Annotated in this window: 66 protein-coding genes and 3 pseudogenes; 12 read left to right on the forward strand and 57 right to left on the reverse strand. The window is 36.4% G+C overall.

Annotated elements, in window-relative coordinates:
* Positions 1–4: 4 nt before the first annotated feature.
* The 10 genes from WAZ07_RS19490 to WAZ07_RS19535 form a co-directional block, all read right to left on the reverse strand.
* A complete protein-coding gene (locus WAZ07_RS19490) occupies positions 5–268 on the reverse strand; it encodes a hypothetical protein (protein WP_336473757.1) in 264 nt (87 codons plus the stop codon).
* 45 nt (positions 269–313) lie between these two features.
* Positions 314–712 (reverse strand): ribonuclease toxin immunity protein CdiI, encoded by a 399-nt coding sequence (gene cdiI, locus WAZ07_RS19495; protein ID WP_336473758.1) that lies wholly within the window; start codon positions 710–712, stop codon positions 314–316.
* Between the two features lie 140 nt (positions 713–852).
* On the reverse strand, positions 853–1,308 hold the full coding sequence (locus tag WAZ07_RS19500) for a hypothetical protein (RefSeq protein WP_336473759.1): 456 nt from the start codon (positions 1,306–1,308) through the stop codon (positions 853–855).
* Positions 1,309–1,324: 16 nt separating this feature from the next.
* The gene (locus tag WAZ07_RS19505; RefSeq protein ID WP_336473760.1) at positions 1,325–2,299 is read right to left on the reverse strand and encodes a hypothetical protein; all 975 of its coding nucleotides are present in this window, start codon (positions 2,297–2,299) and stop codon (positions 1,325–1,327) included.
* 574 nt (positions 2,300–2,873) lie between these two features.
* Positions 2,874–3,362 carry an SMI1/KNR4 family protein gene (locus WAZ07_RS19510; protein WP_336473761.1) on the reverse strand — a complete coding sequence of 163 codons (489 nt, stop codon included), beginning with the start codon at positions 3,360–3,362 and terminating at the stop codon, positions 2,874–2,876.
* Positions 3,359–3,607 carry an HNH endonuclease gene (locus tag WAZ07_RS19515; RefSeq protein WP_336473853.1) on the reverse strand — a complete coding sequence of 83 codons (249 nt, stop codon included), beginning with the start codon at positions 3,605–3,607 and terminating at the stop codon, positions 3,359–3,361. The genes WAZ07_RS19510 and WAZ07_RS19515 overlap by 4 nt, the downstream gene beginning before the upstream one ends.
* Before the next feature lie 309 nt (positions 3,608–3,916).
* The gene (locus WAZ07_RS19520) at positions 3,917–4,312 is read right to left on the reverse strand and encodes an immunity 22 family protein (RefSeq protein ID WP_336473762.1); all 396 of its coding nucleotides are present in this window, start codon (positions 4,310–4,312) and stop codon (positions 3,917–3,919) included.
* Between the two features lie 483 nt (positions 4,313–4,795).
* Positions 4,796–4,987, reverse strand: a complete 192-nt coding sequence (locus tag WAZ07_RS19525; RefSeq protein WP_336473763.1) for a hypothetical protein — start codon at positions 4,985–4,987, stop codon at positions 4,796–4,798.
* Between the two features lie 155 nt (positions 4,988–5,142).
* Positions 5,143–5,829: an Imm3 family immunity protein gene (locus tag WAZ07_RS19530; protein ID WP_336473764.1), complete on the reverse strand. Its 687-nt coding sequence runs from the start codon at positions 5,827–5,829 to the stop codon at positions 5,143–5,145.
* A 14-nt stretch (positions 5,830–5,843) separates the two neighbouring features.
* Positions 5,844–6,539: a deaminase domain-containing protein gene (locus WAZ07_RS19535; RefSeq protein ID WP_336473765.1), complete on the reverse strand. Its 696-nt coding sequence runs from the start codon at positions 6,537–6,539 to the stop codon at positions 5,844–5,846.
* Between the two features lie 64 nt (positions 6,540–6,603).
* Here WAZ07_RS19535 and WAZ07_RS19540 point away from each other — a divergent pair.
* Positions 6,604–6,888: pseudogene (locus WAZ07_RS19540) on the forward strand (transposase); the annotation flags it as partial.
* Between the two features lie 50 nt (positions 6,889–6,938).
* Here WAZ07_RS19540 and WAZ07_RS19545 read toward each other — a convergent pair.
* Positions 6,939–7,328, reverse strand: a complete 390-nt coding sequence (locus WAZ07_RS19545; protein ID WP_336473766.1) for a hypothetical protein — start codon at positions 7,326–7,328, stop codon at positions 6,939–6,941.
* A gap of 25 nt (positions 7,329–7,353) precedes the next feature.
* Positions 7,354–7,725 (reverse strand): annotated as a pseudogene (locus tag WAZ07_RS19550) (CdiA family toxin C-terminal domain-containing protein); the annotation flags it as partial.
* A 55-nt stretch (positions 7,726–7,780) separates the two neighbouring features.
* Between WAZ07_RS19550 and WAZ07_RS19555 the strand changes: the two are divergent.
* A pseudogene (locus WAZ07_RS19555) lies at positions 7,781–8,035 on the forward strand (IS4 family transposase); the annotation flags it as partial.
* 705 nt (positions 8,036–8,740) lie between these two features.
* Here WAZ07_RS19555 and WAZ07_RS19560 read toward each other — a convergent pair.
* The 24 genes from WAZ07_RS19560 to WAZ07_RS19675 form a co-directional block, all read right to left on the reverse strand.
* Positions 8,741–9,382 carry a hypothetical protein gene (locus tag WAZ07_RS19560; RefSeq protein ID WP_336473767.1) on the reverse strand — a complete coding sequence of 214 codons (642 nt, stop codon included), beginning with the start codon at positions 9,380–9,382 and terminating at the stop codon, positions 8,741–8,743.
* Positions 9,383–9,537: 155 nt separating this feature from the next.
* Positions 9,538–10,020 (reverse strand): IS630 family transposase, encoded by a 483-nt coding sequence (locus tag WAZ07_RS19565; protein ID WP_336473768.1) that lies wholly within the window; start codon positions 10,018–10,020, stop codon positions 9,538–9,540.
* A gap of 38 nt (positions 10,021–10,058) precedes the next feature.
* Positions 10,059–10,595: a helix-turn-helix domain-containing protein gene (locus WAZ07_RS19570; protein ID WP_413788922.1), complete on the reverse strand. Its 537-nt coding sequence runs from the start codon at positions 10,593–10,595 to the stop codon at positions 10,059–10,061.
* Positions 10,596–10,678: 83 nt separating this feature from the next.
* Positions 10,679–11,017, reverse strand: coding sequence for a hypothetical protein (locus WAZ07_RS19575; RefSeq protein WP_336473769.1), 339 nt, complete (start codon positions 11,015–11,017; stop codon positions 10,679–10,681).
* A 49-nt stretch (positions 11,018–11,066) separates the two neighbouring features.
* Positions 11,067–11,699: a deaminase domain-containing protein gene (locus tag WAZ07_RS19580; RefSeq protein ID WP_336473770.1), complete on the reverse strand. Its 633-nt coding sequence runs from the start codon at positions 11,697–11,699 to the stop codon at positions 11,067–11,069.
* A gap of 397 nt (positions 11,700–12,096) precedes the next feature.
* Positions 12,097–12,546 (reverse strand): hypothetical protein, encoded by a 450-nt coding sequence (locus WAZ07_RS19585; protein WP_336473771.1) that lies wholly within the window; start codon positions 12,544–12,546, stop codon positions 12,097–12,099.
* A gap of 322 nt (positions 12,547–12,868) precedes the next feature.
* On the reverse strand, positions 12,869–13,255 hold the full coding sequence (cdiI, locus tag WAZ07_RS19590; RefSeq protein ID WP_336473772.1) for a ribonuclease toxin immunity protein CdiI: 387 nt from the start codon (positions 13,253–13,255) through the stop codon (positions 12,869–12,871).
* A gap of 186 nt (positions 13,256–13,441) precedes the next feature.
* Positions 13,442–13,792: an Imm3 family immunity protein gene (locus WAZ07_RS19595; RefSeq protein WP_336473773.1), complete on the reverse strand. Its 351-nt coding sequence runs from the start codon at positions 13,790–13,792 to the stop codon at positions 13,442–13,444.
* Positions 13,793–13,812: 20 nt separating this feature from the next.
* On the reverse strand, positions 13,813–14,373 hold the full coding sequence (locus WAZ07_RS19600) for a deaminase domain-containing protein (protein ID WP_336473774.1): 561 nt from the start codon (positions 14,371–14,373) through the stop codon (positions 13,813–13,815).
* A 433-nt stretch (positions 14,374–14,806) separates the two neighbouring features.
* The gene (locus tag WAZ07_RS19605; RefSeq protein WP_336473775.1) at positions 14,807–15,205 is read right to left on the reverse strand and encodes a hypothetical protein; all 399 of its coding nucleotides are present in this window, start codon (positions 15,203–15,205) and stop codon (positions 14,807–14,809) included.
* Positions 15,206–15,218: 13 nt separating this feature from the next.
* Complete coding sequence (locus WAZ07_RS19610; RefSeq protein WP_336473776.1) at positions 15,219–15,590, reverse strand: deaminase domain-containing protein; 372 nt, start codon at positions 15,588–15,590, stop codon at positions 15,219–15,221.
* A gap of 137 nt (positions 15,591–15,727) precedes the next feature.
* Positions 15,728–15,979 carry a hypothetical protein gene (locus WAZ07_RS19615; RefSeq protein WP_336473777.1) on the reverse strand — a complete coding sequence of 84 codons (252 nt, stop codon included), beginning with the start codon at positions 15,977–15,979 and terminating at the stop codon, positions 15,728–15,730.
* Between the two features lie 6 nt (positions 15,980–15,985).
* The gene (locus WAZ07_RS19620; RefSeq protein ID WP_336473778.1) at positions 15,986–16,498 is read right to left on the reverse strand and encodes a hypothetical protein; all 513 of its coding nucleotides are present in this window, start codon (positions 16,496–16,498) and stop codon (positions 15,986–15,988) included.
* Positions 16,499–16,705: 207 nt separating this feature from the next.
* Positions 16,706–17,194 carry an SMI1/KNR4 family protein gene (locus WAZ07_RS19625; RefSeq protein WP_336473779.1) on the reverse strand — a complete coding sequence of 163 codons (489 nt, stop codon included), beginning with the start codon at positions 17,192–17,194 and terminating at the stop codon, positions 16,706–16,708.
* The gene (locus tag WAZ07_RS19630; RefSeq protein WP_336473780.1) at positions 17,191–17,397 is read right to left on the reverse strand and encodes an HNH endonuclease; all 207 of its coding nucleotides are present in this window, start codon (positions 17,395–17,397) and stop codon (positions 17,191–17,193) included. The genes WAZ07_RS19625 and WAZ07_RS19630 overlap by 4 nt, the downstream gene beginning before the upstream one ends.
* A 318-nt stretch (positions 17,398–17,715) precedes the next feature.
* The gene (locus WAZ07_RS19635; protein ID WP_336473781.1) at positions 17,716–18,177 is read right to left on the reverse strand and encodes an SUKH-3 domain-containing protein; all 462 of its coding nucleotides are present in this window, start codon (positions 18,175–18,177) and stop codon (positions 17,716–17,718) included.
* A gap of 13 nt (positions 18,178–18,190) precedes the next feature.
* Positions 18,191–19,813, reverse strand: a complete 1,623-nt coding sequence (locus tag WAZ07_RS19640) for a hypothetical protein (protein ID WP_336473782.1) — start codon at positions 19,811–19,813, stop codon at positions 18,191–18,193.
* Positions 19,814–19,847: 34 nt separating this feature from the next.
* Entirely contained in the window at positions 19,848–20,177 is a 330-nt protein-coding gene (locus WAZ07_RS19645; protein WP_336473783.1) for an MFS transporter, read from the reverse strand.
* Positions 20,177–20,908 (reverse strand): DUF5081 family protein, encoded by a 732-nt coding sequence (locus WAZ07_RS19650; protein WP_336473784.1) that lies wholly within the window; start codon positions 20,906–20,908, stop codon positions 20,177–20,179. Before WAZ07_RS19650 ends, WAZ07_RS19645 begins: the two co-directional genes overlap by 1 nt.
* 20 nt (positions 20,909–20,928) lie before the next feature.
* A complete protein-coding gene (locus WAZ07_RS19655) occupies positions 20,929–21,234 on the reverse strand; it encodes a WXG100 family type VII secretion target (RefSeq protein ID WP_336473785.1) in 306 nt (101 codons plus the stop codon).
* A gap of 70 nt (positions 21,235–21,304) precedes the next feature.
* Positions 21,305–21,703, reverse strand: a complete 399-nt coding sequence (locus WAZ07_RS19660; RefSeq protein WP_336473786.1) for a hypothetical protein — start codon at positions 21,701–21,703, stop codon at positions 21,305–21,307.
* Positions 21,704–22,150: 447 nt separating this feature from the next.
* Positions 22,151–23,560, reverse strand: coding sequence for a M60 family metallopeptidase (locus WAZ07_RS19665; protein WP_336473787.1), 1,410 nt, complete (start codon positions 23,558–23,560; stop codon positions 22,151–22,153).
* A gap of 417 nt (positions 23,561–23,977) precedes the next feature.
* Positions 23,978–24,955, reverse strand: a complete 978-nt coding sequence (locus WAZ07_RS19670) for an ornithine cyclodeaminase family protein (protein ID WP_336473788.1) — start codon at positions 24,953–24,955, stop codon at positions 23,978–23,980.
* A 60-nt stretch (positions 24,956–25,015) separates the two neighbouring features.
* Entirely contained in the window at positions 25,016–26,020 is a 1,005-nt protein-coding gene (locus WAZ07_RS19675) for a proline racemase family protein (protein WP_336473789.1), read from the reverse strand.
* Between the two features lie 310 nt (positions 26,021–26,330).
* Here WAZ07_RS19675 and WAZ07_RS19680 point away from each other — a divergent pair, with 310 nt between their 5' ends.
* Positions 26,331–26,441, forward strand: a complete 111-nt coding sequence (locus tag WAZ07_RS19680; RefSeq protein ID WP_336473855.1) for a sigma 54-interacting transcriptional regulator — start codon at positions 26,331–26,333, stop codon at positions 26,439–26,441.
* 371 nt (positions 26,442–26,812) lie between these two features.
* Here WAZ07_RS19680 and WAZ07_RS19685 read toward each other — a convergent pair whose 3' ends face one another.
* The 6 genes from WAZ07_RS19685 to WAZ07_RS19710 form a co-directional block, all read right to left on the reverse strand.
* The gene (locus tag WAZ07_RS19685; RefSeq protein ID WP_336473790.1) at positions 26,813–27,580 is read right to left on the reverse strand and encodes a hypothetical protein; all 768 of its coding nucleotides are present in this window, start codon (positions 27,578–27,580) and stop codon (positions 26,813–26,815) included.
* A 303-nt stretch (positions 27,581–27,883) separates the two neighbouring features.
* Positions 27,884–29,929 (reverse strand): glycoside hydrolase family 13 protein, encoded by a 2,046-nt coding sequence (locus WAZ07_RS19690; RefSeq protein WP_336473791.1) that lies wholly within the window; start codon positions 29,927–29,929, stop codon positions 27,884–27,886.
* Between the two features lie 390 nt (positions 29,930–30,319).
* Positions 30,320–31,369 (reverse strand): M42 family metallopeptidase, encoded by a 1,050-nt coding sequence (locus WAZ07_RS19695; protein WP_336473792.1) that lies wholly within the window; start codon positions 31,367–31,369, stop codon positions 30,320–30,322.
* Between the two features lie 94 nt (positions 31,370–31,463).
* Entirely contained in the window at positions 31,464–31,790 is a 327-nt protein-coding gene (locus WAZ07_RS19700; protein ID WP_336473793.1) for a nucleoside triphosphate pyrophosphohydrolase, read from the reverse strand.
* 165 nt (positions 31,791–31,955) lie between these two features.
* Positions 31,956–32,291: a hypothetical protein gene (locus WAZ07_RS19705; RefSeq protein ID WP_090919042.1), complete on the reverse strand. Its 336-nt coding sequence runs from the start codon at positions 32,289–32,291 to the stop codon at positions 31,956–31,958.
* A gap of 85 nt (positions 32,292–32,376) precedes the next feature.
* Complete coding sequence (locus tag WAZ07_RS19710; RefSeq protein WP_336473794.1) at positions 32,377–33,165, reverse strand: enoyl-CoA hydratase; 789 nt, start codon at positions 33,163–33,165, stop codon at positions 32,377–32,379.
* A 188-nt stretch (positions 33,166–33,353) separates the two neighbouring features.
* Here WAZ07_RS19710 and WAZ07_RS19715 point away from each other — a divergent pair, with 188 nt between their 5' ends.
* Together WAZ07_RS19715 and WAZ07_RS19720 are read left to right on the forward strand one after the other, a co-directional pair.
* Entirely contained in the window at positions 33,354–33,554 is a 201-nt protein-coding gene (locus WAZ07_RS19715; RefSeq protein ID WP_336473795.1) for an O-antigen ligase family protein, read from the forward strand.
* A 169-nt stretch (positions 33,555–33,723) separates the two neighbouring features.
* On the forward strand, positions 33,724–34,197 hold the full coding sequence (locus WAZ07_RS19720; protein ID WP_336473856.1) for a hypothetical protein: 474 nt from the start codon (positions 33,724–33,726) through the stop codon (positions 34,195–34,197).
* A 33-nt stretch (positions 34,198–34,230) separates the two neighbouring features.
* Here WAZ07_RS19720 and WAZ07_RS19725 read toward each other — a convergent pair whose 3' ends face one another.
* Positions 34,231–34,920 (reverse strand): pseudouridine synthase, encoded by a 690-nt coding sequence (locus WAZ07_RS19725; RefSeq protein ID WP_336473796.1) that lies wholly within the window; start codon positions 34,918–34,920, stop codon positions 34,231–34,233.
* Positions 34,921–35,423: 503 nt separating this feature from the next.
* Between WAZ07_RS19725 and WAZ07_RS19730 the strand changes: the two genes are divergently transcribed.
* Positions 35,424–36,473, forward strand: a complete 1,050-nt coding sequence (locus WAZ07_RS19730; protein WP_336473797.1) for an alpha/beta fold hydrolase — start codon at positions 35,424–35,426, stop codon at positions 36,471–36,473.
* Positions 36,474–36,543: 70 nt separating this feature from the next.
* Positions 36,544–37,134: a TetR/AcrR family transcriptional regulator gene (locus WAZ07_RS19735; protein WP_336473798.1), complete on the forward strand. Its 591-nt coding sequence runs from the start codon at positions 36,544–36,546 to the stop codon at positions 37,132–37,134.
* A 346-nt stretch (positions 37,135–37,480) separates the two neighbouring features.
* On the opposite strand, the gene WAZ07_RS19740 is transcribed toward WAZ07_RS19735, so the two are convergent.
* From WAZ07_RS19740 to WAZ07_RS19755, 4 genes are all read right to left on the reverse strand, one after another.
* Positions 37,481–37,792, reverse strand: a complete 312-nt coding sequence (locus WAZ07_RS19740) for a hypothetical protein (RefSeq protein WP_336473799.1) — start codon at positions 37,790–37,792, stop codon at positions 37,481–37,483.
* Positions 37,793–37,968: 176 nt separating this feature from the next.
* Entirely contained in the window at positions 37,969–39,525 is a 1,557-nt protein-coding gene (locus WAZ07_RS19745) for a fatty acid--CoA ligase (protein ID WP_336473800.1), read from the reverse strand.
* Positions 39,526–39,665: 140 nt separating this feature from the next.
* On the reverse strand, positions 39,666–41,156 hold the full coding sequence (locus WAZ07_RS19750; RefSeq protein WP_336473801.1) for a coproporphyrinogen III oxidase: 1,491 nt from the start codon (positions 41,154–41,156) through the stop codon (positions 39,666–39,668).
* A gap of 455 nt (positions 41,157–41,611) precedes the next feature.
* Positions 41,612–42,484, reverse strand: a complete 873-nt coding sequence (locus WAZ07_RS19755; RefSeq protein WP_090918461.1) for a Cof-type HAD-IIB family hydrolase — start codon at positions 42,482–42,484, stop codon at positions 41,612–41,614.
* Positions 42,485–42,619: 135 nt separating this feature from the next.
* Between WAZ07_RS19755 and WAZ07_RS19760 the strand changes: the two genes are divergently transcribed.
* Complete coding sequence (locus WAZ07_RS19760; protein WP_336473802.1) at positions 42,620–43,234, forward strand: DNA-3-methyladenine glycosylase; 615 nt, start codon at positions 42,620–42,622, stop codon at positions 43,232–43,234.
* 147 nt (positions 43,235–43,381) lie between these two features.
* Here the strand turns inward: WAZ07_RS19760 and WAZ07_RS19765 are convergent, their stop codons facing one another.
* The 3 genes from WAZ07_RS19765 to WAZ07_RS19775 all read right to left on the reverse strand — a co-directional run bounded on the left by WAZ07_RS19765 (position 43,382) and on the right by WAZ07_RS19775 (position 45,083).
* Positions 43,382–44,206 carry a DUF4037 domain-containing protein gene (locus tag WAZ07_RS19765; RefSeq protein WP_336473803.1) on the reverse strand — a complete coding sequence of 275 codons (825 nt, stop codon included), beginning with the start codon at positions 44,204–44,206 and terminating at the stop codon, positions 43,382–43,384.
* Between the two features lie 163 nt (positions 44,207–44,369).
* Positions 44,370–44,726, reverse strand: a complete 357-nt coding sequence (locus WAZ07_RS19770; RefSeq protein ID WP_090918467.1) for a YlbF/YmcA family competence regulator — start codon at positions 44,724–44,726, stop codon at positions 44,370–44,372.
* A gap of 108 nt (positions 44,727–44,834) precedes the next feature.
* On the reverse strand, positions 44,835–45,083 hold the full coding sequence (locus WAZ07_RS19775; protein WP_336473804.1) for a hypothetical protein: 249 nt from the start codon (positions 45,081–45,083) through the stop codon (positions 44,835–44,837).
* Positions 45,084–45,425: 342 nt separating this feature from the next.
* Between WAZ07_RS19775 and WAZ07_RS19780 the strand changes: the two genes are divergently transcribed.
* Positions 45,426–46,490, forward strand: a complete 1,065-nt coding sequence (locus WAZ07_RS19780) for a YheC/YheD family protein (protein WP_336473805.1) — start codon at positions 45,426–45,428, stop codon at positions 46,488–46,490.
* A gap of 45 nt (positions 46,491–46,535) precedes the next feature.
* Here the strand turns inward: WAZ07_RS19780 and WAZ07_RS19785 are convergent, their stop codons facing one another.
* Together WAZ07_RS19785 and WAZ07_RS19790 are read right to left on the reverse strand one after the other, a co-directional pair.
* Positions 46,536–46,781, reverse strand: a complete 246-nt coding sequence (locus WAZ07_RS19785) for a hypothetical protein (RefSeq protein ID WP_336473806.1) — start codon at positions 46,779–46,781, stop codon at positions 46,536–46,538.
* A gap of 54 nt (positions 46,782–46,835) precedes the next feature.
* Positions 46,836–47,030 carry an alpha/beta-type small acid-soluble spore protein gene (locus tag WAZ07_RS19790; protein WP_090918472.1) on the reverse strand — a complete coding sequence of 65 codons (195 nt, stop codon included), beginning with the start codon at positions 47,028–47,030 and terminating at the stop codon, positions 46,836–46,838.
* 252 nt (positions 47,031–47,282) lie between these two features.
* Here WAZ07_RS19790 and WAZ07_RS19795 point away from each other — a divergent pair, with 252 nt between their 5' ends.
* On the forward strand, positions 47,283–47,483 hold the full coding sequence (locus WAZ07_RS19795; protein ID WP_090918474.1) for an alpha/beta-type small acid-soluble spore protein: 201 nt from the start codon (positions 47,283–47,285) through the stop codon (positions 47,481–47,483).
* 237 nt (positions 47,484–47,720) lie between these two features.
* Here the strand turns inward: WAZ07_RS19795 and WAZ07_RS19800 are convergent, their stop codons facing one another.
* The 5 genes from WAZ07_RS19800 to WAZ07_RS19820 form a co-directional block, all read right to left on the reverse strand.
* Entirely contained in the window at positions 47,721–48,455 is a 735-nt protein-coding gene (locus tag WAZ07_RS19800) for an amino acid ABC transporter ATP-binding protein (protein WP_336473807.1), read from the reverse strand.
* Positions 48,456–48,482: 27 nt separating this feature from the next.
* Positions 48,483–49,184, reverse strand: coding sequence for an amino acid ABC transporter permease (locus WAZ07_RS19805; RefSeq protein ID WP_336473857.1), 702 nt, complete (start codon positions 49,182–49,184; stop codon positions 48,483–48,485).
* Entirely contained in the window at positions 49,171–49,977 is an 807-nt protein-coding gene (locus WAZ07_RS19810; protein ID WP_336473808.1) for an amino acid ABC transporter substrate-binding protein, read from the reverse strand. The genes WAZ07_RS19805 and WAZ07_RS19810 overlap by 14 nt, the downstream gene beginning before the upstream one ends.
* Positions 49,978–50,347: 370 nt before the next feature.
* Entirely contained in the window at positions 50,348–52,348 is a 2,001-nt protein-coding gene (locus WAZ07_RS19815; protein ID WP_336473809.1) for an ABC transporter ATP-binding protein, read from the reverse strand.
* Complete coding sequence (locus WAZ07_RS19820; RefSeq protein WP_336473810.1) at positions 52,345–54,099, reverse strand: ABC transporter ATP-binding protein; 1,755 nt, start codon at positions 54,097–54,099, stop codon at positions 52,345–52,347. The genes WAZ07_RS19815 and WAZ07_RS19820 overlap by 4 nt, the downstream gene beginning before the upstream one ends.
* Positions 54,100–54,789: 690 nt before the next feature.
* Between WAZ07_RS19820 and WAZ07_RS19825 the strand changes: the two genes are divergently transcribed.
* Positions 54,790–56,229 carry an NADP-dependent glyceraldehyde-3-phosphate dehydrogenase gene (locus WAZ07_RS19825; RefSeq protein WP_336473811.1) on the forward strand — a complete coding sequence of 480 codons (1,440 nt, stop codon included), beginning with the start codon at positions 54,790–54,792 and terminating at the stop codon, positions 56,227–56,229.
* A gap of 240 nt (positions 56,230–56,469) precedes the next feature.
* On the forward strand, positions 56,470–56,655 hold the full coding sequence (locus WAZ07_RS19830) for a hypothetical protein (RefSeq protein WP_336473812.1): 186 nt from the start codon (positions 56,470–56,472) through the stop codon (positions 56,653–56,655).
* Positions 56,656–56,670: the final 15 nt, after the last annotated feature.

Genomic DNA, 56,670 nt, shown 5'->3' on the forward strand with positions numbered 1-56,670 from the left:
CCTCCTAATGCACTAATCCTAATAGTGTATTTATTACGTCATCTTTTTGCATTGATTTTTCAATTATAATTTTCCATACTTGTTCATCTGATTCATAAATTCCTTTATTAATGTATGAATCTTTTATCTTATTAAACATACTCTCAGCTGTTATTCCAATTAGATTACAGTATTTTTTAATATTTCTTTCCTCTAAACAAGCTATCCCCCAGCAGTCATATCTCCCCTTACTACAATTTTTTGCTGTAATGATTTTTATAATTTGCAAGAAAAAAGCACTTCTAGATTTATTCAGAAGTGCTTTTACTATTACTTATTTAATATTATATTGCTCTTTAATTTTCATCAACAACTCTTCAATAATCTCTTTCTTTTCAGGATTTTTTCCTATATAAAATTCACATGCTGTTTGCAGGTATTCACATAATTCTTCGTGGGTCACGATGTCTTCCCATTCTTCGTCTATACCGTAATAGAATAATACTTTATTTTCTCCGAAATACTCTTCATCACTTTGATCAAATTCATCTGAATATACTACGCCAATGGTATCTCGTCTTTCAACATCCTCTTTAAGAAATCCTTTTAAAATGTCTACAAAATCATAATTAAACACAAACTGTCCTAATACAATAACGGTATAATTCTTTTTTAAGTTCTTTTGTTCAAAAATATCATAAAACTTTTCAAACTCTTCTTTTCTATTTTGCATTTTCTCTCACTTCCTAACTACTTATTGCCAAATTCAAAAACAGTTCAAAAATGGCACATTCTAGAGGACTATGCAATCTTGATATTAACTTATAAGGAAACCTTGACCGAAGTCAAGGTTGAAGACGTACAATCTTAGGTCTATTTATAATACTTGATACACCTTTCTTGAAAAGGGATTCTATCATCGTGCAGCACTTCTTCTTGCAGCAATTTTGTTATATTCTCTACTTTTCCAATGAATAGTGCGAAGAAGTCGCCCGAATTTGGATATGCAAATAGTCCATACCCCTTTGGTGACAGTATTTTGTTGACCTCCTTGATCTTTTCAGGTAAAAATTCATAATGAAATGCTTCTAATTTCTCGAGTTCTTCTTGTGTTGCTAATTCAATTTGGTGGGCAAATTCGTAATCAAGAATAAAATTGACAATTTCTTGATATTCCTCACCTTTATAGTCAACGTATAAAAACTGTTTCGTCGTCAATCCATATTTTAATAGGTCTTCATGTAAGTCATAACTTCCTTGCTCTTTCAAAAACGTTTCCAAATCCTTGCTATCAGGAAATATAATCTGTGCTATCCCTTTATCCGGCATATTAGCTTCCTCCCTTTTATTGAAATAATTCTCCATGCTTGTTAGGAATATATTCTGGGTAGTTTTTACGATAAAATTGATCAATCATCTGAAGCACGGGATCCCATTCAGGGTATGGCTCACGTTCTGCAAATACCATTTTCGCTTCTGGAGTATTCATCAGAAAATTATCGAATTGAGTAGGTACTGGCAACCCTAGTTGTTTCCTTACATGGATCAAGAATAAGATTTCAAAAGGATAAAATCCGTATCCGAAATCACCAAATTCACCGAACTGTCCGATTTCAGAAGCTAATGCAGAATGATACTGAGACATTATCGAAATTAGATGTTCTATTTCTTCTAAATCACCAGTCGACCAACGTTCCAGCACTTCATCATAAATGTTCAGGTCTTCAGGGATTAAGTCGCATCGCAGTTCAGCTTCCTTAAACTTATTTATCACAGTTAGATGCAATTTTTCATTCGTTCCCATGATGGTTTTATTTCTATACTGCAAGTACAACTCTAGCAAAAACCAAATATGTCTATCTTCTTCATTGGCATCTATTAAATGTCCACCGAAGTGATGAGTCATAAAATCATATAATATATTTTCTTCCTTCTCCCATCCATACATTGCAAAATGAACTAATGTGAAGACGACTTCGCTAAACAAATATTCCAAGAACATCCCTGGATACTTGCTTGTATAGAGATCCTGTCCCATGCACTGGTAAAATAAAACCTTCTGCATGTTCTTTAATCCTTCTACATTGTTTCCACCGCTGATCAATACATCATTTTTCCATAGTGACAAGTAATATGAAGAAATTTGGTTTAGATTTATTAATAGTATGTGATCCTTCTCTGTTTCATTTTGCTCAACGATTTTCTCGTTCTCTTTTCTACTAACATTATATTTATCTTTCACATCTTCAAATTTGATTCCATCCACAAAATTTTTGCTATATCTTTTAAAAGCCATTTCTAACTTTTTTTGGTTTATCATTGCATCCTCCCTATGAATTAATCTATTTCCTTATTCCAGTTCTTTACCTGTAACTCATCAACACCGAATCCAATATCAGTGATCTTGATATCTGTTTCAACTCTATTGAACTACCCCCACCTACCGTTGCGCGCTTGAGGTAGGGGTCTTCTCGCCAGATATGATAAAATCCAATTGTAGACCAGGACTCTCCTCCATCAGGTGGATCCATATTAAACACCTATTTATGGGTTATTTTACCACATTTTTGATTAGAACGGTGAATGTTCCCCCTTAATCTCATCATCCATAATCTTACCTCTCTCTAGATGATACTTATTGATAGTAACCCTTTCTTTGATTCGCTATCATCGTACCGCCTCTAGCTAGTTCAAAACCTTTGAATGCAGCTGCTATATTCCAGATTTTTATCTTTAAGCCGATCTGTTTTACATAAACTAACTATCAGCTTGCTTATACGAATCTTTTATTTAAAATATCGGTTAAACAAATAATTTTCTTCTAAAACAAAAAAGGGCTGTTCCATAAGCAAGTAAAACCAACTTATGGAACACCCTTTTATTTTAACTATCTATTAATCATGTAATTTGTTTAAAAACTCAGTGAAGTTACTTGCCACGTAAAATACATTTTCTCTTGCTACTTCCTCTGCTTCTTCTGCTGTAATCCCTTCACTTTCCATCAGTGCTTCTTTTTCCCATGCACCCTCATGTTCCCAAAAAACCACTATCGGTTGGTCCCTACGACCTCTAAAATCAAAACAAATTAAGTTTCCTGCGGGATCAAATCCAATTGGAAATAACTTACTAGGCAAGGTATCTTTATAGTCATCATAAGTTTCAAGTATAAACTCTTCACTCTCAGGATTAAAAGATAATAGTGAACCAAAAACTCTTTCAATACCTTCAACATCAAAAAGCATTGGTTCAACATGTCCTCCATTATTTATCGCAACACATTCTATATAGTCCATCGGAAAATCAAAACCAGTACCTTTTAAAGTTTCTTTGACATCATCTGTACTAATTTTATTATATGTATACTTCCATACTAAATTACTCATCTAATATCTCCCCCCCATAATTTGTTTCCACCAAAATGATTTACACCGTGAGTATCAAATATTACTAACTGTATTTCCCCAGATATTTGATGATGATGCCAAGTTAAATCCGATATACGTGGCAATCCTATTTTTATTTCTTTTAACTGTTTTGGAGTAAATATTTCTTTTAGAATCTCTCCCTTCTCTATAGCCTTCTTTAACATTTGAGTACACTCTTTAAACTGTATATCATCTGGCTTAATATATAAACTTTGTAACTACTCAGCCATACACTTCATTTAGAAGTTTTGTAAGGGGTATGATTCCAGCAAAAACACGCTTACCCATAATTACTGCCACGAAGATAAAAATGGGCCTACACCTCGCTGCCTTTCTTTGTTTTCAAACTTTGCACGTGGCGGAAATAGGCCCTGACCACTACTATACATAGCCAGTCCCTCCCTGGCCATTTAAAAAAATGCTTTTCTATCGTTTTTTCATAAAGTGACTGAGTAGTTACTTAATAAATATACTTAGATGTAATGAGTATACCTAGCCATTAAATTAGGTTTCTAATCTTCATAAATTACCGAACCCATATACCTAAGGTTCCTACCATCAAGTTTTGCTTCCTCAACAAGTTCTTCATATTCAAAATCATATAACCTAATGACAATATTGTATTGTTCTTCTAAATTTTCACCATAAAAGTCTTCAAGTTCACTTATAATTGATTCAGAATACGAAGCATTCTTTAGTAATTCAGACAAAGAAGATGTAGAATATTCATTATAGGTACATTCTAATAAGTCTTGGTTGTACTCAATGAAATCTACTTGAAAATCATTCATAAAACTCGAAGGAATCCTGTCTCCCTCATTATCATATTTTATTGCTACATACTTGCTTAACAAATTCTCATTACTACAATTTCCGAACCAAAGAGAAACAGCTCCTGGGTTTTCCATATTAATCCTCCTTTTCTAATTATCTAAGTCCTTCTGGTAATGCATCGACCCCACCGCTTAAAAATTGGCGCCCGTGATACTAAATGCCATTCATGGTACCCACCGGGATAACAAATCCTACTCGCAATGATAGTCCTTAATTTTGGAGTAGTCCAAGCCAGTTCAAATTCATCTACGCTCAATTCATTAAACCATTTTGCAAAGTCTTTACTTCCGGGCATAGTCTCTGGGAGTAAAGGTTCTGGTCCTAGATGTTTCTTTAACAAAATTGTCTCTTACAAGTTTATTTAATTGCGCATTTGATAATCTTTTTTTCTTCTGTTTCTTACTAGCAGAAGGTTTTTTTCTTATGCCGGGGTTCCGTTCTACTTGCTTTAGGTCTTACTGGCTTCGAGATGCTAGTATTATCCGTACCCTTAGTGCACTTATAAAATTATAACGCTCGTTTCACTTTTCATGCTTAAACAAAAAAGCACTCGTCGCCTATTGTAGACAATGAAGTGAACCCGCCATCTCATACCTTTTTCCTGGAATCCACTTATACTCCATAAGAGTTTTAATCGCAGCTTGTACCTTCTTGTCTGCTTCTATGAATGCTGTTTTTACAACTGTTTTCCCTCTTTGCAGTGCATCCCCCAGTTTTTGGGCAAAGGATTTTGCTTTTGAGGCAATCATTGTGACGCCTTCTGCAATTGGCTTGGTTGCCTTGATAACAGATTTATTGACTTGTATAAAGTTTTCTATTTTCTACCCTACAGCAGTCTATGTATCTGTTTTTGAATTCCCCAATAGCACAAAAATATAAAAAAGAACTGGAGTTTCACCAGTTCTCAGTTGCTTTCAAGCAGCTTATGAATACGTAATTCTAGGTCTTGTTTCTCTTTTAACAAAAGCTGTTCCTCTGTTTCATTGACATTAAATTGAGACAACTCTTTTATAACACCTTTTGGGATTATAAGGTTTTGTTTTACTAAATACTCTCCTAATGTTGTATATATAGCCATCTTTTCACTAAGTGTATTTTTGCAATCTCTTTTAAAGCGTTCTAACACATTACTTACAATAGCTTCTGATGATTGCTCACTTTTAACACTAATTGTAAGGTATTGATACACTTCATTTACTATTTCTTCATAATACCATCTTGCTCTTGGACAATAATCTACTGGAATTTTTTCAAGTCTTTCTAACGCCTTTTCTCGACGAATAATTAACTCTTCAAGTTGATTTTTAGTTATTTGTTTTTTTTCAATTTGTTTCTCGATTTTTTGAAAATCAATAGATTTTAATTCTTTTATCCTATTTTCTTTTGCTATTATAAAAATTCTTGCCTTTTCCGACACTGTTTCTACATACAATACATTTATTAATGCCTTTTCCATTTCATCTTCAATGTTTGGGCTGTAATACTCATCAAAAGTTCTTGCCAATGCTTCACTATTACTCATATTATCTTGTCGTTTATATTCTAAAAAATCCTCATTAAACGCTTCAATGCACTCTTGATACTCCCACATTAAACTCACCTCTTTTATTTTTTAGGGGGAATTGGTTTTCCATCATTATGAATCACTTCAATTTCAATATCTGGATAATCCTTTTTAAATTGACTGATAATACTATTACAACTATCACAAGTATCTTTCTCAGTAAATAATTTTATTTTACCCTTTGCATCATGATTACCCCCTAACCGTGATGCTACATCATTTATAATCTTATACTCAGAATCTTGATCCCTTAAATAACTTACTCCATCTGCATTCTTCGCCTCTTGTGCTTCATACTTTGGGGTTTTAGGCTTTGGTGAAAATCCTTCTAAGTTCGGATTTTCACCAGCATCCTTAACTTGACTATGGGCATAAAATTCATTTTTATTTATCCCTTCAATATTTACCTCAGCGTATCCCATATTTGATCCTGATTTGTTCAGAACTCTATTTGATAGAGTTCCTTTAATCTCTGAAACTCTATTAAGAATATCAGCATCTTTACTTGAATCAATTGATCTAGTTGGGAATCGAGAAGTCTCTCTACCACCACTCTCTTCCAACTTCGAAATCCGACTATGAATAGCCTCTTTCCTATTTTCAAAAGTCGCTTTCACTGAACCTCTCAAGTTCGTTCCACGAAGAACTGTGTTGGCCCCACCGGCGGCGGCATCAGCAGCGTGAGCGTAGGCTAAGGAATTATCTAGGGATTTACCAAATAATGCCCTTCTCGCCACATTAATTCCACCTGCTACACCATTTATCACCTTGATCCATTTTAAAAACATCGGAACATTGCGGCAGGAGTGGCACAATCAAATGAAGAAATACCAAAATGTATTGAAAGAAAAAGGAATTACACAAAGTATGTCCCGTAAGGGGAATTATTTAGATAACGCAGTCATCGAAAATTTCTTTGGCTTATTAAAATGCTCCCTACTTTACTTACAAGAGTTCAAAAGTATGGAGCATTTTACATTAGAATTAGAAAAATATATTCACTACTACAATAATGACCGAATTAAAACAAAATTAAAAGGAATGAGCCCTGTACAATACAGAACGCATTCCTCATTAACCGCTTAAAATATGTGTCTAACTTTTTGGGTTCACTTCATCTAGCAAAATAGGCTATTTTATAAACCTAAACCTTCTTTTACTTCTAATAACAATTTGTTTAACTCAGACTTTTCTTCTGGATTATCCTCTATGATTGACAAGACCCTTTTCTCCAAATAATCATATAATTCTTTAAAATTTAAGTAGGCTTGAGTATCTCTATCAGCAGAAGGATAGTCCATTTCTAATATAATATGAGAATCATCTATAGGCTTCGAAAGATGCGCTAAATCAAAATCGTCAAAATCATATTTAAAAAGAATCGCCACAAATTCTTCTCCATATCCTCTTTTTTGTGAAAAACATTTTAAAGCCTTTTTAAACTGTTCACCATTTACTACTAAAAAATACGTCAACATCAATTTATCAATTGTTGATTTATCGCTAACAATAGTATATTCACCCATTATTATCCTCCTAAAAATTGTAAAGTTAGTCCAGCATTGGATAAAAGTTTGTAATATTCCCTTCTGAATCAAGAAAACCTTTGAACTTCAAACCATTAGAAAATGTGCCTATCACAGTCCTTCCGTCTGCTTGGATTGTTCCATTTTGCATTGCATTTTTTCCCCACTCAAACATTTGTGTATCCGAAACTATATTTGGATCGTATACTGTCTTCGGAGTAGATATATCTTTATATGTGATAGGTTTAGCAATATTTCCTGCCATATCTTTACGTGGTATCCTATATTCAATTTCATACACACCCTTAATTGTGAGATGAGGTTTTTGTGTTATTATCAAATCTTCAAAGCTCACGCCTTGAGTAGATAATGATTTTCTAAATTCATCTAAATTATGTCCTCCACTTACCCCTCTTTATGTATTTATTTTTTCAACATTTTTCAAATGATTAATGCGGAAGTTACTTCTTATGAAGAAGAAACAAGAATTGAGTGAATATAAAGCTATTTATATGATTAAAAATTATTTTTTTCTTCTGTTCCAAACTATACAAAAAGACACCCAAGAATTATCAAAGATTCTCCTTCATCTGTTTAACCTCCTACAGCGCAACGGACGAAAATCTCATCGATACGAGAAAAAAACAGTCTTTGATATATTAGGTGTCATTTATAATTGTACCATATCTGAAGATCTAGCTGCTTAATTGAAAAAAGACAAAACCCATTAGGGTTTATTTCGTATGCGAATTTTTAAATAATCTACACTAATCCCTTATAAAAAAAACCTCTGGAAAATTCCTAATGAATTCTTAGCTTGATAGCGATGTGCTCTCAGCCTAATTCAATGTAAAAAAATATCGACACTATTGTAGTATCGATATTTCAGTTACAATGATATTTTCTTTTACTTTAGGTAGAAAGGGGGCATAGGTAGTAAAGATTTTAGAAAGTATTTTTAGTTTCATCAACTAGAAATTACTTTTTAATTTTATCTGCCACTCTTCCCCCTTTACCCCCTATTCACTGCATTATTTAAGTTATGCAGTACTAAATTTTCTTACTATTATTGATTTAACTGTATTCTGCTATTACTATTTTTTATGAAGTTACTTAATTCTCTATTTTGCATTAAGTAACAAACTATTTTAATTTCTCTAATATATTCTTTACTTTATCTCTAATTTCATTTTCACTACAGTACATATTAGGAATCTTTAGTTCTTCTTCATCATCCGAAAATCTTCCAATCATTTCACATAACTTACCGAATTCATAATTTTCATCAGGGCTTGTGTAAAGAGTTCTTCTCACCAGATAAATCTAGCAATCCCTTAACAAGATATTCTATTTCATTGATATTACTGTACAAGAGAATATCCTGAAAATCCCATAAATTTATTTACCTGCCCTTACACTTCCATCACATAATCATCTACTATTTTTAAGTAGAATTTATCACCAATTTCTACTATGGAGTTCCACTCGTATAAGTTTCCTAAAAAGTCAATAAAAATAGTAATATTCTTTGAACCTTCTTCTCCAATTCTTTGTAAATTTATACTTTCGTTACTAATCATATTATTAATGCGTTCTGCTAATTCAGCTTCATCTTCTGAAAAAGCAATTATACTATTTATAATATCATTAAATTCTAAATACCCTGTTATGCCAAATCCACATTTAAAGTTGTTTAATAGTATGTTGCAAAGGTCTTGTTTATTCACTTGTTGTATATTTTTCAATAACTCTCTATCAACATAGCTAATTTCAACAAGTTCTTCGTACTCCTCCTCATCAAACACTAAAGGAATGTACATATAATCATCTTTCAATAAGTACTCTTTCGTTGGTACTGTGATAATAATGTCACCTGCTTTTTTTATCTCAGAATGATAATACAAATCTGTTCCATAATTTAATTTCAATTCTAACCTATCATTAGCATAAGATATAAGTCCTATTAAACTACCATTATGAAAAGTTGTATCACTTTTTTTCATTTCTAACCAGTCCTTATAATCCCCAGTTACTTTGTAAATATATTTATCCATAAACTTTCTCCTTATTTTAATGCTGGTATATCTGCCAAAGACGGTAATCCATTTACATTTGAAAACCTTTCCCAATCAGATGCAGGTATAAATGTCCTATGAATTATCATATCAGCTTTTGTATATATAACTGACTTGTCTTTTCGACATGTGGCTTAATGCAACCCAAGCCGACGAAGCACGGCTTGGGGAGTGATAGCGATGTCTGATAAAAAGCCTTGTACCGCCTCTTTTATGGATGCTTGTGTCGGATGAAATCGGTTGGCAATAACCTGTTGTTTTAACCATTTCCACAGTCTTTCAATTGGGTTCAGATTCGGTAAATATGGAGGAAGGTATACCAACATCAGCCGCTCTTTCTGTTCATGCAAGAAGTTTTGTACAGATTTGCTTTTATGAATGCGAGCGTTGTCTGTAACCATGACCACAAACTTATCTTTATATTGCTTTAGCACATAGAAGAGGAATGACAAAAAGTCTTCCTGTTTACAGGAAGACGCCGTCTGGTGTACTACTTCTCCTGTTTGGGCGTTTACTGTTCCAAAAACGGTTACGCTAGCATGATGACCATAAGTTGGAATCTGTTTTTGCGATCCTCGTTGTGACCAAGTAGCGTGTAGACTTTGATACGCTCGCACATGCGTCTCGTCTTGATAGAGAAGAACCATATCTTCGGTCAGCAATTTTTTTTAATCAAAGTAATTTGATGTCGGAACATACGCTGTTTTTTGGGATCTGCCCTCTTGAGTGTGTAGGTCGGACGGGTATAACTTAACTTCAACCGCCAAAGCATGCGTAAAACACCTGTATTCGACATTTCTATATCATACGTACGACGCAAATATTCCTGAATGACTGGTGTAGTCCAGGACACAGCGCTTCCCAAGCCTTGATCCGTCGGTGTGCTCGTTAGAATGATTTCTTTGAGCGCCTGTTGTTGGTCGTCCGTTAGAAAACATGCGCGTCCCGGTGCCATTTTACGCTCGAGAAGGAGGTCCATGCCACCTTCATTAAACCGTTTTACGTATTCGGAAACAGACTGGCGATGGATCCCACAAATCTCGGCTGCTTCTTTGCCCAATTTCCCTTGCATGACGAGACGCACAGCCATAATACGTGTGCGAAAAAATGCATTGCTTTCCTGTTTTTCTTGTATCCGCAAGTCAGTAATCGTAAGGTCATGTGTATTTGTAATCTTCAAACGCTTCATCATAATCCGCTCCTTTTTCTTGTCCTTGGAACCAGTATGGACAAGATTTTGAGAGAATAAGCACAGAAGATGAAGAAACTAGTCAGTTATATATAGTTTGAAATATATCCAGACACTTCACTTATTTCTTCTTTTAAAGCTTTTAATTCATCTTCGTTTAAATTATACTTTGATAAATCTAACATATTAAAACTTTCAATCTTCTTTTTCAAAACTTGTTTAAAATCATCACCTAATGGTTTTCCATATCTAGCAAATCTAGTAGCAATTGTTATAGGCATCACTATTTCATCAAGCTCATTCTGTGGTTGGTCATAATATATACATTGTGATGCTGCAACATCATAAGTACTTCCTTGTTCTATCCACATGTAAAAAGATTCCAAAGTTCTAAACTTACTTTCATAAAAATTGTATTTGTTCATCAAATATAACCTTCTTTCTATTTTTTTATCTTATATATTACTTCAATATCTATGTTGTGATATAATTTTTAAATTGTTCTATTATATCTAAACAACTTGGGCAACATTCCAATTCAGTAAACAATTTAATTTTCCCTGCTGTACTATACTCGGTTCCCAATTTATTTTGTATTTCTGAAAGTATTTTAAATTCAGTATCAACATCCCTTAACCATGCTCCAGCTCCATCTACTACATTGTTTCCATCAACTTTTATTGCCTTTAATAAAGTTGAATCTGGTTTTATTAAAATGCCAGTTCCCTTAATACTCTCTATCTCTGCCTGTATTGCACTATGTGCAAAATATTCATTTTTAGTTATACCCTCTATAGTTACTTCAGCACATTCAAAATTACCTTTTCCTATAGCCCATTGTGGCAATTTATTTTTATGTTTATTGATTATATTTAAGAAATTAGAATTTACCACTTCATCAAGTAATCTTATAGTAGTTTTAGCTTCTGCCACTCCCTTAGCAAGCGAAGCCTCAAGCCCTTGAATCTTACCATCCATAAACTTAGTACTCTCTGCATGATGCGTATTGACCCACTCAGTAATCTTTCCTGAGCCACCTTGTTCCCCTATCAACACACTGTCTCCAGCTGGTTTAGGCCCCTTGAAGAAGGCAAGTGTATTATCCATCCCTTGGGCCATTTTTCTGCCAAACTGATACATTTTTTCATTTCTGGATTTTCCTGTTTTTAATCCGTAAAATTCGAAATAATCTAATTATTATTTTACCTACTTGAATGTTTTATCTAAACTATTTTTACACTAAAACAAAAGGGGCTGTTCCATAAGCGAGTAAAACCAACTTATGGAACAGCCCTTTTATTTTGAATACCTATTAATCACGTAATTTTTTTAGTTCGTATTTTACTGATTGTATTTTAAGCACCTGCTAATTGGATCGTAAACTATAATCCTGAGATCTAATTTATTTGGGACATTTATCTAGAAAATACACAAAAAATATTTGCGAACTCGTTTTATCCATTGGTAGACATTGCTATACGCGTAATTTTCTTTCTCTAAAACACTAGCTTTTATTCTGTGCTTTAATTATTTCCATACCCTTCATAAATTTCTTAATAGAATCCTCATTCTTCATTAATCCACTTAAGTATAACAATGCATCAAATTCTTCAGGGTCTGCATCATAATATATCATTCCCGGATCAATAAAAGGTTCATAAACTATATTACATATATTTTGTCCCCCCATTTGTACACTAAAACATCTTTCCAATTTGGAAATATAACTATTTGTACAAATTAGATCGTCTACAGATGTTTCAAATGATTGTCCATTGTAGAAAAAAAATAGTTTGTTATCTTTAACATAAATACCAACTACCTGTCCATCTTCGCTAAATCCTCCCACGCCTTGTCTAACTAACTGTACTTTATTTTTTTCAACTATTGAATATCCACTAGGTTCTAATATAATATATGTGTCAATCTTAGGGTAATTATTCAGTATTATCATAAGCTCCCCCTCCTAATGCACTAATCCTAATAGTGTATTTATTACGTCATCTTTTTGCATTGATTTTTCAATTATAATTTTCCATACTTGTTCATCTGATTCATAAATTCCTTTATTAATGTATGAATCTTTTATCTTATTAAACATACTCTCAGCTGTTATTCCAATTAGATTACAGTATTTTTTAATATTTCTTTCCTCTAAACAAGCTATCCCCCAGCAGTCATATTTCCCCTTGCTTCAATTTTTTGCTGTAATAATTTTTTATAATTTGCAAGAAAAAAGCACTTCTAGATTTATTAAGAAGTGCTTTTACTATTACTTATTTAATATTATATTGCTCTTTAATTTTCATCAACAACTCTTCAGTAATCTCTTTCTTTTCAGGATTTTTCCCTATATAAAATTCACATGCAGCACTTAAATATTGGTACAATTGATCATAATTCACAATATCGTAGTCATTATCACCATCGCCAGAATAAAATAAAACTTTATTTTGTCCAAAATACTCCTCATCATCTTGTTCATATTCACCTGAATAAATTACTCCATTATATTCCCAACGCTCTCCCTCTTTACTTTTAAAACCTTCTAAGTGTTGTAGAAAGTTACGTCCATTTACATATATATTCAAAACATCAATAACTGCCTCTTTATTCAAATTTCTCTGTTTCATTATCTCAATAAATTCTTCATATACGTTCATATTAATCCACCCAGTCTAATACTAGATAAGCATTCTCTATCTCTCTAGTTTCTGAATTTATCTTAGTTTTAAGGTGTAAAATATACTGTGTAAAGTTTAAGAAACGAAGCTTATGCAGTATATTTTACACGCCCATTATATGACTGTTTTTTTATTTAACCTGTTCTGTTTCGTGTCATAAGACTATTAATCATATAGACGTTTCTCTTCAATTTCATGTAAAATTTTCCCGATTCGAGAAAATAATCCTACATATTGGTCGCGAGTTAACTCTTGTTGAATTAAATCTGAGTTTAGATGCTTGAGTGTTTCGACTAAGTTATTCTTTGAATTTCTATAGATCTTTGGCAATGATATTAGAAGTTCTCCGTAAGCAGTATAGACAATTGCCTTTTTGGATTCTGATTGGTTTAAAACTGTCTCATATTCTCCGAAAGTTCTTTCTATCGCTTCTTCACTATCTATCTTTTCATCTTCTTTAAAATCATTATACGTTTCATTAAAATACTCAAATATTTCTTCATATGTTAATGCCATTGATAATTCCCTCCTATTGTTTATGGTGATATCATATTACCATTATTGTGAACCACTTTGATTTCTATTTTGGGGTACTTTATTTTAAAGTGATTTATAACTCCATTACAACTTGAGCATGTATCTTTTTCAGTAAACAGTTTAATCCTTCCTTGGGCATTCACATTATCACCTAATTGATTTGCAATGTCATTGAGTATTTTATACTCAGTATCAGCATCTCTTAAATATGGTTTCCCTCCATTTGAGTTAGGTGCTTCTGTAGCCTTAAATATCGGATTTTCCGGTTTAAAAGAAAAGTTTTCGGTTCCTGGAATTTTCTTTGCGGGATCATGTATTCCACTGTGCGAATAAAATTCCGACTTATTTATTCCAATAACATCAACTTCTGCATATGCAAAATTACCAGTTTCTTTAAATCTATTAGATAGACCACCTCTAGCTTCAGAAACTTTATCAAGTATATGCCCTTCTGTTTCTGGATTTACAATACGCGTTGGAAATCTAGCCCCACTACCACCCGTGGGGCGGATCTTGAACATGCAAAAAAATAAAAAACTGGGATTTTGAGCACGTAACAACTGCCAGTAACCACTTGATCTCGCCCGTTACTTAGGAAGAGCTATCCGCCCTTCGGTTGTTAGGAAATACTTAGCTTCTCCACATCGTCAATCAGCGCTTTCCATGGCTCCCACATCAGCCATCTAGATTTATTGGAATCTCGACCATCTCGGTTCGTCACTCGCACATAATTATTCAAAATCTTACAAATAAACTTAATCGAGATAATTTCAGCGAGAAGGAAATTCGCCAAATTGCTAATTTTCTAAACTGTGATTTTGATGCTGTTTTTACACCTAAAGATAGTGGAGAAAAAATCTAATATTAATTATAAAAGTGAGAATAAAAATAGACTGTGTCCGCTACATATCTGTAACTTACACAGTCTATCTTACACCCTCAAGAAAACACGAAAATTGTTACACATCCTTATTAGTCAATTCGATTTTTTGTTTAAAAATCAGATGGTAAACTCAAAATGTATTCAATCCTGCCTGTATTTTCTGTTTCTATTATGTCATAACCTCCTTTTTTTAACATTTCTTTGCACAATTCTATATCACTGCAAAGCTGATCTATATCTTTTTGATCCCTGCTATCTTCAAAATCTTCAATATTAAAGTATCCTTCCAGCCTATTGAAAATAAAATCGGCAATTTGTTTCGACTTAAGGCCCTCTAATGCAATGGATACAAAATATAAAGATTTAGTAAATGGACTATAATTCAAACGTCTCGCTTCTTCTTCTAAAATTTTTGCTGAAGCTTGTGCAACAGTTAAACCTTCCTCATCAATATACTCTTCAAATCCATATGCCACTGAGTTTTTTATTCTTTCATAACTATTTATCATACTATCAACTCCTTTATTTCATGCTATTTGTATAAATATCCAACTTAACATTTAGTAATTTTTCCCTGAATTCAAAAATTAAATTTGTACGGCTTTGACATACGTCAAAATCTGAAAATAGATGTATTTCCCCTATAATATTTGGATCTTTTATTTGTGAAGCTATATCTTCAAGAATCTTTGCTTCAGTATCATTATATCGAGGAAATTTGTCATCTACATACGATTCAAGTGATTTAGTATCTTTGGAATGTGTAAAATCTCCGAAACTATCACCAAAGCTATCAGCAGAATGAACCTGACTATGCGCTTGATAATTAGTTTTTACACCAGGAATATTTACATCTGCCGTATGTTTGCTAACCATCATGAGTATTTGATTCAAAACTCATATTGCTTTTCACCCTAAATATCTAAAAGTAAAAACCTTGAAAGGCAAAAGCCAATCAAGGTTCTTATATTGTGCTATATTTCTTGCATACCTATATCTAATAAAAAATTTATAAAATCATAAGCAAGCTATCAAGGTTCAATAGTTGTTCGATCAACAAAATTTTGATTCTCTTTAATAATCATTCTCGAAAGTCGTCTTCCTGCTCTCTTAAAAAAGAATTCATCAGCGAACTCTTGTGAATCAATTTGCGATAGCTGGTTGATAACTCCATTTTTTTTATCATATTCAATTCGTCCCATTAAATCTTCATTCGGTCCATATTGATATACTACCCTCTCTTCATCCTCAAACTCCTTCAACATTAAAACAAAAACTGCCATGAATCTTCACTCCTCATAGTTTTCCTCCCAATTCCAAGGCCTTCCAGATTCTATTGTTTTGTCATGAGCTGTTCTATAATTAGTCTGGAATATCCCCTCAAATTTTGATTCGAAAATTTCGTGATCCTTTATATGGGAGTTATTAAAAACATGATCTTTAATCCTTTGTATTCTAGCAACAGAAAAGCCCGTATTTTTAGCGATAGCATTCACATCTTCCGTTCCTAAATCCCTAAATTTTCCATTTACCTCTTCTGCAATAGCTTCTTCCTTGAAGAACTGCTCTGGGGATATATTTCTTCCACCAGTTTCAGCACATTGTATAGAATTACCCGTCCCCTTAGCAAGCGAAGCCTCTACACCCTCAATTTTATCATCTATAATCTTTTTACTCTCTATATGATGCTTATCAACCCAGCCATGGAAATCTGTACCACCCTGCTTAATTGTTATTACACCATGTTCATTGATTTCAAATCTCTTGGTTTTGGCTGTCATATTATCTATGTTTTGCGGCATTCTTTTACCAAGCTAATACATCTTGTCATTTCCAAGTTTTCTATCTTTAAGCTGACCAGTTTTAAATAAACTAACTATCAGCTTACTTATACGAATCTTTTATTTAAAATATCAGTTAAACAAATCATTTTCTTCTAAAACAAAAAGGGCTGTTCCATAAGCGAGTAAAACCAACTTATGGAACAGCCCTTTTATTTTTACTATCTATTAATCATGTAATTTGTTTAAAAACTCAGTGAAAGTACTTGCTACATAAAATACATTCTCTCTTGCTACTTCCTCTGCTTCTTCCGCTGTAATCCCTTCACTTTCCATCAGTGCTTCTTTTTCCCATGCATCTTCATGTTCCCAAAAGACAACAATGGGATCTTCTTCATGGTTTTTATAATCAAAGCAAATTAAATTTCCTGCTGGATCAAAAGCAAACGGAATCAATTCTTTAGGTAATGTATCGCTGTAGTCATTATATACATCAACTATATACTCGTCACCATTTTCATCAAAAGATAACAAAGTTCCAAATACTCTTTCACGATTATTCACATTAAATAATTCTGGTTCAACATTAGCACCATTATTTATAGCTACACATTTTATATAATCCTTTGGAAATTTGACACCTATGTCATTACCAATTTTTTTTACAAAATCTTCACTTACAGCTTCATCTGCAAATTGCCACTCTACTTTACTCACCTAATATCATCTCCCCATAATTTATTGCCACCTAAGTGACTTACCTTATGTGTCTTAGACACTACTAACTGCATTTTTCCTGGCACCTGATGATGATACCATGTTAAATCTAAGATTCGTGGCAATTCCAACTCTATCATCTTTAATTGTTTAGGTGTAAAAATATCTCTCGGTATCTCTCCTTTATTTATTGCTGCTTTCAATTATCTTATGACCCTTACCATCCTAATCTTCAATCCTTTGACACATTGTTATTACTTCCTTCAATTTCTTTATATGAGAAAAAGAGGTAATGTTCTTCATTTAAAACATCACCTCTTTTTATAGTTATAATATAAATTTATTTTTTCTTATAGTTATAACCCACTGCATTATCAATAATTATATAATAAGAATTCGTAATAGAAATCCCTTATTACGAATTCTTGTCTATTTGTTTTTATAGGTCATATAAAAATGCAGCTAATTTATTTATATATTTATAGCAAGTTTAAATTAATAATTCTTATTATATATCATTATTAAAATATTTTAGGTACCTTAGGGATACATAAACACTCGAGCATCTCTTCAGTATTATCTCCAAATTTAACTAAGCATCCATCAGTATATCCATAATATTTTTCGCTCGGTGTAATTAATAAAATTAAATTACCTCTATCTGTTTCTCCTACTGGAATTAGTTTTTCTCCAATTTCATCATTATATTCTTCTTCTAAATCCTGAAAATATTCACCATCTAAACAATCTCCAACTGACAGCTTAGGATTAAAATGAATATACTCTTTCATATCAAATGCTGGATTAGGATCTTGAAAAGTAATTTCCAACATTCCAAATTCAGTTAAAAACTTTTCCGCAGTTTCAAATAAACCAATTCCCCTTTCCTTAAATAAATCTTTTATATCGTGTATATCAATCTTTCTATCTTCATACCATCCTGCATTTGTTAGTCTTTCTATTGTAATATCTGATAATTGCATAAAACCACTCTCCTTATTCTGCCGCCTTCATAAATTCACTAAATGTAACCTTACAGTTCTTACAAAAATCTGCAAATTCTCCCGTTTTAAAATTTACAGTTCTAACAAACATATCTTCAATTTTAGCCCCATCATTAAGTGCTTGATTTACAGCCTGAATTTCTGCGCAATTGTCAACATCCCATTTTTCAAAGCTACCTTTTTCTACATACGGATTATTTATATCTTTTTTTGCTAAATCTTTTGTTCTTTCAATAAGTTTTTGTAAATCTTCATGTAACACTTCAGTCCTACTTGGATTAAACCCTGTTTTACCAGAATATCCATAATATATTTTCCCTGTTTTTGTATCTACAATTGCACTTACTTTTGATGGTGCAAATTTTCCTCCTGTTGGTTTTACAATTCCTCCATTTTTAATATATTCAACGTGTTCTGCTAATGCAGTTTTAGAGTCATTTAATGACTTAGATATGATATCAGCATTACTTACTCCCTTACCTGAGCCAACATTCCCTATCCTCTCCGCAAGCGAAGCCTCAATCCCCTTAATCTCATCAGTCTTTGCAAATCTCCCAGCAATTTCTCCAACTGTTGAGTATTCTGAATAAGGAAGCTTTACTCCTTCTATTCCAGTATCTGCCCACTTAACTCTTACTGGAATTGGCGTATTTCCCACTGTATTTAGTGCATTTTTTAAAGTATTATTATCTCCCAACGATTGTACCACATTTTTCCCTTCATTTGGGTTAAAGCCCATTGCTCCCTCTGACGATCTTCCTAATGATCCAATATTTTGGAATCCTTTTACAATTCCTACACCACTCGTGATAAACTCGAGGGCACCAGAAACATATCGTTCCGTCCGTTCCCCTTCACTTAATTTCCGATGTGTTCCCCAATCTTCTCCGTCAGAGGCACTTTTTACTTGGAGCCCCCCAAATATCAGTGATGCTGCAACCCCTAATGGTGGACAAATGAACGTTGCTCCAACTGTTAGAACTCCTAATCCAAAGTCACGAAATGCCTCTAGCTGTTTTTGCTCATCCTCTATTGATCTGTATTCAAATCCTCGCGTCGAGGGAACTCGTCTTCTGTACTCTTCATAGTCTAGATTCATGTTTGGATCTCGTCTTTTCCATTCTTCATACTCCGCACGAAGAACCTCATTAAATGCCTCTGAGTCTCTGAAAATATCATCCACTGTTATTTTCGGTTTTGTTGTTGTGATGGTTTGCGGTGTGCCACCATAGCTACGTGAATCCACTATAGTTGTCGTTGTAGAACCAATTCGGTTTGTAGTCTCAAAATTTTTAATTGATATATCTCTCATTTCTTGTGCAAAGCGATCCATTGTTTCCACAAATGGTTTGTCGATATGTTCATAGACAGCTTGCCCTGCCTGATCACAGTAGCTGTCTAGATCTGTATAGGCATTATGTAGTTTACCGATTGTTTCAAGCTGATCTTTATGATGAAAATAAATACTTCGATCTGAATCTAGATCTTGTATCCTTTCCTGTATATCTTTTACAAGATTATTAGCTTGGCGTAAGTTTACAAACGTATCTTTTGTGAGCTTGTTCATTCCGTCTTTCATATCTTGCCAAGCCCTTACCTTATAACTAACATCCATTTTTCTCCATCCCCTATTCCTGTATCAGGTAAAGTTACCCTTGAGGTTGTAGTTTATTATGTAATTCTTCATCCTGTTTTCTCATTTCTTCGCGAACCAGCTCTACAATGGATGCCGCTCGGTTATAATGGTCTGATAGCTCCAATATTTTATTTAATATTTGGGGATATATGTCTATGACTCTCATCGCTTCTCCTTCAAGATAGAATTTACATTCTGCTAGACTTTTCGCATTTGTCGCTATAACACCTGTATAAATGTTATATATACTTTGAAAACGTCTTATAATCTCTTCTATCTCATCGTAATTCATTACAATTTCTGAACTACTACTTGCACTGCCATCTCCCATTGGTACTTGCATTAATGGATTCCTCCTAACGAGAATTGTCTTGGATCGCTTATTTTCTTATACGGCATTTTTAAAACATCATATAACTTCTTATTCACCGCATACAGACTAGCCCATTCATAACGCTTACGGTCTACTTCAATTTGAATAAAGTCTTCCCCCTCTGTAAAGTACAAGAAGCATTCCCATTTCCCGCTATCTCCTGCTCTTCGATTTCGCGGGCGAGAAAACGTTTCAATAGCTAATAGATCTTTTTCAGATAAATCCATTTCCTCGAATGTTCGCTGCTCCTTTTCTGTCATTTTCTTTGTAAAAAAAGTATCTTCGATTTCTCTTGGTTCTCGCATTAAAAACGGAATCCGTTCTAATAATGAAAAATATACATCTCGCTTCGCTATGTAATGAATTTCATATTCTTCATTTTGTTTTCGTTCTGTTAAGACAGCGACTCTATCTTTATCTTGTGGTAAAAATCCAATTAATAGATTATTAATTCGCGTATATTCTTGGCTTTCTTGATATGCCTTCAGTAATTCAATCAACTGAAAAGCCGCTGGTGTCAGTCCATTATTCTCCGTAATAAGCCCTTTCTCTTTCAACTTCACTGTCGCCTTCGTTACACATCCTTCATCAGTTAAAGTAAGAATTCCACGCTCTTGTAGGCCGAATATGTATGTAACTCCAGCTGCACCAGCTAATATGTACAGTTCAGCAGGTGTAAAGCTCCACGTATCTTTTCCCATCCGTTTTTACCTCCTTTCTATTACAATCTTTTTATCTTTTCCACTTCAATTCTATTTGCAAATGATTGAATGCTCTCATCCAGCTCTTTCAAGGCTTTTGTTTGTCCTTCAAGCACAGTTGCAACTTTAGCATTATACTGAATGAGCACATCTAAATAGCATAAAAAAGCATCGTTTGTTTTCCCGCTCCAACGAGTACCTGTCACATATGATTGTAAAGCTTTAGCCTGCTCGAGCGAATCTTTCACACCCTTTTCAATTTGCTCTGCATAAGAGATGGCACTTGATATTTCACTTCCATGAATCTCAACGTCTTGACTACGCATGTTCTTATTCCCCCATTTCCTTCAATACATTTCCTTATATTCACATCGCTTTGCCGATTATTTATACTTTTCAGCCTCCCAAAAGTTTCTTTAACGCTTCAGCTGTCTCTCTATCTTCCGCATCTGCTTTCGCTTTATATTCCGCCCATTTGTGATACGCCTTATCTTTCGCAGATGTAACATCATCTAATGTTTTTTCGAAGTAACGTATCAGCTCAGCTAGTTCTGAATCCTTTTCTCGTCGTTTTCCCACAAACTCACGGGATGGTATTTTATCTTGTGGTAATTCTTGACCCGTTCCCTCATAAGCTGTCTTTGCAGATCCAACATCGTGCATTACTTTTTTTAACTCACTTTCTTTACCCTTTAAATATTCGTACAATTTATCGTAATTATCACGCTTTCTTTCACTATCCGTATACCCGATATGAAGTAAGTTACCGACGGAATCTATGAAGTTCTCTGCCATATTTGTTCCCCCTTTATTTCCTGCAAAAAAAGAAGATATTTTCCCGATAATTCCCTATCATTCTATTTTAGAATTACATTTGAAAATTTCCCCATATAAGGAATCTTTTTTATATCGATATTTTATCAAAAACTAGCAGCTGTTTCACTATTTATTAAGATGAAATGCTTCACTATTTCTCCTCTCTTCTTTCGAGTTACAAAATAATGTGAAACTTTAATTAGTAAGGGCTTCTTCATACCTACTGATAATTAGTCCAACCAATCCGTTTTTTACAGGTAGTTGAGTAAAAAAGAAGATAACTCCCTACTATATAAATAGGAAGTTATCTTCTTTTTGATTTCAGCAGCTTCTTTTCTGACCAATCTTGTCTTAAGAGACATGCCACGTTGTAATCGTTCACTTTTTATCGATTACATTACGAGCTGGACCACGTACTCGCCTTCATTATTTTCTTTGACCATACGCGGCTGTTGGTTTAACAGGTTTCGCATCTGTCGCTTCCCATATAGGGGCAGTTAATGTTGGATAGTTTAAAGCTTCTACTTTTTTTCTCGTTTCTGGTGATGCTTTTAGTCCCCATTGATCAAAAAATGGAAGTACATTTTGTCTCGCTACTTTTGATGTATTGTAAATAAATGCTTGTATTTTATCTTCATTCGTTTCTGGAAGTTTGTCTTTTGGTAACTCTCGATATAGTTTGTGAAGATTTGGATAGAAATCTTCACCATATGCTAAATGAAGTTGCCAAAACATAGCGACTTTCACAAATGGGTCATTAATCTTTTCATATTCTTTATCTGTTTGTTTTAAGTATTGAAAGGCTCTGTCATAATCCCCTTCTTTTTCTAAACGTGTTGGTTGACCTGGGAATAATTGTTTTTGTGCAGCTAAAGAGTATATATTAACATTGACTTCAACTACTCCATCCCACGTCCAAGGGTATTGTTGTCTTGTATGCCCTGCTTCATGCATTTGTCCCCATCCAAATTCATTTACATCTAAAGCACTTTTAATTGCGTCATAAGCAGTAGTAAATACGACTCCATCCCGACCTGCATACATGTACATGCCAGGTGGATTATTAGGGTTTTCCACGAAATTCCAAAGGCGGCGAGTTGAGCGATGTAACGGATTAGAACTTGTTTCAGATAGCCCTGATAATTTATCTTGTACTAGAATCATGTCATCATATTTTTTTAATAAAGGAACAGGATCTTGATCCACAATATATTTTTTCGCACTATCACGAGTAACAGTAAGTACCGCTCGTTTTGATTTCAATTGTACAGCGGGTGCATCTGGATACTTTTCCATCATCGCAATCCAGTCTTGTTTCGTATGCTTCCCTAATTCAAAGAATGGAACAGGGCTCCCGCCTTGTGTTACTTTCACCTTAACTGTTCCTTTTCCTTCACAGTTATCAAATCCCAATAAACCACCGTTTGGAGAAGAGATTGTGTTAGAACCAGAAGAAAGACGAAATACTTTTCCACCTTCTTTATCATATTCATTTGTCCCAATCGTTGCTCCAAGCTTATCTAGTCCTGATAATCCCGATACTTCAATTGTAACTTGTTCATTCGGTTTTACATAGATTCCTGTTGGCGTATAGTTTCTTTGCTCGCTTCTTCTTTCTCTTGCTGCTTCACCCATATAATGTCCTGTACTTGGAAGTTCAAACTTCTTCTCTTCATATTGCGTCTGGGTTTGCGTAGTTTCAGCATGAACATTCAAACTATTTACATTGATAGATGTAAATAATGTCGTTGTCAAAACAGCAGATGTCATCAATACTTTCATTGGTTTTTGTGATTTACGATTCTTTCCCCTATTCAAATAAATCAATCCTTTCATTCCAATCCGTTCTAACGTTTATACAAAACGTCGATTTTCTCACTAAGACAATAACTATAGCAACTTCTTAAACTTACTTATTCCTTCTCTCTTATTTCATACACGTAAAAATTATACCTACATACCATTATATAATATATAAATATGCATAATTTCATATTTATATATTGAAAATATCGCTTCTAAAGAGATTACCACATGCGAAATTCCGCCCCGCCAATCAAGCGAATCAGGAAAAGGACTGCTCCGTAAGCAGTCCTTTTTTATCATGTTTATTCACATTCTCATACCCTATCTTTATCAATCATACGATATCGACCGTTCTTTCAAATATATCGGCGATTTTTAACATATATCGACGTTTCGACACAGGATATCGACCTTCCGACAAATTTCGCCGCGCAATAAGAAAAGCAATCACAACTGAATTCGAGTTCCCATCCCATTTTTAACAGCTTTCTCATAAAAATATTTCGCCACGACAATATCCACAACAGCAAGCCCGACCGATTTAAAGACGGTAATTTCTTGATCGCTTTCCCGGCCTGTTCTTTCTCCGCTTATGATTTGTCCAAGTTCTGCGTGAATATCGCTTTCTTTGAAAACTCCTTCTTGCACTGGAACTTGCAGATCACCGGTTTCTTCTAGTGCTGCTTCTTTTGATTCGACTACTACTTTGTCAGCTGATGAAATGACGTGTGAAGGAAGTTCTTGCATCGCTGGTCTAAATGAACCAACAGCATTTACGTGAACACCGGGTTTTAATGTTTCTGAAAAAACTGGTGTTAACGAGTTCGTTGTCGTGACAACAATATCTGCCTCGCGTACTGCTTCATTTGCATCGGAGTATACAAAAGCAGGTTTATGAAAATTCTCCTGAATATACTCGGCAAACTCGGCAGCTTTTTGTTCTGTCCGATTATAAAGCATGATATTTTCAATGTCCCGTACAGTAAGCATAGCCTGGACAAGTCCTTTCGCTTGTTCCCCTGTACCGATAATGCATAAGTTTTTCGCATTTTGACGAGCTAAGTATTTCGTTGCAGCGCCTGATAAAGCACCTGTTCGAACCATTGTTAAATATGAACCTTCTAAAAGAGCGAGCGGTTCTCCTGTTTGAAAATCAGACAGCATCACAACCCCGTTAATTGTTTTCTTTCCTATTTTCGGATTATTCGGTGCTACCGTTACTACTTTTACTCCAAGTGCTCCTAGTTCTTCCGCTACGGAAGGCATCATTAATGCGGTATTTTGTGAATTCGCAAATGGCAGCGAGTAGCGAATCGGAGTGATTGTTCTTTCTGCCGAAAATTCTTGTAAAGCAATCGCCGCATATTCAATTACTTCCTTCATATCTACTAAACTTCTTTGTTCAGCTGCATTTATGACTAACATATGATCTTGTCCTTTCCTAAGTCTTTTGTTGCCAATATAGCCTCCTTTTTTCTCGAAACATTATGCTAATAAAAACCCTTGTTTTAACGGATCTCTTGGATCGATTAAAAATTGGTGGAATCCTGTAATAAACGCCTGACCAGTAACTTTTGGAATTACCGCGTCATATTCGCCTACTTTCGTTAATGACAATACTTCTCCGGCAAATTGTCCATCAGTAATGCATTCATGGATGAAACTTCCGCCTTCTTGCAATACTCCATCTTCAACAAGAGTTGCTAGTCTCGCTGACGTACCTGTGCCGCAAGGAGAACGGTCTACTTGCCCATCAGCAAAAATGGTCACATTTCGTAACGTCGCATCTGTTCCGTTTGATTCATCAGAAAAGATCACGCCGTATATGCCTTTTAAGCCTTCTTCGAGAGGATGTTTTACTTCCATCTGACTTTCAATGTAATGTTTAATTTTCCCGCCCCACGTTTGAATAGCAGCTAAATCTTTAAAATTCACTTTTAAACCAAATTCTTTACTGTCGACAACTGCATAAAAAGCTCCTCCAAAAGCGATATCTACTTGAAATTCATAGTCATCAATTTTTACTGGAACACCTTTCTTGTAAACAAAAGAAGGTACATTTTCAAATGACACAGATTCCACTTGATTTCCATTATATTTTGCATACGCGATCACTTCTCCTGCAGGACTATCAATAATGAATCTTTGCTTTTCACCTGTCACTTCGAACATGCCCGTTTCAATTCCTACTGTAATTACAGCGACAATTCCATGGCCGCACATTGTACTCCAGCCTTCATTATGCATAAACAATACTCCAAAATCAGCATGCGGACTTGCCGGCGGCGTGATGATACAACCATACATACCGTGATGTCCTCTCGGTTCATACATCAAAACTTCGCGAAGATGGTCTAAGTGCTCCATGCAATAAGCGCGTCTTTCTAATTGCGTTTTCCCTTCAATCCTTGGTACTCCGCCTGTAATAATACGAAGCGGCTCCCCCGCTACATGTGCATCAATTGTTGTGTACGTTTTACTAATATTCATTTCTTGTCCCCCCGTTATTTGTATTCTCTATACTTTTTATTAGCAAGTACCGTGCCAACTCATAAAACGCACAAGACAATTCATATTCATTTAAATTTTTTTACACTTTTTCAAAAAAGTGTATCCTTTTAGCGACAAATTTGTTTACCAGTGTCTACTTTCTTTTACACAAAACGATAAAAGAGGTGATAGGAATGAAACCATACGCTGCTCTCTTCTGTAGAGGAGACTATTTCAATTGTAAATACAAATAGCGAAATTCTGTATTTGAATAAAGAATCAGAAAAAATGTATAACATAAAGAAAGAAGATATTATCGGGAGCCTATACAGGAGTTGCAAAAGGAGACAAACCAGGAAAAATCGAACTAGTAGACGGCGGAACTTTATTTCTAGATGAGGTATGGGATTGTACCAAGTAGCGAAGAGTATAAGTAGAAACTACATGTATATATCTTGAAAAACGACATAAAACCACTTTCTTTTTAGGGGAGGACATGATGCATTAAAGCGGTGAGGGCCTTCTCCTTCCATGTGCGGAGTTTAAAATAAAGGGAGCAAGCAAGTAGCGGTCATGTTGTATTCTGCATAACAGCAATTTATATGTTGGAAAACGAAATTATTTAAAAATCCATATATGCAATATTACATAAAATATAAATCATTTACTTTGTTATAATAGCAAAAGCGAGACTATTCCATACATAGCATCGCTTCCATCCCTAGAACTTCATGAAAAAGCGAAGAATATTTATTATTCTTCGCTTTTTTGTTGCTAGATGTAATAGATTTTTTATTGTAAAGGTACTAATTCATAGCCAGCGTAGTCCTCAGAGGCAGCCATTCCCCACAATTTATCTCGATTTGCAAATGGTTGCTCTGAATACTCTAGTTGGAAAGTTGTTACAACTCCATAGCTAGAATTTTGTGGATCTGCACTGTACCAATCACAAGGTCTACCCGTTTTATCTCTAAGATAATCCGTTTTACCTGTTACTAAATCTATTTCCTTCGAATTTTTTTTCTTAACTGTTAACGCGCTTTTTGATTGGTCACTAAAATAAATCCAGCCTCGATTGCCTGCATTTACATATTTTTTTGTTCCTCCTGCATCAGCATTTGGTCCCCCAATCCACATTGACATTGTAATTGGCGCATTATTTCTTATATATCCATCACTCTCTACTCCAGCCGGCGCTTCAAAATTGATAGGTGTACCATAATACTCATTACCTTTTGTATCCTTATGCTTTTCAGCATCACCGTAATAAGATGAATTTTTATATTGAATTACATAATGCCAACCCGCAAACTTCTCATATGTTACCCCAAGTCTATTTTGACCTACAGGTGCCACTCGTTTTTCAAAAGGAATACCTGTCACCCATAAATATTTATCTACTAGGATGTAATCTTTATTTGTAGTAATTGGATCACCGTATATATCAAGTATACGATCGTCCTCAGCTGCATAAGCAGAATTTGTAGGAAAAACAGTTACGATTAAACTAAATAATAATAATAAGAACGTAAGTATAGGTAGTTTTCTTTTCACGAACATATCTCAATTCCTCCTTATTTTCAAAAATAATTACGCTATCTTCCTGCATAATCTTAACATTAAGTTTTAAAGATGTAGATAGATTTAGTAACATATGTAAAATTGCATATTTATATATTTACAAAAGCGACGTTCTATCTGAAAAAATGGAAAAGTCATTTACAAAAAATAACAAAGGCTTCCTCGCTGAAATCGAGGAAGCCTTCGCTTGTTTCAAAAACACTTTAAGATTTCGAGATTAATCGTTCATGGATGTAATCAGCTTAGCTGGTAGAAAGCTTTCCATGTAAATAGTCATACGATTTATTGCGCTAAAATTGCACCGTAATGTCCATCAACCGTAAGGGTAACAGTTCCGCTTTGTACTGTGTACGTTTTACCAGTCAGTTTGTCTGTAACAACACTTCCATTTTGCATGCTTAGTTGCCATACAGGAACGGTTACGCTATGGCCGGTAGAATCATTGTTAAGTACAACTGCAATTCTGTTTTCCTTGTCAAAGCGGCCATAGGAATAGATTTTATTTGCATCATCTGTTTGCAGCGTCATAAATGAGCCTGTTCTTAGCGCCGGATATTGGTTACGGATGCTGATGAGTTTTTGCGTTAAAGCTACTGCTCGATTGGAAGTCGTACCTTGTGACCAGTCAAACGTCCGGCGGTTGTCAGGGTCGGCACCGCCCATCATACCATATTCATCTCCGTAATAGATTGTTGGCGTACCAATATAAGTCATTTGAAAAATAAGCGCTAAATATGTCTTCCAAATATCGCCGCCCGCACGTTCACCAAAGCGCGAAATATCGTGATTGGATAAATGATTGCTCATCGCTTGCTGAACGTTTGTCGGATAATTAGCGCGCGTACCTCTTAACCAACTATCAAACCCGGAAGTAGATATGGATGCTGCATTACTATTGAAATCTTTTCCTGTGATCCACTCAGAAACTGGTTGTGTAAATCCGTCAAAGTTTGTGGCACTGTCCCATTGGTTCCCTTGATTTGTCCAAGAATTTGCATTTCCCCAATATTCACCAAATATTGCTGCATTCCCGTTTACAGACTTCACAGCACTTCGGAATTCAGACCAAATTTGGTGATTCACCAAACTACCACCATTTCCTCCACCAGCATCTGCACCGCCAGCATCTGTATATTGAGGTGCATCTAATCGCCAGCCATCAATATTATACGGTGCTTTTACATACGTTTTTGCTACGGAATCACTATTATTATAGATTTGATTTCTTACTGGTGACCCACTAGCTCCATAATCTAGCTTAGGCAAACTGTTGAATCCTAAAAAGCTAGCATATGTATTCGGCCAAGACTGGAATGTATAATAATTAGACCATTGGCTAGATTGAGACTCAAAAGCTCCTAAAGAGGAAGATTGATTGTACTTATCAAACCATGTATGAGTGTCTCCAGTATGGTTAAATACACCATCTAATACTAAATATCCTTTTTCCCCATTTGCTGTGCTATGAACACTTGATGACAACGCTTTCAAAGTTTCGTTTGTTCCAAATGCAGGATCCACAGCCATATAATCCTGTGTATCATACTTATGATTAGAAGGAGATTTAAAAATTGGATTTAAGTAAATAATGTTAGCTCCTAGCGTTTGTTTAATATAACCGAGCTTCTGATTTACTCCCGCCAAATCACCGCCGAAAAACACAAGGTTGTTCGTATGACCAGAACCAGCATAGACACTGCTCCCCCAAGCTTTTTTCTCAGTTGATGTGCCGTCATAAGTATATGCACCCGTTTGCACGTCATTTGAGGAATCACCGTTATAAAAGCGGTCAGGGAAAATCTGATACATAACACCATTCTTCATCCAGTCCGGCGTTTTAAAATTCGGGATAATATGAAAATCGCCTGATGACGGTTCAGATGCAGAAGGACCGTTAGCATTATACCAAACTGAAGAAGACCCATCAGTAATCTGAAAACGGTAATATTTTCGCGAAGAACTAGCAGGGATTGTTCCTTGCCAATAATCAAACGTTCCCGTAGAATCGCCGGAAACCCACGACATCGGAATGACACGGAACGATCCATCAGCAGTATCATAGTACTTTATATTGACACCAGTAGTATCCCCTTTAAACGTCCGGAATTTCAGCGTCACAGTTTGAGCAGATGTCGGTTCTGGCGCGCTATCATAGACAGGACCTTGGTCGTGAAATAAACCATTCCACTCCACATTATTGTCGTTAGTGGCAGCGTAGGCCGAGGATGAAGCTGGCGCATACAGTAAGGATGTCCCTAAAACAAGTGTTGATAGAGCAATCGTTTGCATAAATGAGCGCGTTTTTTTATCTTTCTTTAATTTCCCCATGATAAACCTCCCATAAATGTAAGTGCTTTCATTCCTATTATATTAGTAATCTATCAAAAGTAAACGGATTACTTCGTCGAATTTTTAACATGATGATTCAAGTCTATTTCATTTGAGACATTCTCTAAAATATGAAAAGAAAATACTATAAAGTTAAAAAATCACTTTTCTTTTAGGGGGGACGAGAGCATCTGGTTGTGCATAGAAGCGGTCAGGGCCTTTTCCTGCCACATGCGAGGTTTAAAACAAGGGGGAGCAAATCATGTTGTATTCTGCAATAGCTGCGACTTATATGTCGAAAAATGAAAATGGATTTATATATATGCCGTTATTATTCTCATACAAAAAAGAGCTGATTTCCACCAAAGAATCAGCTCTTTTCTCTCTTCCTTATTCTTCTACTAATTCTGATTGTACATACGCATAAACAAGCGCCTCCGTATGCGCAATCGATGTCTCATGTGTACGCTCATAAGCGTGAGACGCATCAATACCAGGACCAATCAGTCCATGCTTTACATCTGCTCCGGCACGGATTGCTGCTGATGCATCAGATCCGTAGAATGGATAAATGTCCACTTTATATTCAATATTGTTTGTTTTCGCAAGTTCAACTAAATGTTTGCGCATTGCATAGTGATATGGACCGCTCGAGTCTTTCGCACAGATTGATACTGTGTATTCATCTGATGCTTGACCATCGCCAAGTGCTCCCATGTCAACTGCCAAGTATTCTACTGTTTCTTCTGGAATATTGGAGTTACCGCCATAACCGATTTCTTCATTATTAGAAATTAAGAAATGCGTTGTGTATGGTAGTTTCACATTTTCGTCTTGTAATCTTTTAATTAATTGCAGTAAGATCGCTACGCTTGCTTTGTCATCTAAGTGACGAGATTTAATGTAGCCGCTGTCTGTCATTTGAACGCGCGGGTCAAATGATACGAAATCTCCTACTTCGATGCCAAGTTCACGTACTTCTTCTGGTGAAGATACGCGCTCGTCGATACGAATTTCCATGTTTTGTTCGTCACGTTTTGCTTCTCCAGCATTTTTGTACACGTGTACGGACGTTTGATGGATTAAAATTGTACCAGTATACGTTTTACCGCTCGCTGTTTCGATTTCGCAATACTCTCCTTCTACCGCATTCCAGCGAAATCCACCAATCATTGATAATCGCAGGCGTCCGTCCGCTTTAATTTCTTTTACCATTGCGCCTAGTGTATCAACATGAGCGGTAAGTAGACGTTGTTTCGTATCGTCTTCCCCTTTTACCGTTATAATAAGGCCGCCTTTATTGTTACGCTTCATTTCTACATCCCACTCTTTTACATAGTCCTCGATGAAACGAATAATTGTGTTTGTATTTCCGGATGGACTTGGGATTGAAACGAGTTGTTTAATAAGCTCCATTGTGTCTTTTACGTTATGTGCCATATGTTTTTCCCCTCTCTTTTATCTTTCCAATTTTCAGTATAATAGAAAAATGATGAAATAGAAATAAAAGACATCGCACTGATTGCGATGCCTTTTACTCCTCACTCACTTCTACTAAATACACACCTTTTTCAAATCCGCCGCGCTCCGCTTCTTTCTCTTTACGAATGTGCTCAATATCTTCTAACGTTACACCTTCTGCTTGCGCCAATGCTTTAATCACTTCTAATGCATCGGCTAAAGAATCTAATGCATGTTCACGTTCTTGCATAGATGCAAATTCACGCATTTCTTCAATGCCAATTTTCGATAGTTCTTCTATGTACTCTTGTTTACTTAATTTTTTCGATGTATATGTTTTACCAGACATTAAAATCATTTCTGGTACACGGTCGCGGACGATTTTATTATAAGCTGACATGAGAACACCTCCAAATACAAATTAAAAAACTCTTTCTTTTTAGCATCTGGCCACGCATAGAAGCGGTCAGGGCCTGTTTCTGCCACATGCAAAGTTTAAAACAAAAGACGAAAGCAAGTAGCAGCTATGTATAATAGCGACGAAAAATAAACTGGATTTATATGCTTAAAAGCACCCTAGCTCTGCATAGTATAAAAACCAACGTTTTCTTACACAAGCTGATGACATATCAATGCTAGATGAACTATGACGTATTTCTGGAAAGCGATAATTTTCATATTCTTTCTCTGGCACACCGTAAAAAGCGCGGAGATGATCTGGCACAACGCCATCATATGGATCTCCCATTCTCTCAATCTTACCTTGCATAGCTGCCTTTGGATTGCCTGATAAAAACATCTCAGTTCGAATGGCTGCAGTCGGTGTGCGGTGTAACAGTATGTATATGAGTAGCCATACCCCGATAATACTCATAATTATTCTTTTTTGTTTGCGACTCATCCATATCTCCTTCTATCATTCGAAAAAAAAGTGCTAACACCATTATACAAAAAATGTGTTAGCACTTTCTATTTTTGTAAAACTTTTATTCCCCTTTAAACACCGGAGGACGCTTCTCTAAAAACGCAGTGATTCCTTCTCTATGGTCCGCTGTTTTTCTCATTGCATATTGACCGCGTTTTTCAAGCTGAAGTGTTTGTTCTAACGAAGGGCGGTTTAATTCAGCTAAAATTTGCTTCGTTTGAATCATAGAGGCGATTGGTTTTTGCAGCCATTCGCTAATTTTTTGTTTCACTGCATCTTGGAAATTCTCACCGATTACTTCATCAATCATGCCTATTTCAAGCGCTTCGCTCGCTGGTAATTTCTTTCCTTCCCAAATGATCTCTTTTGCCATATGCTCGCCAAGACGTTTTTGCAAGAAGAAATGACCGCCGCCATCTGGAATTAAAGCGATTCCAATAAAATTCATCGCAATAATGGATGAAATATCAGCCATTACGTAATCAGCTGTTAAAGCAATGCTAAGTCCAAGCCCTGCCGTCGGACCATGAATTGCACTAATTACAAGTTTTGGCATTGTATACAGCGTTACAATAATTTCTGAAATAGTATTCATAATGCCATCAAACGCACTTTCATCTCCGCTTGCTAACATCGATTTAATATCGCCGCCCGCCGAAAAGCCACGGCCGTTTCCGCATAGCACAACGACATGAACAGAACTTTCAGCTACTTCTTTTAACTTTTGTAGTAGTTCTTTTAACGTTTGCTCATCTAATGCATTTAACACTTCTGGACGATTTAACATAATCGTCGCAACTCGCCCTTCATATTGTACAACTACTGATTCCGCCTTACTAGAAACTGTCATAAACTCTCTCTCCTTCTATAATCTGTTATCCTTATATAATTATAGAAAGGGCTTTCAAAAACCTTCTTTTTTCTTAATTTTCTGTCGAATTTACACAAAAAAACATTTTTACATTCCATTTATTTAGCAAAATAGTGTATTGTAAAAAATAACACACATTCATTTCTTCGATTATGAAAAGGGACAAAATGAGTACCAAATGGATACAAAAGGAACATCATTTCACGTATTTCTTTCTATTATTCATCGCACTGCAACCTGTCCTAGATTTATTAACATCACTGTCAATTCAAATGTTACATATGGATGCAACATTAAGTATTATCGTACGTTTTAGCGTGATGCTTCTTGCGATGATCTATCTATTTATTTATCAGAAAAATAAATAGCCTCTCGCATATATTTGCCTACTAGGTGTTATCATAACAGCTGGACATGTATTTACCGCACCAGCTGTCAGCATTTTCTTTGTCGCCTTGCTCGCTTATCTGATTGTGGACTTACAAGCAGAGTGATATAATGAACCATCACATTATTAATTACAATTACGGAGGACCTATGCTAACTTTTGAAGAAAAATTAACGATTATTGAATCATTTCCTGAGCTAGAAAGAAAAACTGTCTCTCTAGGACGAATTAATTTTCATTATGAAGAAAGTCGCCTAGATAAAAAGAACGTTGTATATCATTTACACCCGAATGGAAATGGGTTTGTCTATGCCGGGCATCTAAAAGGCTACAAAACAAACGATAAAGGAATGGTGAACATCCGCGATTTTTCAGCGGAAGAACTTCGCTCCTTACTTGAAAAATCAATTGCTGCCCTGTCACAAGAACCAGTAGAAGAAGTTGCTATTACGGAGAACTTTCAAGAAGAAGAGTGGGTAAATGAGGACAAGCATATCTTAACTCTTATTAAAGAAGATGAAGATATGTGGAACGTTTATGCTGGTATACAGTTAGATGGTACATTTAACTCTTACAAAGAAGCAGCACAATACCTTGATGAAGAAGGATTCACTCGCAAATAGTAAGGAGGTGATCAAAACGATCACCTCCTTCTTTTATCCTAACAGCGCAAGGAGTTCACTCAGTTCCTCCTCAGTCAAATCTCGCCACTGACCTGTCTCTATTCCACCTATTGTTATATTCATAATCCGAATGCGCTCTAACCTCGTAACAGTATAGCCAAATGCGCGGCACATCCGGCGAATTTGCCGGTTCATCCCTTGCGTCAAAATAATGCGGAAAACACAATCGCTGATCCGGTATATATCACACGGATTTGTTTGTCCATCGCGAATGGTAACGCCGCCGGCCATTCCTTGTAAGAAGGCATCATCAAATGGCTTATCGACTGTGACAATGTATTCTTTCTCGTGACCATATTCGGAGCGCATCATTTTATTTACGATATCGCCGTCATTTGTCATTAAAATTAATCCTTGTGATGCTTTATCTAAGCGGCCCACTGGAAAAATGCGTTCTGGATAATTAACAAAATCGATAATATTTCCTTCGATATGCTTCGCCGCTGTACAAGTAATCCCTACCGGTTTATTTAAAGCAATATAAATCGGATGCGTCTTCTTAGGAATCGGTTTCCCGTCAACAAGGACAATGTCGTCAGGCTCTACTTCTTGTCCAGGCTCACAAATTTCGCCATTCACCGTAATTCGCTGCATAGCAATAAGACGATTCGCTTCTCTTCTTGAATAATAACCTGTTTCGCTGATGAATTTATTAATCCTCATGTAAAATCCCTTTCCTTATTCGCGCTTTTCCCATTCTATCATGAACGGATTACGGAAAACACATACAACATTATAATGAACAGGTTCAGATTTGATGTGGATTTGAAATCAAATCCGATAATTTATAAAAAAAGATTGATAATTAATATTAAAATTATGTATTTCCATTAAGAAAAAGCTTCTTTTTTATGTATTATTCAATCGCAGCGATAAACTTTTGATATTAACTGTTTTATGATATTGAACTACCCCCACCTACCGTTTCACGCTTGAGGTAGGGATCTTCTCGCCAGATATGATAAAGTTAAAAACTCTAGTCATTCCGGGCCATTTAATGGAGTAAAAACGATGTTGAATTAAATTTTCTGTGGTGAAGAATCCATAAAGAAATCTTATCAGATATTTTGATGAAGATTTACCATTGACTATTTCCATAAAATACCTCAATATGATAATGAGTGAGTAATTCACTCATTCAAAAAAAAGGAAGAGGGCATGTTCAAATGAACCAAACAAATATCCTACGGGAAATCGTTTTGAGGAAGCGTAATCAGAGCAAGAATACCAAAGAACTTCAAATCAGCACAGCAAACAGCATAGTAGAAGGCTGTTACGTTAAAATTGGCGGTATCGATCAGTGGATCACGATTCGTGGCGAAAATCGGAACAACCCCGTTTTGTTATTGATTCATGGCGGTCCGGCTTCGACCTATTCCATCTTCAGTCCGCTTTTGCGTTCATGGGAGAAGCACTTTATTATCGTTCAGTGGGATCAACGCGGGGCAGGAAAGACTTTTGGAAAGAACGGTAAAGACGGCAGCGGAACCATCACTTTCGACCGTCTCGCGCAGGATGGGATAGAGGTAGCAGAATACTTGTGTGATAAACTTGGTCATCGAAAAGTAATTCTTATCGGAAGCTCTGTGGGCAGCCTAATTGGTATCATGATGGCAAAACTTCGACCGGATCTTTTTTATGCCTATGTTGGCACAGATCAGAATGCCTCTGATCCACAAAAACAAAATCTTTTATACGAGTTAACAGTCAACACTCTTCGTACAGCAGGTGATACGAAAGGTGTTCAATTGCTTGAAAAAATGGGATCGGATATATCCCATTGGAGTCGTAAAGACTACGACATGATAAATCGATTGAGAGTTAAAGCTATAAAGGATGTTCCCAATATGATTACAGACCTGTTTTTGCCCTCAATGCTCTCATCCCCGGAACACAAAATTAAAGATATGATAGATATCTTTAAAGGTATGAGTTTTTCCCTTGACCAGCTATTTAATGAATTAATGGCCTTTGACTTAAAAAAACTCGGACTGCGGTTTGAAGTGCCAATCTTTATCTTTCAAGGAGATAAAGACATTTTAACACCTACTGAACTGGCTAAAGTATATTACGACGAGATTGAAGCCCCCTACAAAGAATTTGTTCTAATCAAGAACGCTGGCCATCTCGCTTGTTTTGCTCGTGCCGATCAGTTCCTTGAGGAGTTGATAGAGAGAGTACGTCCTCTGGCACCCGCGTCTATCTCTTCATTGTAGAAACAATAATTTTACCAGTTTGATGGTACAATGAATATAACATTTTTCAAAGATACGGAGGTTGGAACGATTGTCTCCATTAAACAGACAGCAGCTTAATCAAATTCGTGACGAACGCAGGGAGGAGATAAAGCAAGCCGCACTTAAAGTGTTTGCCCGCCGAGGGTACACAGGAACAAAAATGAGCTTGATTGCTAAGGAAGCAAGTATTAGCGAAGGACTAATTTACCGCTATTTCAATTCTAAAAAAGAATTGTTCAGCACACTTATAGAAGAATTGATGGAAGAAGCGAGAAGGGAACTCGAGCATGTTCAACACTTGCCTGGAACACCCTTTGAGCAAATCAAAAACTTAACTGAAAACATGCTTGATGAAAATAATAAATACGCCTTTATGCTCATTGAACGGGCTCGTAAGGATGATGATGTCCCAGAAAATGTCACCCGGATTTTTGAGCATCTTCCTACGAATGGTCTAATCGATCTGCTCGTTCCAGTCTTTATTAAAGGGCAACAATCTAGTGAATTTTCTCCAGGAGAACCACGAAAGCTGCTTACCTGGTATTTTACCATCGTCATCAGTCTTCTTACTCAGGAACAAGAGGATGAAGAGTATGGGTTGCCGGATGTGGAAGTGTTAATGCGTATTTTGACAAAATAATTCCTAAAAAAGCTTTTGACATCTAATCTTATACTTTATAAGGATAAACTAGTAAATATTCACATCAAAGATTAAATAACTATATTTTAACCCCGTCCTTAATTTAGAACGGGGTTATGTTTGTTGAAGATTTTAAAGTTAAATAACTTCATTGTCATTTTACATATATTAATCTTTTAAAAAATTTAGTTTAGATTTTCTTGTCCTTGTATAAGTTTGATTAAAAATCAATGTTTTTATCAAACTTTATTCAAAAGCTAGATTTAAAGTATAAAATAGAAATTAACTTTAGTATTAAAAAATACTCAGAACTACTCTGAGCATTTCAATATTTCCCCATACACTTTCAACCTTGTAAGTTCCAATAATAGAACCAGAAAATAAACCAAAGCAACCAAAAGGCAGGAATTATATTTAACCATTTGATTACCTTGTATTTCCCTCTTCGATAAAATCTCCTTGCCAGTACTGCTGTTACTATGACTGTTAAGATAAAACAAGGATATGTATAGAAAAGGCACCACCTGTAAATATCCTTTTCTGAACCTGGTCCAGCAAAAATCGCCACCATCATAACACCTGGAATAAATCCTAGCACAATTAACAAGCCGTAAATCAGCTGCGTAGCATTCATTATATCTTTTACTCTTTTCTCCATCTTCCCACCTTCTATACCTTCTTGCATATCACAGCAATAGTGATCATGAGATCCTCAAAATAGCTTAATATAACTTAAAAGTAAAAATATTCAATTTAAACATATGTGTTTAGTGTAACAAGTTAACAAGAAAAAGCACAGCCACAAACATGTAACTGTGCTTTCACTCTATAATATTAGGATTTCTTCGCTTCCTTCAAAGCTTCACGCAACACAAACTTCTGTAATTTCCCACTCGCATTACGCGGCAGTTCTTTCGTAAATTCATAACGACGAGGACGTTTATAATCAGCTAATTCATCACTTTCTTTACAATAACGCTCTAATTCTTCTTCTGTTAATGACTCATCTTTCTTCACCACTACCGCGACGACACGCTCACCCCACAGTTCATCTGGTTCTCCAAGTACAGCCACATCTAAAACACCGTCATGGCTATGCAAGAAATCTTCAATTTCACGCGGATAAATGTTCACACCGCCGCTAATGACCATATCGTCAACGCGGTCCGCCACATATAAATAGCCATCTTTATCGAAATAGCCAAGATCACCGGAATGATACCAGCCTTTATACATGACTTTTTTTGTTGCTTCTTCGCGGTTATGGTATCCAGCCATCATACTTGGCCCGCGTACAATGATTTCGCCAACTTCGTAAGGCGCAAGGATATCGTCTGGTTCTGATGGTTCATCTTCATTTGACTTCACGATGCGCACTTCATGACTAAAGCAAGGTGTACCCGCTGATCCTGCTTTTGTAATTTGATCTTCTTCTACAAGAAAGGCAATAACAGGGCCAAATTCTGTCATTCCGTAAATTTGTACGAGATCGATATACAGACGTTCTTTACATTCTTTCACAAGCGCCGGCGCCATTGCTGCTCCGCCGTAAATTCCAATCTTCATCGATGTTAAATCATATTTTAAATCTTCTTGCAGCATCATATTCCACATTGTCGGTGCTGCAAAGAACGTTGTAATTTTTTCTTTTTGAATTGTTTCTAACACTGTTTTCGTATCAAAATGATGCAAAATCACATTTTTCCCGCCAACTTGAATGCGAGGCAAAATACCAGCGTTTAATTCGCCGCAGTGATATAGCGGAGCAACAACTAACCCAACGCTATCACGTGTATATTTTAAATAATATGTACAAATCATACTATGCTCAGCCATATCACGGTGGCGATGCAACACTCCTTTTGGATTCCCAGTCGTACCGCTCGTATAAAGCATGGAGCAGTAATCCATTTCATCAACTTCAATGTAGGCTAGTTCTGTCTTTGCCTCATTTACTTTTTTATGATAAGAAGCGGCATAAGACGGTGTGTCCTCTTCAATGTACCAAAATGAAGTATGCGGGAAGTCACGTTCAATTAAAGCAATTGTTGATTCAACTTCTTTTTCAAAAACAACAACTTTAGAAGAAGCGTCTTGCAATATGTAGGAAACTTCTTTCGCTTTTAGGCGGAAATTAATTGGGTTAAAGATTGCACCAATCTTCGTACAAGCGAGGTAAACAGTTACAAATTCATGTGAATTATATAAATAAACAGAAACGCGATCGCCTTTTCGTACTCCTTCTGCAAGAAGTGCGTTTGCAGTTTTATTTACCTCCCTATCCCACTGTTTATATGTAAAGCGAATGTTTTTTGCAGGTTCTACTAACGCTTCTTTCTGTGGATATTTTTGCACAGCTAAATCAAAAATTCTGCCAACAGTCATATACATACCGCATATTCCCCCTTTTGAATTTTCATAATTTTATGAATTCGTTCACAAATAGACATTTCCTGCTCATTTTTACTTCCTTTTTCTGATCATTCTCGACAACCTTTTACAAAAAAAGAAACCGCCAAACTGGCAGTTTCTTATCCAAATAACTCTTGTAAAATTGTAAGTTTATCTTCTGTATACTTTATATAACCATCATTATATGATTTTGGATCTTTCGGGTTCGCAAAATGCGTAATCGCCCCCGTCTTTGGGTGAACAAATTTACTTGATGCACCGCAACCAAGACCGATAATAGACTGCACTTCTTCCATAATCACAATGTTATAAATGCTTTCCTGACTTGGCATTGCATAGCCAACGTTCTCTAAGTTACCTAAAATATTCTTTTGACGATATAAATAATACGGTACGTAATTATGCTCTTCCGTCCATTTTTCCGCTTCGTGCATCATCGCTGTAATCTCTTCGCGGCCTGCTACTTTATATTTACGCTTATTTTGCGTCATTTCAGAAGCACGCTTAAAGGATAATGTATGCACCGTTAACGATTCTGGCATCAGCTTTTCTGTTTCTTCTAGTGTATGCTTAAAGATATCTAATCCTTCACCTGGAAGACCGATAATTAAATCCATATTAATATTATTCATACCCATTTCGCGAGCAAGGTGATACTTTTCAATCGTTTCTTCTACTGTATGATGACGTCCGATTGCTTTTAATGTTTCTTGATGGTACGACTGCGGATTAATACTAATGCGGTCGATATTCCATTTATTTAACACATCTAGCTTCTCTGGCGTAATCGTATCTGGACGCCCTGCTTCTACCGTTACTTCACGAACTTGCTTTACATCCGGGAACGATTCATACATTTCCTCATACAGCATGTCCATTTCTTCAGCTGTAATACTTGTTGGCGTACCGCCGCCGTAGTAAATCGTCGTTACTTTCACACCTTTTTCTTTTAAAAACTTACCGATTTCACGAACTTCATAATGTAAACCGCCTAAGAATGAATCCACAGACCCTTGGCGTCCATTAATCGCATACGCTGGGAATGTACAATATGCACATTTCGTTGGACAAAACGGAATCCCAATATAAATACTTACTTCTTCTTTTAAACGATATAAATCTGGAACAACAGCTAATTGACAATCCACAATACGCTGCATCAGCTCAATTTTTTCATCATGAATTAAATAGCTTTCACGCAGTTCATTATGCGCTGCTTCTTTTGTCATGCCGCTTTGCAGCATTTTATGAAGAAGCTTCGTTGGGCGCACACCCGTTAAGATGCCCCACTTTTGCTCCACGCCTGTTAACTGCTGAAGAACAGACAAATATACATAAGAGACAACATGCTTCACTTGTTTCATACGTTCCTTTTCTTCCGTAAAGGACGATAAATCTTTCGAAAACGTCTCTTCATACACGTTTCCTGTCGCGATTTCTGTTAAACGAGCAGAAGCCGTCACATTTCCTTCTATATTTATATCAACAATAATATTTGCATCTTCTTGTTCAAATGCTACCGTACTTTCTTCAAAAAATAAGCCGCTAATATTTTGAAGCGGACGTAAAAAACGATCATCTTGTAACGTTTTAATTGAAATTAACAACAATCATCACCTTTTCTATTTTCAAACTTCCTTTAGTTTACTTGAAGGGTGATAGGAGGTCAACAAGGAACTATTGGAGTGAAATAAACCCTCTTTTTTTAGGGAGGCAAGAGCGTCTGGCCATGCATAGGAGCGGTCAGGGCCTTTTTCTGCCACGTGCCGCGCTAAAACAGAAGGACAAAGTGAGTGCATGTCTCTTCTTGTTTGCATAGCAACAATTTATATGCAGAAAACAAGAACGTCTGGTCATGCATAGGAGCGGTCAGGGCCTTTTTTTGCCACGTTCGGCGCAGGTTACTAACAGCGACTTATATGTTCTTCTAAGATACATTTATGTCAAATATCGCAGAATGATCTTTATATTGTGTCGAAAGGTCGATATATCCCAAAAATCGCCGATATATCCTCTAGAGCAGTCGATATATTAGAAATCTCAGGCGAATGCCTGAGATTTCCGATTACCATCTCTTTATTTGCAAGTGATTGTTTAAAAACTTAATTGGAAACTGCTTTCGGAAATGTTCTTTAATCATATATTGTACGCCATTTTCATCATTTGATCGTGTAATCCAATCGGCAGCTTTTTTCAATTCAATCGGTGCATTGCCCATTGCTACTCCTAATCCAACGCTTTCAATAACATCTAAATCTTCGAAGCTATCTCCAATCGCTACCATTTCTTTTAGCTCAATACCGAGATGCTCACCTAATAATTGCAGCCCGCGTAATTTTGATACATGAGGCGGTACGATTTCGATTTGTACTTTCCCGCATTCTATAAAATGCACATTTTCAAATGATTTTTGTAAAGTCGTAAACGCACGCTGCTTTTCGCTTTGACTTGCAAATGTCACATCAATTTTCGGGGCAGCTACCGGTTGATCACGCAGTGCATCACCAAGCGAATCTACAAATTGAACTGGATAAAATAACGGATCCGAAGTGGATAAGACTGTTCGGGCAATTAAATTTGGTGTATGCTGCTGGCGATTACCAATCGAAAACCTTTCATGAGAAATGCGAACGTTACATTCAAAATGTTCGAGTACCTGCACAATATTAAATGTTGTTTCTTCTGATAATCGTTTTTGAATTAACGGTTTATCTAATGAAGATGAAATAAATGCACCTCCATGCGTCACCAATATCGAATCCAGTTTTAATGATTTCGCTACTTTGTGAGCAGATTGAAAATTTCGGTTTGTAAATAGCGTAACGTATACACCTTTTCTCTTTACAAATTCAATTGCTTCGCGCGTTCCTTTTTGTAACTTTCCATTTGAAAGCAGCAATGTTCCATCTATATTAAGAGCTAACAAACGATAAATCATGATGTAGTACCTCCTTTTCTTAGCTGCACTGTTCTATCACTAATTTATGAAATGATGCTGTTAATTAGAACGAGTTGGAATTTGTGCAATGAATTTGCTTTAATAAGATACAAAGCTATGAAAGGAGTTTTCTAAATGAAATGGCCACTCTCTTCGTATGAAGGCGACACATTAGACGTTGCGAAACGGTTACTTGGACATAAACTCGTTCACATTGTAGATGGCATAAAACGAAGCGGAATCATTGTCGAAGTAGAAGCATATAAAGGACCTGATGATAAAGCGGCACATAGCTATGGCGGGCGCCGTACAGAACGAACAGAAATTATGTACGGGGCTCCTGGCCATGCTTACGTATATCTTATTTATGGGATGTATCATTGTTTTAATATCATTACAGCACCAGAAGGTATCCCGCAAGGAGTGTTAATTCGGGCATTAGAGCCAGTAGAAGGTATTGAAGAAATGAAGCAAGCAAGATACGGTAAACAAACGATTACGAAATCACAATTCAAAAACTTAACAAACGGACCTGGAAAGCTCTGCAAAGCACTGGGAATTACGTTAGAACAAAAAGGGCTTCTCCTTACGAGTGATGAGCTATATGTTGAACAGGTTTCTCCAGAACACCACCTTTCTCATACATATAACATCACCGCAGGCCCGCGTATTAATATTGATTACGCCGAAGAAGCGGTGCACTATCCATGGCGTTTTTACTTTCAAGATCATCCGTTTGTTTCGAAATAAAGTGAAACTTCCATCAGTGGGGGTTTTTTTCATCCCCCTCCTATCTTCTTCACTTCTCTCTATCTTGAGGTGGGGGGCTTACTGCCGACGAATAGCGGGATGAACGAAAAAGGTGTTTTCGATACATGAAAACACCTTTTCTTTCCATCACTTCGTATATCTCATATGCTTCTTTTGTTCACGAATATCTAATTCAGGAAGGTGTTCATGAACAAGGATGATGACTTCCTCAATTAACGATTCTAATTCTTTTGTACTTTTTTCTGGATTGCCCATTAAAATAGTAGTCATTCGATCATGAAGATTTTCTGGTTTGATTGTCATGCGTTCAGTATTAAAAGGCATCCATTTAAATGCAGGATGATGCACATACATTTGATTCAATCCAAATAGAACACCAAACAACTTCTTCTGCACCTCACAAATGACATCATAGAACATCAACCAATCTTTTCTTTTCAAAAGTGCTTCGCGGTTATTCCAACGATTTCCAATCCAAAGATTTTCTGAAACCATATGTTTGGAAAGTTCTACAGGATATTCTGCCACTCTATTTTTTAGCATGTTAACTTTTTCTTCTCCGTACAAGCTCACACCATCTTGAATAGAAGCCACAATACATTGTTTATTATAATCCGTTTCATACTTATCCACCACATCAGAAATGAAACGTTCCACTGCCAAAGATAAAAAGTTGCTTATTTCTAATTTAATACCTTCTTTCGTTATATAAGATTCAGACCACTCTTCCTCTTCATAAGGATAATAGGACAAAATCTGTCCTTCCACACGTTGTATCGGTGCCTGACGATCTTCATCTTCTGGTGCTCTTGACCACAAAATATGTAACTCTATATCAGAATTTTCATCATGCCAATTTCTTGATACAGATCCAGCTAAAATAATAGCTTCCACTTTCGGATTTTCTTTATATATAGCTGCCATCTCTATTGATTTCTGTATTAAATTCATGTCATTTCCCCCATAAAAATTTTAAACTCTCTCCCCTAAGCTTTCATACAAATACTTTATTTCTACTAATAGAACAATAATTCCTTCTATTTAAATATTCCATCTTCATACTTGTACAGAAAAAGAAAAAACACTTCCTCGCTTACGAGAAAGTGCCTCTTTCTTATGATTGCATGTATACGTTATATAAGTCTTCAAGCGGCTTCATGATAATTTTGTTTACATCGCCGATTAAGACATTTAGACGTTGCTCTGCTTGCATTAAGTTTGTAATTTTTGCATTTTGTTGTACCATTGCTACAACTTCTTGCGCCTTTTGGTTATCTTCTTCTGTTAATTGCTCACCTTGCATCATTTTTTGCTGAAGCTCCATTTGCATCATACGGAAACGCTCAAATAGTTGTTTCGCCTCTGCGTCTGCTTGTACTTCTGCATAGCTCACTTTTAATGATTGAAAGTCTGGATGTTCTGCAATTGCTTTTTGTAATTCATACGCAACATCATGCATGTTTTTTGTCATTATATATATCCTCCTTGCAGTGTGATACATTATCACACTGTTTATATGTTTTCGATACTTACATACTCTTCTTACGATATCAGACTATGTATCATATGTGAAGTAAATTCACTTTATGACAGTATAATTAATAATAACCCTTGCAGGGCTCCAATTAAGCCGCCAAGTAATGCTCCTAAATACGTAATCATTTTCAATTTGCTTTGTAACTCGTTCTTCCATATGAATCATATCTAGCTTCTTTAACACTTCATGTAATGTTTGCTCGTTCATCAAAAGCTTGTCCGCTGCTGTTTGAGCCCAGCCGATGACCGCGCCTATTCCTGTTGTTGTTAATAAATTTAGCCACATATTCAAACTATATCAACCTTCCGTTTCTCAAATATACATAAATCGCTGCTATACAGAACAAATCGTGACCGCTACTCGCTTTCTCCCTTTGTTTTCGAAAAAACTTCTATGTATGAAGGCAGTTTACCCCGCTATTTGTGGGGTATGAAGAACTCCCACACAGATGGAAGTTTCACTTTATTACATATCCTTCATTATAAATGCTCTATAATGCGCCAGCAAACGAGATACTAGCCTACCTTTGAAAAATATTCTGTATAAAATCCAGAGCAATTGGTATAAGAAATATTTCTTTGAATATTAGTCAATTAGATACACGTTTAACTCCCTATGAAAGGAGGTTGTCTCATGATCCTCGGACTATTAACATCACGTTTCCATCATGAGCGAGAATACTACACAGAAATCGCAAAGCGTGCATGCTCCCATCACATTACCGTTGCACAGTTTACTCCCTTTAACATCAATCCAAAAACAGAGCTTGTTGACGGACTTCTCTTTGATGCCAATCAGCAAGATTGGATAGAGCAGCAATTTGTCATTCCATCTCACATATACAACCGATGCACATACAAAAATGAAAAAAATTTTAAAAAAGCGCTCCCTATTATCAAATGGCTTCAAAGACGCCCGCAATCCTTATTTTTAAACGATGAACTTCCAAATGAAACCGATATGTATGAAATTCTTGTAAAAAACAAAAAACTAGCACCCTATGTTCCCTTAATAAAACACGCAAATGAAAAGACAACGTTACAACTATTACAAATGAAAAAAGATCTGGTTATAAAGCCGTTGCATTCACTTTCCAAACAAAATATGTACCACATTTCTTATCAAAACCGTCTGTTTCATGTTACTACATTAGAACGAAACCACTTTCTAACAAAAAAATTTCAAACAAGAAATACATTTTTATCTTGGTTACAATCATTGCTTCAAACATGTAAGTATACAGTACGGCCTATGGCGCAAGCATCTCCTGTTCATATTCGCTCTCTTTTACAGAAAAACAAACAAGGTACATGGGAAGAGCAAGAAAAGTTAGTTCAAATAGACGACACACCTTGTTCTTTCTTATTTCCTCTTACAGAGCAAACACGTTTTATTCCGTTTACAAAGTGGCAACACCAACTATCAAAAATTGACTTTACATTATTACAAGATAGTTTACACATTATTACGAAAGAAACGCCCAAAGCTTTAGATGGTGTCACTTCTCACCTTTTTGAACTAGAACTTTCTATTATAATGGACAATAACGGCGCTGTTTGGCTATATCAAGTAGATACCAATCCTACTTACACCAATTTTATTCAACACAATGTTGATCTTGCTGAAAAAGTATACACAGCACCGCTTCACTATTACCGCCATATAAGCAGAAGCAAGAACAGTAAACTGGAGATGTAAATATGCTATAAAAAACCCGCCTCAACTTTTTGCTGAGACGGGTTTTCATATAAGCTGTACAGTGATTTCGGTTTGCTTTTCACAAAGCGGGCAATATAAAAGATGAAGGCAATACTGCTCTGAGTCATGTGCAGATAGTCCATCAACTTTCTCTAGCAGTTCTTGATCCTGATATGCACTATATGGTCCTAAATAATCGACCGCTTTCCCGTAATCTTGCAGTTGACTCTTACAATTAGGACAAGTATATTCTTTATACTCTAATGCATTACAAAGCGGACATATCGCCATTTTGATTCCTCCAAAAAAAGGGACGGTATTCCCGTCCCCTATAGCTATTTTCGTTTATTTTTGGAAACCACCTAAATGTTGCTCTGCATAAGACACAAGACGTTTTGTAATTTCACCGCCAACAGATCCGTTTGCGCGTGCTGTTGCATCTGGGCCAAGTTGTACGCCAAACTCAGTTGCGATTTCATACTTCATTTGATCTAAAGCAGCTTGTGCACCTGGAACTGCAAGACTATTGTTTCTAGCCATGTTATCTCACCTCCTTGTATTGGTGTATTCATAGTATGTAAAAGCATATTTTTTCTATCCAAACAAAACATGTGTAATTTTTGACATTGTTTCATTTTACAAATTTTACAAAGTAACAACTCGCATATCTTTCTACGTATCATCCATACTATGAATACAATCACTCCACACGATGGATTAGTGCCAAACGGGGCAATTCTGGTTCAACTCCAGCTAATCCAACCAAAACTCACTCTAAGGAGGACATATACTATGACAAACCAACGTTCTAATCAATTAGTAGTACCTGGTGCAGAGAGCGCTTTAGACCAAATGAAATACGAGATTGCAACTGAATTTGGAGTATCATTAGGTGCTGATACAACAGCTCGTGCAAATGGTTCAGTAGGTGGAGAAATTACAAAGCGTTTAGTAGCAATGGCTGAACAAAGCCTTGGCGGATTTCAAAAATAAATATATATGGCAAAAAGGTCTCAAGCATCGCTTGAGACCTTTCTATATACATACACAAACATAAAACGACTCTTCTTATTTAAAGGAGGGCGAGAGGAACTGGCCGTGCATAGGAGCGGTCAGGGCCTTTTCCTGCCACATGCCATGTTTTAAACAAAAAGAGCAAGCAAGTACATATCACTTTTTGTTTTACATAACAGCAACTCGGATGTTGAAAAATCAAAATAAATCTATATATTACTGCAGCATTTGTAAAAACTTCTTCGTACGCTCTTCTTTCGGATGTACTAACACTTCTTCCGGTGTTCCTTGCTCAACAATGACACCGCCATCCATAAAAATAACACGGTTTGCAATTTGATGTGCAAAGCGCATCTCATGCGTAACAATGACCATCGTCATCCCTTCCTGTGCAAGTTCGCGCATTACTTTTAGCACTTCTTGCACCAGTTCAGGATCAAGCGCTGATGTCGGTTCATCAAATAAAATGACTTGCGGCTCCATTGCCAGCGCGCGGGCAATCCCTACGCGTTGCTGTTGTCCACCTGAAAGCTGAAATGGATATAAATCCATTTTATCACCGAGTCCCACTTTTCTTAGAAAGTACTCTGCTTTTTCTTTTGCCTTCTCTTTTGAAACCTTCTTTACCGTGACAAGGCCTTCCATTACGTTTTCACGAGCTGTAAAATGCGGGAATAAATTGTGATGCTGAAACACCATACCTGTTTGCGTGCGCAAATTCACGATACCCTGCTTCGTCACTTTTTTCGAAAAATCAAGTGTTTCATCACCGATACGAATGACACCGCTATTCGGCGTTTCTAATACGTTTAGACAACGAAGCAATGTCGTCTTCCCAGAACCAGAAGGCCCAATAATCACAACGACTTCACCTTTATCTACGTTCATATCAATTTGCTGCAAAACGGTGTTATCACCGAAACTTTTTTGTAAATGTTGAATTGAAATCATAGAAACAAAAACTCCTTTTAACAAGGATTATTTTAAAATATAACGCTCTGTTCGTTTTTCCAGCATTTGCTGTACAATCGATAATAAGAAACAAATGACCCAGTAAATCAGTCCTGCTTCTGTATAAACGATTAAGAATTCATAGTTTGTCGCTGCAATTTCCTGTGCTTTTCGAAACATTTCTGTTACTAAAATTAATGACGCCAGCGATGTGTCTTTAATCAAACTAATAAATGTATTGGAAAGAGGTGGAATTGAAACGCGCGTTGCCTGCGGCAAAATAACGCGGCGCAGTGCTTGCGGGTACGACATACCAATTGTATACGCAGCTTCCCATTGCCCTTTCGGAATCGATAAAATCGAAGCGCGAATAATTTCTGAAGCGTACGCTCCGACATTTAAAGAAAAACCAATAATGGCTGCTGGAAACGAATCAATTGTAATTCCAATCGTTGGCAGCCCATAAAAAAGAATAAATAACTGAACAAGAAGCGGTGTACCACGAATAATAGATACATAGATGCGTGCAATCCATTCTAACACACGATTTCCAGAAATGCGGCATAGCGCTGTTAACGTCGCTAACGCCAAACCAATTATAAATGTAATCAATGTCAGCGGTATCGTATTGAAAAGAGCACCCTTCAGCATAGGCATGAAGGATGCTTTTGTTATATCAACCCAAACAGATAATCGATCTAAATCCAATATAGCATTACTTAGATACATCTTCACCAAACCATTTCTTCGATATTTTGTCGTAAGTGCCGTCTTTTTTCATGTCATCTAATGCTTTATTTACTTCCGCAACCAATTTGTCACTGCCTTTACGGAACATGAAACCACTTTTTGATGCTTCTTTTTCTGTATCAACAATTTTTACTTTTGCATCCGGTTTTGTTTTTAAGTAATTTAACACAGATAAACGGTCATTAATTGTGAAATCAACGCGGCCTGAGTTTAATAATTCAACCGCTTGGTTAAAGCCTTCTACCCCAACGATTTCTGCACCGTTTTTCTTCGCAATGTCGCTAAAGTTACTCGTTAAAGACTGTGCTGCTTTTAACCCTTTCACATCTGTAAATTTCGCTGGCTTGTCTTTATCTTTTGGAATAACAAGTACTGCTGAAGATGATACGTATGGATTAGAGAAGTCGTATTTCTTTTGGCGATCTTCACGAATTCCGACTTCGTTCGCAATCATATCAACACGCTTTGCATCAAGCCCAGCAAATAAGCTATCCCATTGTGTTTCTTTAAATACTGCTTTCACGCCAAGACGCTTTGCTACTTCTTCTGCAATTTCAACATCAAACCCAGTCAACTTTCCACTTTCATCATGGAATGTGAACGGCGGGTATGTACCTTCTGTACCAACAACAAGCTCTCCGCTCTTCTTAATTTGCTCAAGCGCATCTTTGCTAGTACCCTCTGCTGTATGATCTTTTTCTTGTTTTCCGCAACCTGCTACAACTCCCACAACCAGTAGTGCAAGTACGAAAAATGAAAGTAATTTTTTCATGATGACAATCCTCCAAGTATTCTGATAGGAATTTAAGAATAACATTAACTTATTCTATTCAATCTTGCAACATTTTTCAATTAAAATGTTTTCACTTAGTGTATCCTTTTCGTTCAAAATCAAACGTGTTGAACATCGCGGATATATCGGCAGGCACAAAAAAAGAACTTGCCACCCTGGCAAGTTCTTTAAGAATCTAACACACAATATCCAATCATTCCGCATAATAACAAAAAGAACGCAATGTTAAAGGTAACTGATAATTCCTCCATTTCTATTCCCCCTTTCGTTCAACGTATCATATAACCAAAGGGAGAATACGTCCTACTTGTAAACATTGTTTTAAAATTATCTGAACATTCCGTGAACACTATGCACTTTGACTACCTGCAATTTGCGTTTTGTACATTTCATAGTAACGACCTTGCTTTTCCATCAACTCCTCATGTGAGCCCTTCTCAAGAATCGTTCCGCGGTCTAGTACGATAATTTGGTCAGCGCTTTTAATTGTTGATAAACGGTGGGCAATAATAAATGTCGTTCGCCCTTTTTTCACGACTTCGAGCGCCTGTTGAATCATTGCCTCTGTTTCCGTATCAATGCTGGATGTTGCCTCATCTAAAATTAAAATAGCTGGATCAAAGGCAAGGGCCCGGGCAAAAGAAATGAGCTGCCTTTCACCTGTTGAAAGCGTACTTCCTTTTTCCGTTATTTCTTCCTCAATGTTACCAGCAAAACGCTCTGCACCAACATCACGCAGCGCTTTCACAATCGTTTCCTTCGAAATTCGTTCTTGCTCTAAACTTACATTGGAAGCAACTGTTCCTGTAAATAGAAATGGATCTTGCAGTACAATTCCCATATGTTCGCGAAGCGCTTGTTTTGGCACTTCTTTTATATCGTGTCCATCAATTGTGATGCTGCCTTTTTGAAATTCATAAAACTGAAAGAGTGCATTCATAATCGAACTTTTTCCCGATCCGGTGTGCCCGACTAACGCAATTGTTTCCCCTTGCTTTGCTTCAAAGGAAATATTTCGCAGCACTTCATCTTTCCCGTTATAAGAAAACGAAACGTTATCAAAACGAACATTTCCTCTTATCGACGGAATGTGCTCTTCCTGCACCGCTTCTCCCTTTTCATCTAGCAATTCAAATACACGCTCTGCAGCAACGCGCGCTTGCTCTAAGTTTGCTAACTGATTCACCATATTTGTAATCGGCGAAAATAATCGCGTTAAATAATCAACGAACGCATATAACACACCTAATGAAATCACTCCTGCTGCACTTAATGATGCGCCGCCAAAGTACCAAATCACACCTGTAAATGCAATGTTGCGGAGTACACCAACTAAGTTATGAGACGTCGCTGCATTTAAACTTAAAATTTTATTTTGGTACATATAATACTCTTCATTTAATTGTTCAAATTCTTGTTTTGCCCTGTGCTCTTGACGAAACGCTTGAATGATTGGCATCCCTTGAATGGATTCATTCACTGTTCCATTAATGTCCGACAAGCGTGAGCGCATTTTATGATTGTATGCAGCTGCATATTTTCGATAAAAAATCGCCCACACACATAAAATTGGAATAAGGATTAAACACATAAAAGCAAGCTTTACATCCAATAAGAACAAGGCAACAAAAATACCAATAATATAAATAAAGCTAGAAAAGAATGTCGATAATACCGTTACATATAGTTCGCGAATCGCCTCCGTATCATTTGTCACACGAGAAACAATTTTCCCGGCCGGCAAATGATCAAAGTAGCGAATCGGTAATGTTTGAATGTGAGAAAACATGTCTTCTCGCATAATTTGAATAATTTTATTCGCTGCTTTTTGTAAATAAAATTGTTTTCCATACGCAAAGAGAGACACAACAAGTAATAGTGCTAAATAGCCGCTTCCGAGTATAAGTAGTCGTTTTATTTCTGGCTGATAAAACGAGAAAACTTCTTTCCCTGTCAGCTTCGTTCCTTTATAGACTTGCGCAGCTTCCCCTTTCTGAATCGTCACCATATCTCCTTTTACAGACCGCGTTCCTTCAAGTGAAAGTTTGTTAGGAATAAAATAATAGTCGCGGCCAATTTGAACAATGCGCGCTTCTTTTCCTTTCTGCTCACCTGCTTCAAATCGATCGCTTCGTTTATACCAAGTGTTGTGATAAAAAACAGCATCATCTCCTTTTACTGTTTCATACCAAGGTTTTTCAACACCAACAATATGTTCATCAATCATCGTTTTTGCCACAAACGGCCCAGCTAATTCCGCAATAACGAAAATAAATAACATTGCTAAAGCAATTCCAATCGTTGCTTTTACTTTCATCGCATATTGAAATAATCGTTTTCCAACACTCATATTTTCACCTCGCCTTCTACGATTTCCCCTTGTTGCCTTTCAAACTGTTCTGTATACCAACCGCCCTTTTGAATCAGCATGTCATGCGTTCCTTCTTCAATGATTTCACCATTATCCATCACGAGAATCCAATCCGCATGCTGCGTTGCGGATAAACGATGCGTCGTAATAATCGTCGTTTTCCCGCTTCGTTCTTTCCTGATATTTTCAATAATTGCGGCTTCCGTTCTTGCATCAACCGCTGATAATGAATCGTCTAAAATTAAAATTTCTGGGTTTTGAATGACTGCACGTGCAATGGAAATACGCTGTTTTTGCCCGCCAGATAGCGATACACCTTTTTCTCCAACAAGCGTTTCTAGTCCATCCGTCAAAAATTCCAAGTCTTTCGTAAAAGCAGCAATTTCAATTGCCTTTTGCAGCTCCTCTTCACTTGCCTCTCGGTTACCAAATAAAATATTTTCCCGCGCTGTTTTTGAAAACAGAATGTGTTCTTGCGGAACATATCCAACCCAGCTTAATACTTGATCAATGTGAATGTTTTGCAGCGGTATACCTGACACTGTAATTTCCCCTGTTCCGAGCGGATACTGGCGCAGAAGCTGCCGAACGAGCGTCGTTTTTCCGCTCCCTGTTTTCCCAACAATCCCAAGCGTTTCTCCTCTGCTAAGCGAAAACGAAACGTTTTTTAAATTTAGCGTAGAAGATGTCGGATATGAAAAAGATACATCTTCAAAATCAATACAATCTGGCTGATGTACGCGAAGTGGTTTCTTTACGTTTTGTACATCTTGCTTATATGCTAACGTTTCATTTACACGATCAAGTGAAGCATTCCCGCGCTGCATCACGTTAATCAGCTCACCAATTGCAAACATCGGCCAAATCATCATACCAAGGTACACATTAAACGATACAAGTTCTCCAAGTGTTACCTCGTTTTGAAATACTAAAAACGCTCCGTACACAAGGCCAATTAAATAACTCATCCCAACAAGCATCTTCACTGTCGGTTGAAAAAGCGAATCAATTTTTGCGACTTTCATATTCTTTGCATATACATCTGTCACTAACGTATTAAAGCGCTTCTCATCTTCTCTTTCCTGTACATAAGCGCGAACCACACGTACACCAGCAATCGACTCCAGCACTTTATCATTCATATCTCCAAATGCATCTTGAGCAACTGTAAAGCGCTCATGTAATTTCTTTCCATAAGCACTCACTGCATACGCCATAATCGGCAGCGGTAGTAATGCAGCAAATGTTAACTTCCAACTAATTGAAATACCCATCATAAGTACAATTGTCAGCATATATAAACTCGAATCAACGAGCGTTAAAATACCAAATCCAGCTGTCATGGCAATTGCCTTCAAATCGTTCGTTGCTCTTGCCATTAAATCACCTGTACGGTTTTTCTGATAGAAAGTTGGCGTCATCTTCAGCAAATGTCCCATAAATTTGGAACGCATCGTTTTTTCAAGCACAAATGCACCGCCAAATAACTGATATTGCCACACATAAGAAAGTATATAACCGGCGGCTGCTGCCCCGAGCAACATTCCTACATATTTCATAATCCCCGCATTTGTTAAATCCCCAGCTTTTATATCATCAATTGCTAATCCAATTAACTTTGGCGGGATCACCTCAACGACATTGACAATAAGTAAACAACCAATGGCAATACTATACCTTTTCCAATGCATTTTAAAAAACCATGTTAATTTTTGTAATACAGAAAACAATGTAACCTCTCCCTTCTCGTTGTTGTATAAGCATAGGCTCGTTATCCGCTATCTAGCGTCTCCGTTTTTACCATACGCACCTCATACTTTTCCATCGTCATTCCTACCTTTCTAAAATGAATTATTGAAACTATACAAATGTATAGGAACAATCTAAAAAAAGGGACAAAAAAAGGCATACCGTCGCTTTAACGATATGCGAAAAACGCATAAAAGCGTACGTCACGGCACACGCAACGTACGCTTTCTTTTTAAACTAACAAGAAGCGTTATTTGTCCGTAGAGGTTGCGTGATGATATTTATTGTGTAAAACACCTAAGCCATTCATATATACGATTACAATCATCACGCGCACCTCCTTCTTCTTTTATTTTCCATTTTTAATTGTATAACTTTAAAGACTTTTCTGTCAATTATTTTTTTATTTTAAGATCTGTTAAATAAAAATGTTGATTTTGAATAAATTCGATAAAGTATTAAACATCGTAATAATAATATAACGGTTAGCAAAACGAGTTGATCGGTTAATAATTCTTTAACAGAGCCTTATTTCATAATGAAGAAAGCGAATGCAAAAACCGTGCCAAAAATAGATTTCACAAACATTTCATTTGAATTATTTTTTCAAACCTCATACAATCACCATATACTCACTCTTACAAGTCACTATATTTTTAGGAGGACTTACGATGCAAACTAGCAAGACGTATAAATTTTATATAAATGGAGAATGGAAAGAAAGCTCCTCGGGGCAAACAATCGACATTTCCTCTCCTTATCTTCATGAAGTAATCGGACAAGTACAAGCAATTACTCGCACGGAAGTAGATGAAGCGATTCAATTGGCGAAAGAAGCTCAAAAAGACTGGTCCGAAGCGTCTCTTCAAGATCGTGCACAATATTTATATAAATGGGCTGATGAGCTCGTGAATATGCAAGATGAAATTGCCGATATCATCATGAAAGAAGTCGGCAAAGGATATAAAGATGCACAAAAAGAAGTTGTTCGTACAGCTGATTTCATTCGTTACACAGTAGATGAAGCTATGCATATGCATGGTGAAAGTATGATGGGCGACAGCTTCCCTGGCGGCGCTAAATCTAAACTTGCAATTATTCAGCGCGCTCCGCTTGGCGTCGTTCTTGCCATCTCACCATTTAACTATCCTGTCAACTTAGCAGCTGCCAAGCTTGCACCGGCCCTTATTACAGGAAACGCCGTTATCTTTAAACCGGCTACACAAGGTGCAATTAGCGGTATTAAAATGATTGAAGCCTTGCATAAAGCAGGCCTTCCAAAAGGACTTGTTAACGTAGTAACAGGACGTGGTTCTGTCATTGGTGATTACTTAGTAGAGCATTCTGGCATCGATATGGTATCGTTCACAGGTGGTACACACACAGGAACGCATTTAGCGAAAAAAGCGGCAATGATCCCACTTGTCCTTGAACTTGGCGGAAAAGATCCTGGTATTGTACGCGAGGACGCAGACTTACAAGAAGCTGCCAAACATATTATTAGCGGGGCATTCTCTTACTCCGGTCAACGATGCACAGCGATTAAACGCGTACTTGTACATGAACATGTAGCAGATGAACTTGTTCGCTTATTAAAAGATGAAATTGCAAAGTTATCTGTTGGTTCTCCGGAACAAGACAGCACGATCGTACCATTAATCGATGATAAATCTGCTGATTTCGTTCAAAGTTTAGTAGACGATGCAGTGCAAAAAGGTGCAACTGTTGTCATCGGCAACAAACGTGAGCGTAACTTAATCTATCCAACACTTCTTGATCATGTAACGGAAGATATGAAAGTCGCTTGGGAAGAGCCATTCGGTCCGATTCTTCCAGTCATTCGCGTTTCTTCTGACGAACAAGCAATTGAAATTGCAAACAAATCTGAGTTTGGTTTACAAGCAAGTGTATTTACAAAAGATATTAACAAAGCATTTCACATCGCAAACAAAATTGAAACAGGCTCTGTTCAAATTAACGGACGCACTGAGCGCGGCCCAGATCACTTCCCATTCATCGGTGTAAAAGGTTCTGGTATGGGCGCACAAGGTATTCGTAAAAGCCTTGAATCTATGACACGCGAGAAAGTAACAGTATTGAATTTGATGTAAAGACAGAAAACCTCTTTTTTAGGTGGGCGAGAGCACCTGGCCATGCATAGTAGCGGTCAGGGCTTTTTTCTGCCACTTGCGAGGTTTCAAACAAAAAAACAAAGTAAAAAGAAGTAGAAAATAATTTCTACTTCTTTTTATATTTTATAAAAATGGTTGCTAGCACTATATTTCTCTCGCACACACTCTATATCATTTTCATATATATATATTAACTTCTGATAGAGAGGAGGCGTTCTTATGGCAGTATCAAGATTAAACGGCCTAGTGGAAGGCGACAAAATTCGTGTGTTTTCAGCAGGACGTGAAATTGACGGTCAAGGCGTTTTCATTCGCGTAGAAAACAACTTCTTAGTTTGGGTTGATAACTTTGCAAATATCAACGTTACAAGCTTAGATACAATTAGCGTTCGTAAAGTTTCCTAATTACCTATAAAATTG

Source organism: Bacillus bruguierae (genome assembly GCF_037104725.1).
In the GTDB taxonomy this organism is placed as follows: domain Bacteria; phylum Bacillota; class Bacilli; order Bacillales; family Bacillaceae_G; genus Bacillus_A; species Bacillus_A bruguierae.

Excerpts from the sequence above, each read along its gene's own strand:
- WAZ07_RS19785 (WP_336473806.1), bottom strand. The coding sequence starts at position 46,781 with ATGGCGATATGTCCGCTTTGTAATGCATTAGAGTATAAAGAATATACT.
- WAZ07_RS19725 (WP_336473796.1), bottom strand. The coding sequence starts at position 34,920 with ATGAGGATTAATAAATTCATCAGCGAAACAGGTTATTATTCAAGAAGA.
- WAZ07_RS19595 (WP_336473773.1), bottom strand. The coding sequence starts at position 13,792 with ATGGCATTAACATATGAAGAAATATTTGAGTATTTTAATGAAACGTAT.
- WAZ07_RS19705 (WP_090919042.1), bottom strand. The coding sequence starts at position 32,291 with ATGAGTCGCAAACAAAAAAGAATAATTATGAGTATTATCGGGGTATGG.
- WAZ07_RS19525 (WP_336473763.1), bottom strand. The coding sequence starts at position 4,987 with ATGATTGCCTCAAAAGCAAAATCCTTTGCCCAAAAACTGGGGGATGCA.
- WAZ07_RS19745 (WP_336473800.1), bottom strand. The coding sequence starts at position 39,525 with ATGTATATGACTGTTGGCAGAATTTTTGATTTAGCTGTGCAAAAATAT.
- WAZ07_RS19805 (WP_336473857.1), bottom strand. The coding sequence starts at position 49,184 with ATGTATCTAAGTAATGCTATATTGGATTTAGATCGATTATCTGTTTGG.
- WAZ07_RS19645 (WP_336473783.1), bottom strand. The coding sequence starts at position 20,177 with ATGCAAGTACCAATGGGAGATGGCAGTGCAAGTAGTAGTTCAGAAATT.
- WAZ07_RS19545 (WP_336473766.1), bottom strand. The coding sequence starts at position 7,328 with ATGGGTGAATATACTATTGTTAGCGATAAATCAACAATTGATAAATTG.
- WAZ07_RS19560 (WP_336473767.1), bottom strand. The coding sequence starts at position 9,382 with ATGGATAAATATATTTACAAAGTAACTGGGGATTATAAGGACTGGTTA.
- WAZ07_RS19640 (WP_336473782.1), bottom strand. The coding sequence starts at position 19,813 with ATGGATGTTAGTTATAAGGTAAGGGCTTGGCAAGATATGAAAGACGGA.
- WAZ07_RS19700 (WP_336473793.1), bottom strand. The coding sequence starts at position 31,790 with ATGTCAGCTTATAATAAAATCGTCCGCGACCGTGTACCAGAAATGATT.
- WAZ07_RS19520 (WP_336473762.1), bottom strand. The coding sequence starts at position 4,312 with ATGGAAAACCCAGGAGCTGTTTCTCTTTGGTTCGGAAATTGTAGTAAT.
- WAZ07_RS19575 (WP_336473769.1), bottom strand. The coding sequence starts at position 11,017 with ATGAACAAATACAATTTTTATGAAAGTAAGTTTAGAACTTTGGAATCT.
- WAZ07_RS19510 (WP_336473761.1), bottom strand. The coding sequence starts at position 3,362 with ATGAGTAATTTAGTATGGAAGTATACATATAATAAAATTAGTACAGAT.
- WAZ07_RS19530 (WP_336473764.1), bottom strand. The coding sequence starts at position 5,829 with ATGTGGGAGTATCAAGAGTGCATTGAAGCGTTTAATGAGGATTTTTTA.
- WAZ07_RS19770 (WP_090918467.1), bottom strand. The coding sequence starts at position 44,726 with ATGACAAAAAACATGCATGATGTTGCGTATGAATTACAAAAAGCAATT.
- WAZ07_RS19715 (WP_336473795.1), top strand. The coding sequence starts at position 33,354 with ATGAGTACCAAATGGATACAAAAGGAACATCATTTCACGTATTTCTTT.
- WAZ07_RS19570 (WP_413788922.1), bottom strand. The coding sequence starts at position 10,595 with ATGATGAAGCGTTTGAAGATTACAAATACACATGACCTTACGATTACT.
- WAZ07_RS19665 (WP_336473787.1), bottom strand. The coding sequence starts at position 23,560 with ATGAAAGGATTGATTTATTTGAATAGGGGAAAGAATCGTAAATCACAA.
- WAZ07_RS19830 (WP_336473812.1), top strand. The coding sequence starts at position 56,470 with ATGGCAGTATCAAGATTAAACGGCCTAGTGGAAGGCGACAAAATTCGT.
- WAZ07_RS19580 (WP_336473770.1), bottom strand. The coding sequence starts at position 11,699 with ATGGATAATACACTTGCCTTCTTCAAGGGGCCTAAACCAGCTGGAGAC.
- WAZ07_RS19690 (WP_336473791.1), bottom strand. The coding sequence starts at position 29,929 with ATGGGGAAATTAAAGAAAGATAAAAAAACGCGCTCATTTATGCAAACG.
- WAZ07_RS19650 (WP_336473784.1), bottom strand. The coding sequence starts at position 20,908 with ATGGGAAAAGATACGTGGAGCTTTACACCTGCTGAACTGTACATATTA.
- WAZ07_RS19760 (WP_336473802.1), top strand. The coding sequence starts at position 42,620 with ATGAAATGGCCACTCTCTTCGTATGAAGGCGACACATTAGACGTTGCG.
- cdiI (WP_336473772.1), bottom strand. The coding sequence starts at position 13,255 with ATGAACGTATATGAAGAATTTATTGAGATAATGAAACAGAGAAATTTG.
- WAZ07_RS19710 (WP_336473794.1), bottom strand. The coding sequence starts at position 33,165 with ATGACAGTTTCTAGTAAGGCGGAATCAGTAGTTGTACAATATGAAGGG.
- WAZ07_RS19685 (WP_336473790.1), bottom strand. The coding sequence starts at position 27,580 with ATGTTCGTGAAAAGAAAACTACCTATACTTACGTTCTTATTATTATTA.
- WAZ07_RS19620 (WP_336473778.1), bottom strand. The coding sequence starts at position 16,498 with ATGCCGCAAAACATAGATAATATGACAGCCAAAACCAAGAGATTTGAA.
- WAZ07_RS19505 (WP_336473760.1), bottom strand. The coding sequence starts at position 2,299 with ATGATAAACCAAAAAAAGTTAGAAATGGCTTTTAAAAGATATAGCAAA.
- WAZ07_RS19780 (WP_336473805.1), top strand. The coding sequence starts at position 45,426 with ATGATCCTCGGACTATTAACATCACGTTTCCATCATGAGCGAGAATAC.
- WAZ07_RS19790 (WP_090918472.1), bottom strand. The coding sequence starts at position 47,030 with ATGGCTAGAAACAATAGTCTTGCAGTTCCAGGTGCACAAGCTGCTTTA.
- WAZ07_RS19670 (WP_336473788.1), bottom strand. The coding sequence starts at position 24,955 with ATGTTAGTCATAAATGCAGCTGAACAAAGAAGTTTAGTAGATATGAAG.
- WAZ07_RS19815 (WP_336473809.1), bottom strand. The coding sequence starts at position 52,348 with ATGAGTGTTGGAAAACGATTATTTCAATATGCGATGAAAGTAAAAGCA.
- WAZ07_RS19585 (WP_336473771.1), bottom strand. The coding sequence starts at position 12,546 with ATGATAATACTGAATAATTACCCTAAGATTGACACATATATTATATTA.
- WAZ07_RS19740 (WP_336473799.1), bottom strand. The coding sequence starts at position 37,792 with ATGGAGAAAAGAGTAAAAGATATAATGAATGCTACGCAGCTGATTTAC.
- WAZ07_RS19655 (WP_336473785.1), bottom strand. The coding sequence starts at position 21,234 with ATGCGTAGTCAAGACGTTGAGATTCATGGAAGTGAAATATCAAGTGCC.
- WAZ07_RS19660 (WP_336473786.1), bottom strand. The coding sequence starts at position 21,703 with ATGGCAGAGAACTTCATAGATTCCGTCGGTAACTTACTTCATATCGGG.
- WAZ07_RS19720 (WP_336473856.1), top strand. The coding sequence starts at position 33,724 with ATGCTAACTTTTGAAGAAAAATTAACGATTATTGAATCATTTCCTGAG.
- WAZ07_RS19825 (WP_336473811.1), top strand. The coding sequence starts at position 54,790 with ATGCAAACTAGCAAGACGTATAAATTTTATATAAATGGAGAATGGAAA.
- WAZ07_RS19675 (WP_336473789.1), bottom strand. The coding sequence starts at position 26,020 with ATGAATATTAGTAAAACGTACACAACAATTGATGCACATGTAGCGGGG.
- WAZ07_RS19695 (WP_336473792.1), bottom strand. The coding sequence starts at position 31,369 with ATGGCACATAACGTAAAAGACACAATGGAGCTTATTAAACAACTCGTT.
- WAZ07_RS19615 (WP_336473777.1), bottom strand. The coding sequence starts at position 15,979 with ATGGCAGTTTTTGTTTTAATGTTGAAGGAGTTTGAGGATGAAGAGAGG.
- WAZ07_RS19810 (WP_336473808.1), bottom strand. The coding sequence starts at position 49,977 with ATGAAAAAATTACTTTCATTTTTCGTACTTGCACTACTGGTTGTGGGA.
- WAZ07_RS19755 (WP_090918461.1), bottom strand. The coding sequence starts at position 42,484 with ATGATTTATCGTTTGTTAGCTCTTAATATAGATGGAACATTGCTGCTT.
- WAZ07_RS19795 (WP_090918474.1), top strand. The coding sequence starts at position 47,283 with ATGACAAACCAACGTTCTAATCAATTAGTAGTACCTGGTGCAGAGAGC.
- WAZ07_RS19765 (WP_336473803.1), bottom strand. The coding sequence starts at position 44,206 with ATGAATTTAATACAGAAATCAATAGAGATGGCAGCTATATATAAAGAA.
- WAZ07_RS19500 (WP_336473759.1), bottom strand. The coding sequence starts at position 1,308 with ATGCCGGATAAAGGGATAGCACAGATTATATTTCCTGATAGCAAGGAT.
- WAZ07_RS19800 (WP_336473807.1), bottom strand. The coding sequence starts at position 48,455 with ATGATTTCAATTCAACATTTACAAAAAAGTTTCGGTGATAACACCGTT.
- WAZ07_RS19635 (WP_336473781.1), bottom strand. The coding sequence starts at position 18,177 with ATGCAATTATCAGATATTACAATAGAAAGACTAACAAATGCAGGATGG.
- cdiI (WP_336473758.1), bottom strand. The coding sequence starts at position 712 with ATGCAAAATAGAAAAGAAGAGTTTGAAAAGTTTTATGATATTTTTGAA.
- WAZ07_RS19605 (WP_336473775.1), bottom strand. The coding sequence starts at position 15,205 with ATGATAAATAGTTATGAAAGAATAAAAAACTCAGTGGCATATGGATTT.
- WAZ07_RS19730 (WP_336473797.1), top strand. The coding sequence starts at position 35,424 with ATGAACCAAACAAATATCCTACGGGAAATCGTTTTGAGGAAGCGTAAT.